Genomic DNA, 47,959 nt, shown 5'->3' on the forward strand with positions numbered 1-47,959 from the left:
AGGTTCTGAAGTAACGACCGTTGAGTCATGATTCCGGTTGGTTAACTTCATAGTGTTTCGGTGGTCATAGCGTTAGGGAAACGCCCGGTTACATTTCGAACCCGGAAGCTAAGCCTTTCAGCGCCGATGGTACTGCAGGGGGGACCCTGTGGGAGAGTAGGACGCCGCCGAACAAATTTTGAAATAGCCTCGTCCCGAGTTGAAGTAATTCAGCTCGGGGCGAGGCTTTTTTGCGTTCTGGGGCCGCCTGGGTGCGGTGTCGGTCGGCCGGCGGGTCAAGGCGTGGGGAGCGGGATACCCGGTCGCAGGGGTGCCGAGTCGGCAGGTCGGGGTGTGTGCCGCCGGGTGTGACGTAGATCGTCGTTGTGTTTCTAGGTCGCGTGACCTAGTCTCGGGGTTGTGGACGATGACATCCAGCTTGATGTGACGGGTCCGGTTCTTGTGGTGGGTGGCTACGGGACCGTTGGCGGGGATTTGGCGCGGTTGGCGGCGGGGTCGTGGCCGTTGCTCCTGACGGGGCGTACGCCGGAGCGTGGGAAGGCGCTGGCCGAGGAGGTCGGCGCGTCGGTGCGGCGGTGGGACCTGAGTGATCCGGAGCCGTTCTCGGCGAAGGTGCGGGCCGTGATCAGTACGGTCAACGACCCTGAGGACCGGGTGCTGTTGGCGGCGCTCCGCGGTGGTGTGCCGTATGTGGACATCACGCGGTGGACGGCGCGGTTGCAGCGGGCCGTGGCGGTGGCGGCGGTGCACCCGCCGACGGCGCCGGTGCTGCTGTCGTCGAGCTGGATGGGCGGGGTGACGGCGCTGGTCGCGGCCGCGCTGGCGGCCGAGGTCGGCGGGGCGTCGGCGGTGGAGATCGCGATCCGGTACGACCTGAAGGACCGGGCGGGCACGGACTCGGTGGAGTTCATGGACCGGCTGGGGCTGGACTACGAGGTGACCGAGGGCGGGCAGCGGCGGATGATCATGCCGTTGTCCGGGGCCGGCTTTGTGTCGATCGGGGAGCACCGGACGAAGGTCGCGCGGATCGACACGCCGGAGCAGTTCACGTTGCCGCTGGTGCTGGGGGTGGACACCGCCCTCACACGGATCGGATTCAGTGCCAACTCCTCGACGTCGACGCTGCTGGCGCTGAAGAAGACCGGGTTCTTCCGGTGGGGACGTGGCGAGAAGTTCCAGTCGACGCGGCGTTCGATGCTGTACTCGCCGGGCGAGGGCGGCAGTGCGTGCCTGCGGATCGATGTGCGCGGGCGGGGCGGGCAGCGGCGTACGGCAGTGCTGACGGATCCGGCCGGGCAGGCTCATCTGACCGCGCTGGGCGGGCTGTTGGGGCTGCGCCGGGTGCTGGGTGAGGACGGGGCGGCCGCGCCGCGCGGGGTGGTGTTCCCGGAGATGACGCCGGTGCCGCAGGACGTCGTGGCGGCGCTGGAGAAGGCCGGCGTCGGGGTCGAGGTGTCATGAGCGAGGAGAAGGACGGCGGGGCCGGGAAGGGCTCGACGCTGACGCGGCAGGGGAGCATCCGGCGGACGAGTCTGCTGGACGCGGCCGAGGCCGTGCTGGTGGCCAAGGGGTCGGATGCCTCGTTGCGGGCGATCGCCGGTGAGGCCGGGGTGCGGGTCGGGCATCTGCAGCACTACTTCCCGACCCGGGCCGATCTGATCAAGGCCGTGCTGGAGCGGGCGTTGGAGCGTTCGCTGGAGCGGCTGGCGGAGACGACCGGGCTGCGGATGGTGCGGGACGACCCGTCGGCCATCGAGCTGCCGGAGGGGCACGCGAACCCCGACGAGGTGGTCGGGGTGGTCCTGGCCGAGCAGGAGGATCCGCAGCTGGTCCGGCTGTATGTCGAGGTGTGGGCGCTGGCGGCGCGGGACGACGAGATCGCCACCGTGGTGCGGGAGTTCTACCGGAAGTACGTGGCCCATGTGGAGGCGTACGTCCAGCAGGGCCGGCCGGACTGGCCGGGTGAGTTCTGCCGGGCCCGGGCGGAGACGTTCGTGGCGCTGGTCGAGGGGGCGGCTCTGATGCGGTCGGGGATCGCCGGCAGCCGGTCGTCCGCGATGGATGCGCAACTGGCGCAGTTTGCCGTGCAATTGCTCCGGGACTGAGCGTTCCGGGATCAACGGGGAATCAGGGGGAAGTACGTCATGACCGTAGTGGTGGATCTGGCCGAGCTGGCGTCGACGGCGGGCCTGGAGCAGGAGCTGGACCGGCTGGCGAAGAGCCACGGGATCATCCGTACCCGGCAGTTGAACGGGCAGGAGACCTGGACGGTGCTCGGGGCGGCGCTGACGCGGGAGTTGTTGAGCGATCCGCGGCTGTCCAACGATGTGCACCGGCACGCCCCGCACGGGGCGCTGGTGCCGGGGTTGGCGGTGATGCTGCTGGAGCAGGACGATCCGGATCATGCGCGTCATCGTCGGCTGGTGACCGCGGCGTTCGCGTCGCGGGCGGTGCGGCAGCTGGAGCCGCGGATCGCGGAGATCACCGACCAGTTGCTGGACAAGCTGGGGGACCGCGGTACGGCGGACTTCATCGAGGAGTTCACGTATCCGATGCCGCTGGAGGTGATCTGCGAGCTGCTGGGGGTGCCGGCGGAGGACCGGGATCCGTTCCGGCAGTGGGCGATGGACATCTCTGCGGCGCCGTCGCTGGAGGCGATGCAGTCGGCGGCCGCGGAGCTGTTCGGGTACTGCATCGGGCTGATCGGGGCGAAGCGGGAGCGGCCGACCGAGGATCTGCTCAGTGAGCTGATCGCGGCGCGGTTCGAGGACGGGGGTGCGCTCAGTGATGAGGAACTGTCGTCGTTCGCGGCGGTGTTGCTGATCGCGGGGCATGACACGGTCACGAATCTGCTGGCCAATGCGCTGCACGATCTGCTGACGCACCCGGAGCAGCTGGCGGCGCTGCGGGCGGATCCGTCGCTGGTCGGTGCGGCGGTGGAGGAGGCGTTGCGGTTCCGGGGGTCGGCGATGACGACCGTGAACCGGGTGGCGCTGGAGGACGTCGAGGCGGGCGGGGTGGTGATCCGTAAGGGGGAGCTGGTGCGGTTCCTGCTGAACGCGGCGAACCGGGACCCCGAGGTGCGGGACGATCCGCATGCGTTCGACCTGGGGCGGGCGACCGCGCAGCATCTGTCGTTCGGGGTGGGGCCGCATTTCTGCCTGGGGCAGCGGCTGGCCCGCCAGGAGGCGACGATCGCGCTGACCGAGATCCTGCGGCGGTTCGGCACGCTGGAGTTGGCGGTGCCGGCGGAGGAGGTGCGGTGGTTGCCGTCGGATGCGATCCGGGGGCTGGTGGAGCTGCCGCTGCGGTATGCGCGCTGACGGGTCGCCGGAGGACGGGAGTGGGAACGGTGGGGGGTAGCGGGATGGTGGAGATCCGGGTCGACCGGGACGTGTGTGACGGGCTCGGGCAGTGTGCGCTGGTGGCGCCCGAGGTGTTCACGCTCGATGACGACGAGCAGCTGGTGGTGGCGCCGGAGGTGCCGGAGGGGCTGGCGGGGAAGGTGGCCGCCGCGGTGCGGGCGTGTCCGGTGCGGGCGCTCGTGGTCGAGGGGGCCTGAGCGTTGCGCGAGGTCGTCGTGGTGGGGGCGGGCCTGGCGGGGGTGCGGGCCGCCGGGTCGCTGCGGGACGAGGGGTTCGACGGCCGGCTGACGGTGGTGTCGGACGAGCGGGAACTGCCCTACGACCGGCCGCCGCTGACGAAGCAGGTGGTGGCCGGGACGATGACCGGGGACGACATCCGGCTGGCGGGCGACGGTGAGTTCGGCGCCCGCTGGATCCGGGGGACCGCGGCCGTCGGGCTGGACCGGGAGCGGCGGCGGGTGCGGCTGGCCGATGGTGTGGAGCTGCCGTACGACGGGGTGGTGCTGGCGCCGGGTGCGAAGGCGCGGGAGTGGCCCGGTGCCGGGGTGCCGGGTGGGGTGCTGACGGTGCGGGGGCTGGCGGACGTCCGGCGGTTACGGGCCGCGGTGGACGGCGGGGCCGATGAGGTGGTGATCGTCGGTGCCGGGTTCGTCGGGGTGGAGCTGGCGTCGTCGCTGAGCGGGCTGGGGGTGAAGGTCACGCTGGTGGAGCCGTTCGGTGCGCCGCTGCGGGCGTTGGGCGGCACGGTTTCGCAGGTGGTGACGGAGGCGGCGGGCCGGGCGGGGGTGGCGCTGCGGCTGGGTGTGGGTGTGCGGGGTTTCGCGGCGGCCGGGGACGGTCGGGTGCGGGCGGTGGTGCTGGCGGACGGGGCGGAGGTGTCCGCGTCGCTGGTGGTGGTGGCGATCGGGATGGTGCCGGCCACGGGGTGGTTGGCGGGGTCGGGGCTGGCGTTGCCGTCCGGGCGGATCCACTGTGACGAGCGGCTGTTCGCGCGGGTCGCGGGTGGGGTTGGTGGTACGGCGGGTGCGGGTGCGGCGGATCCGGCGGTGGTGGTGGCCGGGGACGCGGCGTGCTGCGAGGCGGTGCGGACGGTGGAGGGGCCGGTTCCGCTGGAGCACTGGAGCAATGCGGCCGCGCAGGGGGAGTTGGCGGGGCGCAATCTGCTGGCGGGGCCGGCGGCGGCCGAGCCGTATGTGCATGTGCCGTCGTTCTGGACGGCGGCGTTCGGGTTGCGGATCCGGTCGGTGGGGCTGCCGGGTACGGGTGACCGGGAGGTGGTGGAGGCCGGGTCCGTCGCGGAAGGGGCGGTGCTGGTGGCGCACTACCTGGGGGAGCGGCTGGTGGGTGCGGTGAGTGTGAACCAGGGGAAGCTGCTGCCGGGGTACGCGCGGCGGTTGGGGTAGGTGGGGTGGTTCCGGGCGCGGTGCCGGGTGGATACCGGCCCCCCGGGGTAAGAGGCCGGCGAAGTGGTGGTCTTGGGCGGGGAATAACCGGCCCGGGGGTATGTGAATCCCGCGTTAAGTTTTTCATTACCACGGAACCTTTTGAGTTGACCCCGCGGGTAAGTGATTGGGTCACGTGACCTATCGCACAATCCCGTGACGCTTCTGGGGAGCTCTGGTAACGTTTTTGTCGCGCCTCCGGGAGAGGCGGTGCAGGTCCTTTCGGTGGGGCACGACGAGGTGGTCGCCGACGTTTTAAGGCCTGTTCCTGTGTAAGCAGGCATCGGGGGATCATTTGTTACGGGGGATGGCATGTGTCACGCGTCCAGAGATGTCTGAAGCGATATCTGAAGTGATGTCCGAAGCGGCGTCCGTCTCGATGCCCGTCACGATGCCCGTTGTGATGTCGATGCGATGTCCTCAGTGATGTCCGTCGGGCTGTCCGGTGGCCGGGCGTTCCGCTTCCCGGGAGGGTTTCCCGGCGTTCTGTGTCCCTGGGCCGAGTGTGCCGCCATGGCGGCAGCCGCCTCTTGCCGGAGCGTACTGAGCTGAATTTTCCGACGGTTTCTCGGTAATTCATTCCGGCTTTGCGAAGCCGTTCCTTACCGTGCCGTTGCGGCGCTCAGTGATGTCCTCTCATTGCACTTTCCTTCCGGTTTCCGGCCGGTCGACGAAACGTGCCGCCAGGTAATTTCCGCTGCCGTTTTCCAGCATTTTCCATGGCCGGTAAAAGGTGGCGTGCAGAGTGCTTACGAAACGAGGAGAGAACCATGCAGAACCCTTACGAGGCAGACCGGATCCACGACATCGTCCGCGAGGGTCTGGCGCAGGTGCTGGGCAGCAGCGTCGACGAGATCACCGCGGACGCCACCCTCGTCTCCGACCTCGGGGCCGAATCCCTCGACCTGGTCGAATTCCGCTTCGAGATGGAGACCAAGCTCGGCGTGGCGCTGCCCAAGTCCAATGTGCTCGACCAGCTGGCGTCGGCGCTCGGCGGGTCGGAGCAGCTCTACGACGAGCGCGGCGGGATCTCCGAGCTGGCCGCCGAGGTGCTGCGGCGCAGCGCGTTCGGCTACAGCGAGGAGCAGGTGCACGCCGGGATGCGCCCGTACGAGGTCGCCGCGGCGGCCACCAGTGCGCACTGGGCCGCGTTCACCCACCGGATCTTCGACCACCTGCCCGAGGCCTGCACCGAGTGCGCCGCCGACAAGGCGCAGATCGCGCCGTCCGGCAAGGTCCAGTGCGCCGGCTGCGGTGCCGCGCTGGAGGCGGCCACCGGTGACGAGGTGATGGCCGAGGGCGTGCGCGCGGCGCTGGCCGCCCTGGGGCACGCCCAGCCCGTCGGCTGACCCGGGCCGGCCGCCGCCGAAGCCGTTCGACGTGCGAAAGGAAAGCAAGTGAACCCCCACATACCCACCGGGGCCGGTCATGAGGTCGTGGTGACCGGTATCGGCCTGGTGGCCGGTCGACTGACCGACCCCGAGGCGCTGTTCGACCATCTCGCGCAGGGGAACACCCTCATCGCCGAGCACCCGCTCCACAAGGAGTGGGGCGTGCCCTGCGCCGTCTCGGCCCATATCGACCCCGAGGTGCGGCGGTCCCTGGAGGAGGCGGTGCCGCCGGAGGCCCGCCCGCTGGGGCCGGCCGGGGCGCTCGCCTGGCACGCCGCCGCCCAGGCCTGGGAGCGCAGCGGGCTGCCGCGGCGCCTCGAATCCGAGCGCGGCGGCGTCTTCCTGGCCTGCAACCGCATGGTGATGGAGCCCGCCGAACTCGTCGGCCTGGCCGGTCATGTGGACTTCGAGGCGGGCGCGTTGGACCTGGACGGCTACCTCGACGCGGGCGGGCCGGACCCGCGGCGGCACGAGCGGGTCCAGCCGGACACCGCCACCGCGCGGCTGGCCGACTGGTTCGGTGCGGCCGGGGTGCTGGAGACGCACGCGGACGCCTGTGCCGCGGGCGGGATGGCCATCGGCAGTGCGTACCGCTACATCCGCAGCGGCACGCTCGACGTGGCGCTGGCCGGCGGCGCGGAGAGCCTGACGACGCTGTCCTCGGTCGCCGCGTTCTACGGGATCGGTGCGCTGGCGCCCGCCGGGGAGCGGGACGCGGCGGAGCTCAGCCGCCCGTTCGACAAGGACCGTTCCGGGTTCGTCATCGGTGACGGCGCCGCGTTCCTGGTGCTGGAGTCGCGGGCGCACGCCGAGGCCCGGGGCGCGCGGGTGCTGGCCCGGGTCGCCGGCTACGCCGGGGTGACCGAGGCGGTGAAGATGACGTCCAGCTCCCGCGACGGCTCCGACTACGCCACCTGTATCCGGGCGGCGCTCGCGGACGGCGGGCTGACGCCGGACGACATCGACCACGTCAATGCGCACGGCACCTCGACCGAGGCCAACGACACCTGTGAGGCGGCCGCGCTGCACACCGTGTTCGGGGAGCGGGTGGGCCGGATCCCGGTCACCGGCAACAAGTCCGCCATGGGTCACTCGCTGGCGAACAGCGGGGCGGCCGAGGCGGTGCTGTCGGTGCTCAGCCTGCAGCGGCAGGCCCTGCTGCCGACCCTCAACTTCCACGAGCCGGACGAGGTGACCCGCGGCCTGGACATCGTCACCGAGCAGCGGCACACGCCGGTGACGACGGTGCTGTCCAACTCCTTCGGCTTCGGCGGGCAGAACTGCTCGCTGATCCTGGCGCAGGCGGGGTGAGCGACGCGATGACGAACCTCGATGCGGTGCGGTTGACCGCACCCGGCTTATACACCGCGGCGGGCGCGGACCCCGCGTCGCTGTGGGAGGCCCTGGTGGCCGGCAAGGACACCGGCCGGCCCTACGAACTGCTCGCGGACACCTGGCCCGGCGCGGGCACCGCGTTCCTCGTCGACGACCCGGACGCGGCGACGCTCGGGGTGCACCGGCGGGTGCTGCGCACCTCCGAGAAGCAGGCCCGGATGGCGCTCTACGGGGCGCGGCTGGCGCTGAGCGGTCCCTCGGTGGCCGGTCCGGTGGGCGGGGAGGGCTGGGGGCTGTACCTCGGACTGCCCACCGTCGACGAGCAGTTGCTGCGGTTCTCCGCCCTCGACGGGCTGCGGCGGGCGGCGGACGAGTCGCCCGGTGCGGTCGCGGCGCTCTACGGCCGGGAGGTCCCGCCGTTCAGCGGGCTGTCCCACCTCAACAGCACGGCCGCCGCGCACATTTCGGCGGCGTTCGGGCTGACCGGTGCGATGGCCGCGTACTCCCCGTTCTCCGACGCGGGCCTCACGGCTCTGATCGACGGGGTGCTCTCGGTCGCCGAGGGCGAGAACGAGGCGGCCGTCATCGGTGCGGTCAGCCCCAAGGTGCATCCGCTGCTGTTCCCGCAGTACGAGGAGCTGGGGTGGACCGGTGCCGCCCCCGGGGAGGGGGCCGCGTTCCTCGTCGCCCGGCGCGCCGAGGACGTACCGGCGGCGCCGGACGGGCCGGCGGTGCGGCTGGCCGGATACGGGCGCGGGTTCGGCGCGGACGGCGCGGACCTGACCTCGGCGCTCACCGAGGCGGTGCGGGCGGCGCTGGCGATGGCCGGTACCGACGCCGCGGGGATCGGCTGGGTGCTGCCGGACGCCGGGTGGACGGCGGCCGGCGAACAGGCCCAGCGCGCCGCGCTCGGCCAGGTCTTCGGGCCGGCCGGCGGGTGGCCCGCGGTGGCCGGGGCCGAGCGCGCCACCGGTGTGCTCGGGCCCGCCCATCCGCTGGCCCACGGGGTGCTGGCGCTGCACGGGCTGGCCACCGGGCGGCTCCTCGCGGACGACGGGGAAACCGTCCGCGAGGAGCCGCTGCCGGCCTCCCGGGTGCTGGTGCTGGCCTGCGGCGCACGCGGTCAGGTGTGTGCCGTCGTACTGGAAGGAGCCGGATCATGAGCCGCCGCGTCGTGGTGACCGGGCTGGGCGCCGTCTGCGGACTGGGGCTCGACTGGCAGACCATGTGGGAGGGCCTGTGCGAGGGCCGTTCGGCGATCCGCGGCTGGCAGCCGCCGGGCGTGGACGACTTCCCGGTGCGCTATGCGGCGCCGGTCGACGACGCGGCGTTCGCGGCGCGGTACGGGGCCGACGCGGACCCGGCGGAGCCGGTGGAGCGGCGGGTGCGGTTCGGGCTGGCGGCGGCCGGCCAGGCGCTGGCCGACGCCGGGCTGGCGGCCGGCGGGGACGGGGCGCGGCCGGCGGGCCGGATCGGCACCGCGGTCGGGTCGGGCGTACCGGAGCGCGATCCGCTGGAGCTGCTGCCGGCCCTCGGTGCGGACGGGCAGCCCAGCTGGCAGGCGCTGTACGCGCGGCGCGACCAACTGGACCTGAGCAGTGGGCTGTTCTGCACCAATGACGCGCTGGCCGCCGGGATCGCGGCCCGGCACCGGCTGCGCGGCCCGGCGCTGAACTTCAGCACCGCGTGCGCGGGCGCCACGCACGCCATCGGGCACGGGTTCCGGATGATCCGGCGCGGTGAGGTGGACGCGATGGTGGTGGGCGGCGCCGACTCGGTGCTGAACCTGCCCACCATGACGGGGCTGCACCTGCTGGGGGCGCCGTCCACGTCCGAGCTGTTCGGGGACCGGCTGTGCCGGGCGTTCGACCGGGACCGCAGCGGTCTGGTGGCCGCGGAGGGCGCCGCGATGCTGGTGCTGGAGAGCGAGGAGAGCGCCCGGCGGCGCGGCGCGACCGTCTACGCCGAGCTGGCGGGTTTCGGCAGCTCCCTGGACGCCTATCAGGTCACCGCTCCGCATCCGGACGGTGTGGGCGCGGCGCTGGCGATGCGCCGGGCGCTGGCCGACGGCGGTGTGGCGCCGGAGGCGGTGGACTCGGTCAATGCGCACGGCACGTCCACGCCGCTGAACGATCCGATCGAGACCCGGGCGATCAAGGACGTCTTCGCCGGCGGTGAGCACTACCGGAAGCTGGCGGTGACCGCCAACAAGACGATGCTCGGGCATCTGATCGCGGCGGCCGGCGCGCCCGAGCTGATCGCGACGGTGCTGTCCGTGCGCGACGGCATCGTGCCCCCCACGCTCAACCTCACGAACCCGGACCCGGCCTGCGATCTCGATTACGTCCCGGACAAGGCCCGGCACCAGGAGGTGTCGGTGGCAGTGAGCAATTCCTTCGGCTTCGGCGGCCTCAACGCCAGTCTGGTGGTACGCGGTTATGACGACTGACCTCCCGAGTACGAACCCCTCGGACGAGCTCCACGACAACCCCACCCCCCACGCCCCGCACACCCCCCACACTTCCGACGCCGCCCGTACGGGCTTCGACCCGGACGCGGTCGTCGTGACCGGCATCGGCGCGGTGCTGCCCACCGGGCGCGGCCCCGAGGCGCTGTGGTCGGCCTGGCGGCAGGCGCAGCCGGCGCTGTCGCCGTACCGGGATCCGTACGTGCGGACCCGGAAGATCAGCCACTTCGGGCACGTACCGGACGCGCTCCAGGAGGAGAGCCGGGACAGCGTCCCGCACAAGCTGCGCAAGTTCGGGACGCCGTTCACGTTCAACGCGGTGCTCGCCGCGCAGGACGCGATGGCGGCGGCCGGGGAGAGCTGGCAGCAGGTGCCGGAGGAGCGGCGCGGGCTGTACGTCGCCCAGGACGACTCCACCGACCTGAGTGCGGCGGCGTTCCACAAGGCGCTGGACAACGCCCGCACGGACCACTCGCCGGAGGCGGGGGTGAGCATGACGCGGCTGGTGGCGGAGGCGTTCGGCAACGCGGCCACCTTCAACCCGTTCACCGTCATCCGGGCGCTGAACAACAACACCCTCGCGCTGATCAGCATCGCGCAGCGGTTCCGGGGCGACTGTGCGGCGTTCGTCCAGGACGCCGGGGCCGCGCTGGGCGCGTTGCAGCGGGCGGCCTTCACACTGCGCGAGGGGACCTGCGACACCGCGCTGGTGGTCGGCGCCGGCAGCTACAACGAGCCGCTGAAGCTGGCCGCGCAGTACCGCGCCGGCCATCTGACGCCCGGTGGCCCCGACGGGGCGGCGCTGCGCAGCTTCGACGCGGAGCGGGACGGCACCGTGCTGGCCGAGGGCGCGGTGGCGCTGGTGCTGGAGCGGGCCGGGGATGCGGTGGCGCGCGGGGCGCGGCCGCTGGTGACGTTCCTGGGGGCGGCGCTGCGGCCGGCGGTGGACAGCGGTGTCGGCCCGTCCGCGCTCGCCGAGGGCCCGCGCGGGCTGCTGGCCGAGCACGGTCTGACGCCCGACACGCTGGGTGCCGTCCTCGCCGACGGCAAGGGCACCGTCCGGCACGATGCCGCGGAGGCGGAGCTGCTGCGGGCGCTGCTGAAGGACAGCGGGGTGCCGGTCGGCTCGCTGCGGCCGGTCACCGGCACCCTCGGTGCGGCCGGGCCACTGGCCGAACTCGCCCTGGCGCCGCACCTGTTCGCGACCGGGGAGCTGCCGCAGATCGCGCATCTGCGGACCCCGCCGGACGACGGTACCGACTTCGTCATGGGCGCACCCAGGAAGCGGCGGATCGACTCCGTCCTGAGTCTGCACAGCACCTTCAACGGGTTCGCCGGAGCCCTGCTGGCCCAGCGGCCGCACACGGACTGACGCACGAGGGGACACCAACACATGTCGCAGTTCACCGAGTTCGTGCAGCCCCAGATGGGCCGGATCTTCACCGCCCTGGGGCTGGACGTGGAGTACGTCCGGGCGGAGGGCAACACCCTCCACCACCGTGACGAGCAGGGCACCGAGGTGCCCGTCCTGGACCTGATGGGCGGCTACGGCTCGCTGATCCTGGGCCACAACCACCCCGAGATCGTCGCCCACGCGCACGAGCTGCTCGACCAGCGGCGGGCCGTGCACGCCCAGTTCTCGTTACGGGAGGAGGCCGGCCGGCTCGGCGCCGCGCTCAGCGACGTCGTCCGGCGGGAGACCTCCGTCAAGGAGCCGTACGTCGCGACGTTCGGCAACAGCGGCGCGGAGGCCGTCGAGGCGGCGGTCAAACACGCCGAGCTGGTCCGGGTGCGGGCCGTCATGGAGCTCGCCGAGACGGTCGCCGCCCACGTGGAGCGGGCGCGGGAGGCGGTCGGCCGGGGCGAGGCCGTCGTCGACGAGGACGCCTTCCGGACCGCTGAGGTGCGGGAGCGGGCGCCGGAGGGCGGGGGGATCGAGGCGCTGCTGGCGGCGGTCGGGGCGCACAACGCGGCGGCGCTGGCCACCCGGCCGCTGTTCCTCGCGCTGGAGCGGTCCTTCCACGGCAAGCTCGTCGGCAGCGTCCAGCTGACGTACAACAGCGGCTTCCGGACGCCCTTTGCGAACCTCGGGACGCGGGTGCGGTTCGTGCCGATGGACCGGCCCGAGCTGCTGGACGACATCGCCGACGAGGAGCGGGTGACGCTGCTCGACGTCGAGACCGACGGCGGGAAGGTCCGCGTCGTCGAGCGGGACCTGCCGGTGATCACCGCGTTCCTGGTGGAGCCGGTGCAGGGCGAGGGCGGTATCCACGCGCTGACCGTCGAGCAGGGCCGGGCCATCCGGCTGTTCTGCAACAAGGTCGGCACCGCGCTGATCATCGACGAGGTGCAGAGCGGTCTGGGCCGCTGCGGGGCGTTCCTCGCCAGCTCGCTGATCGGGCTGCGCGGCGACTACTACACGCTGTCCAAGTCGCTCGGCGGCGGGCTCGCCAAGATCTCCGCGATGCTGGTCCGCAAGTCGCTCTACCAGGGCGAGTTCGACATCATCCACAGTTCCACGTTCGCCATGGACGACTTCTCCTCGGCCGTGGCCCGCAAGGTCGTCGAGCTGCTGGAGGCGGGCGACGGGCAGCTCTACCGGCAGGTCACCGAGCGCGGCGAGAAGCTCACCGCGGTGCTGAACGACCTGAAGGCCGCCTACCCCGACGTCATCGAGGACGTCCGCGGCAAGGGCCTGTTCCTCGGCGTGCAGCTGCGTGACCAGGGCGGTGCCCGCTCGATGGTGCTGCGCGGCAGCGCGTACACCGGGTCGCTGGGCTATCTGCTCTCGGGCTACCTGCTGCGGCAGGAACGCATCCGGATCGCGCCGACCGGCAGCGCCGGCAACGTGCTGCGCATCCAGCCGTCCGCGTACCTCACCGACGAGGACATCGAGCAGCTGCGCGGGGCACTTACCCGGCTCTGCCGGATCCTGCGGTACGAGGACACGCTGCACCTGGTCCACCCGGCCAGTGACCGCCGGATCCCCAAGCCGCGCGCGGAGATCCGGGACTTCCGGGGCGCGCTGCCCGGTTACGAGCAGGCCGCGCCGCGGCCGGTGACCGGGCCGGTGCGCAAGGTCGCGTTCCTCAACCACCTGATCGAACCGGCGCACCTGCGGCAGGTCGACCCGGCGCTCGCCGAGCTGAGCGACGCCGCGCTGCGCGCGTTCGTGCTGGGCATGGACCCGGTCAAGAAGGCCGCGCCCTATCCGGGCGTACGGATCGATTCGCCGCTGGGCAGCGCCGTGGAGTTCGCGCTGTACCCGCTGATGGTGTCGTCCGAGCAGATGGGCGGCTACCTGGCGTCCGGGGACGTGGCGGGGATCCGCGCGGACATCGAGGAGCGGGTGCAGGCGGCCCGCGAGGACGGCTGCACGGTGGCCGGCCTGGGCATGTACACCTCGATCGTCACCCACAACTGCACCTCGCTCAAGGTCCCCGGCATCGCGCTGACCAGCGGTAACGCGCTGACCGTGGCGATGGGTGTGCAGGCGATGGAGCGGGGCGCGCAGGACCGGGGCTGGAAGGTCGAGGACGCCACGCTGGCCGTGGTCGGCGCGGCCGGCAACATCGCGTCGGTCTACAGCCAGCTGTTCGCCGAGCGGCTCGGCAAGATCGTGCTGGTCGGCAGCCGCCGCGACGGCTCCGCCCGGCGGCTGGGCAACACGGTGCACGGCATCTACCAGGAGTGCTGGTCGCGGATCGCGGCCGGCGGCGAACTGGCCGGCATCCCGGCGCGGCTCGCGGAGGAGCCGCTGATCACCAAGTGGCTGGCCGAGGGGCCGGGCGGCGACGACGCCGGGCGCGGCCGGGCCATCGCCGAGTACCTGACGGAGCGGTACGGCAGCGACCCGTTCCTGACCGTCACCCAGGACAGCGCGGCGCTGCGCGAGGCGCAGCTGGTGCTCGCCGCCTCCAACAGCCCCGAGCCGTTCCTGACCGGCGAGCACTTCGCCGACGGTGCGGTGATCTGCGACATCGCGGTGCCCAACAACGTGGTGCCGGGCGTGCCCGAGCAGCGGCCCGACCTGGCGTACATGCTCGGCGGGATCGTCGCCACCCCGAACGGCGAGAGCCTGCACCCGTCGGCGCGGGCCTTCCTGGAGGCCGGCCAGCTGTTCGCCTGCATGGCGGAGACCGCGCTGATGGGACTTGCCGGACTGGACCACCACTACTCGTACGGGAACATCAGCCGCCAACAGGTCATCGACATCGCGGCGCTGGCCGACGCGCACGGGCTGCGGCTGGCCGACTACAAGAGCGCCCACTCGGTCTGAGACCCACTTCACGAAGCGTGCGAGAGGACATCATGGAATTCGAAGGCCAGGTGGCGCTGGTGACCGGCGGCAGCCGGGGCATCGGCCGGGCCATCGCCCTGAAACTGGCGGAGGGCGGCGCGGACATCGCGCTCAACTACCGCAGCGCGACCCGCGAGGCGGAAGGGGCCGCCGAGCAGATCGCCGCACTCGGCCGCCGCGTCGAACTCCTCCAGGGGGACGTCTCCGACCCCGACGTGCCGCGGCAACTGGTCACGGACGTACGGGCCGCCTTCGGGCGGATCGACGTCCTGGTCAACAACGCCGGCATCACCCGCGACGAACTGCTGGTCAACCAGAGCCTGAAGGACATCGAGCAGGTGCTGGCCACCAACCTCGTCGCGCCGATGCTCACCGTCCAGGCCGTGGCGCCCCTGATGATGCGCCAGCGCTACGGCAGGATCGTCAACATCTCCTCGTCGGCCGCCTCGAAGCCGGGCCGCGGGCAGTCCAACTACGCGGCGGCCAAGGGCGGTCTGGAGGCGTTCACCAAGGCGATGGCGGTGGAGCTGGCGTCCCGCGGGATCCTGGTCAACGCGGTCGCCCCCGGCGTCATCAACACGGAGATGACCGACGCCATCCGCAGCCACGGCGAGGACGAGATCATGCGCCGGCTGCTGGTGAAGTCCTACGCCGAACCCGAGACCATCGCCGACGCCGTGGCGTACCTGGCAAGCCCGCGCAACACGTACGCGACGGGCGAGGTGCTCCACATCGACGGCGGCCTGAAGATGGCGTGAGGGGACCACGATCATGACCGACGACATGACGACGGCCGGGGCTGCCGGCCTGCCGGGCGGCGGTCCGCTGCCCGGCGAACTGGCCGGGAAGACGGCCGTGGTGACCGGCGCGGCCCAGGGCATCGGCCGGGAGACGGCCCTGCTGCTGGCCGAGGCCGGCGCCGCCCGGCTGATCCTCCTGGACCGGGACGCCGGGCAGCTGGAGACGGTCGTCAAGGAGGCCGCCGACCTGGGCGCCACCGCCGTGGCCGTCGCCGCGGACCTGCGCGACCGGGAACTGGTCCGCACCCGGCTGCGCGCCGAACTCCGGGCCGCCGGCACCCTCGACATCCTCGTCAACAACGCCGGCGTGGCCGACGAGAACGGGCCCGACGACGAGACCACCTGGCTGCGGGTGCTGGACATCAACCTGCACGGCACCTTCGCGGTCACCGCGGCCTGCCTGGACCACCTCGTCGACCACGGGCGGATCGTCAACGTCTCGTCGATCCTGGGCAAGGCCGGCAAGATGCGGAACACCGCCTACTGCGCCTCCAAGCACGGCCTGATCGGCTACACCAAGGGCCTCGCCCTGGACCTCGCGGCCCGCGGCATCACCGTCAACGCCGTCCTGCCCGGCTGGATCGACACGCCCATGCTGCGCCGCGAACTGGCCGCGCAGGCCGAGGAGATCGGCGCCGACCCGGCCCGGATGCTGCGCCAGGCCCGCAAGGGCATCCCGCTCCGCCGGCTCGTCGAGGCGCGGGAGGCCGCGGAGCTGATCGGCTTCCTGGTGTCCGGCCGGGCGTCGGCGATCACCGCGCAGAGCCTGACCGTCGACGGGGGCTACACCCGTGGAATGTAGCCGGTGGCTGCGCCGACTGGGCCCGGCGCCCGCCGCGGACGGGGCCGAGCCGGCCGCCCGGGTGGTGTGCTTCCCGCACGCCGGCGGTGGCGCGGCCGCGTTCCGGCCGCTGGCCAAAGCGGTGGCGGCCGCCACCGCCGAGGCCGCGGCCGGCCCGTACGAGGTGCTGGCGGTGCGCTACCCGGGCCGCCACGACCGTATCCGCGAGGAACGCCTGGAGGACCTGCGCGAACTGGCGGCCCGGGCCTGCCGGGGGCTGCTGCCGCTCACCGGGCGGCAGCCCCTGGTCCTGCTCGGGCACAGCATGGGCGCGCTGATCGCCTACGAGGTGACCCGGCTGCTGGAGGCGGCGGGCGCCGGCCGGCCGGTGCGGCTCGTCGTCTCCGGCGCCTGGGCGCCCTCCCGGGTCCGCGGCGGCACCGTCCACCTGCGCGACGACGACGGGCTGATCGAGGAGATCCGGCGCACCCAGGGCACCGACCCCCGGGTGCTGGACGACCGGGAGCTGCTGGCCATGGCGCTGCCCGTGGTCCGCAGCGACTACAAGGCCGTCGAGACCTACCGGCACCGCCCCGGCCCGCCGCTTCGCACCCCCGTCACCGCCCTGGTCGGGGACGCCGACCCGCTGGTGACGGTCGACGACGCGGCGGCCTGGCGGGCGCACACCGCCGGGGACTTCCGGATGCGGGTCTTCCCCGGCGGCGACCACTTCTACCTCACCCGGCACTGGCCGGACCTGGCGCGGGCCGTCGTCGCGGCACCGGACCGGGTGGCCTCAGACCGGCAGGGAGCGGTGTGGCCAGCGGGCCCGGGCCTGCTCCACGGAGCGCAGGGTCGCCAGCGTCAGCAGGCCGCGGGTCCGGCCCGCCTCCAGCAGGTCCGGTAGCGCGGGCAGCGGCGCGAGGGCCGCGATGTCGTCCAGGACGAGGGTGAGTGGTGGGTCGAGCCGACCGGCGGATGACCGTTCGGCCATGCGGCGGCCGTGCTCGACCACGTACGTGAGGAGTGCGGTGAGCAGCGGCATCGCACCCGGGTCGGTACGCGGATCCTCGACGGGCTCGCCTACCACGTAGAGCGTTCCCCCTTCGTCGATGAATGATTCGAGAAGGAGCGAATCCGCGCGCAGCGGATTGCAGGCGTCCCGGATGTGGATCGACGACAGCGCGCCCAGCGCCCGCCCGACCAACTCCTTTGCGGCCTCGCGGCGTTCGGCGTGCGCGGTGAGCACCGACTCCAGCTCACCGGCCTGCCCGGCGGACGCCTGGGCGCTGGTGCGCAGGATCCGGACCGGCTCCTGCGCACCGCCCGCGGCGTGCGCCCAGCGGTGCAGCTGCCTGAACGGCCGGCCGTCCACCGCCGCGGCGTGCAGCCAGCAGCGCAGCAGCGTCTGCGCGGCGTCCGCGAGCGCCGAGTCCAGGGAGCCGGCGGGGCGTACGGGGGCCAGCAGGGCGGCGGCGCGGGCGGTCGCGGTGGCGAGGTCCTCGCAGCCGGCGGTGGGTGACCAGCGCATCCGGGCCGGGGTGTCGAGGCGGTGCGTGGGGTCGTAGGTCAGCAGCGGGCCGAGCTTGGCGCGGGCGTCCTTGGTCCCGGCCCACAGGGCGGGGTCCGTGGTGGCCACGATCAGTGCGCCGGGGGCGGCGGCCGCGACGGCACCGGCGGCGGCCCGCGCGGCGGCCCGGTCGGTGGTGAACTCGACGCGGGGCAGTGCCGGTTCCCCGGCCGCGGCGACCGCACCGGGCGCGCCCGGGGACGCGGTGCGCTGCTCGGGGACCGGGCCGGGCGGGACGGGGGCCGCCGTATCGGCCGGTGTCCCGGGAACGGCCGGTGTCTCCGGGGCGGCCGCGGTCGGGGCTTCCGATGCGGCCGGTACGGGCTCGGCGACGGGGGCGGCTGGGGCGGCCGCCGTGACCGGCGGGGCCGGTGCGTCCTCGACGAGCCCCGTCAGCCCCGCCCGCGCCGCCCTTGCCGCCGCCCGGGCCTTCGCCCGGCGGGCGGCCCGTACGGAGCGGTAGCGGGTGACCGTGCCCATCGTGAAGATCGTCAGGACGAGCAGGACCATCAGCTCGCCGATGAGGATGCCCCAGAACAGGCCGTACCCGGAGAGCTGGCCCTTGGGGGTGCCCGGCCAGGCGGCGGCCATGTCGTGCGGCGCGGACACCAGATGGCGCAGGGCCAGCGGGGTACCGGAGTAGTCCACGCCCTTCGGCCAGGCGCCGTGCGCGAACAGCCCGGCCAGCCCGGTCGCCGTCCACACCAGCAGGGTCAGGCCCAGCAGGAAGGCGAGCAGCCCGACCAGCAGGGAGTCCGGGATGCCCCGCCCCCGCCCGCCGCCGTACCGTTCGCCGTGCCGTCCGTCGTGGCGTCCGTCGTACCGTTCGCCGTGCCGTCCGTCGTAGGGCCCGTCGTCGTATCCGCGCGTCACGCCACCGTCTCGCTCGACTCGTCTCTCCACCGGCGCTCCATCGCCATCGCCTCGGCGCGGGCCTCGGCCTCCGCGTCCGCCGCCGCGTTGAGGGCGGCCCGGGTGTCGTCCGCCGGCATCGGGGACGACTCGGTCATCGCCCGGTCGGTGTAGACCAGCGGGCGTTCGGCCTCCGTGATGAGGTGCTTGACGACCTGGACGTTGCCGTTGACGTCCCAGACCGCGATACCGGGCGTCAGGGTCGGGATGATCTCCACGGCCCAGCGCGGCAGGCCCAGCACCCGCCCGGTGGCCCGCGCCTCGTCGGCCTTCTGCGCGTAGATGGTCCGGGTCGAGGCCATCTTCAGGATCGCCGCGGCCTCCCGCGCCGCGGCGCCGTCCACCACGTCCGACAGGTGGTGCACGACCGCCACGAACGACAGGCCCAGCCGGCGGCCGAACTTCAGCAGCCGCTGGAAGAGCTGTGCCACGAACGGGGAGTTGATGATGTGCCAGGCCTCCTCGACCAGGAAGATGCGTTTCTTCCGGTCGGGGCGGATCCAGGTGTGTTCCAGCCAGACGCCGACGATCGCCATCAGGATCGGCATCGCGATGGAGTTGCGGTCGATGTGCGAGAGGTCGAAGACGATCAGCGGGGCGTCCAGGTCGATGCCCGCCGACGTCGGCCCGTCGAACATGCCGCGCAGGTCACCGTCGACCAGCCGGTCCAGCACCAGCGCCACGTCCAGGCCCCAGGCGCGTACGTCGTCTATGTCGACGTTCATCGCCTCGGCCGACTCGGCCTCCGGGTGCCGCAGCTGCTCGACGATGTCCGTCAGCACCGGCTGCCGGTCGGTGATCGTCTCATTCACATACGCGTGGGCGACCTTGAGGGCGAAGCCGGCCCGCTCGTCGAGGCCGTGGCCCATCGCCACCTCGATGATGGTGCGCAGCAGGGCGAGCTGGCCGGTCGTGGTGATGGAGGGGTCGAGCGGGTTGAGCCGGATGCCGCCGTTGAGCGCGGCCGTCGGATCCAGCCGGATGGGAGTTATCCCCAGCTCCTGGGCGATGAGGTTCCACTCGCCGACGCCGTCCTCGCCCTGCGCGTCGAGCACCACGACCTGCCGGTCCCGGAACCTCAGCTGCCGCAGTACGTACGTCTTCTCCAGTGCGGACTTGCCGTTGCCGGACTCGCCGAGCACGAGCCAGTGCGGGGCCGGCAGCTGCTGGCCGTACAGCTGGAACGGGTCGTAGATGTAGCCCTTGCCGCTGTAGACCTCACGACCGATGATCACGCCGGAGTCGCCGAGACCGGGCGCGGCGGTGGGCAGGTAGACCGCCTGGGCCTGGCCGGTGGAGGTGCGTACCGGCAGCCGTGTCGTCTCCACCTTCCCGAACAGGAAGCTGGTGAACGCCTCGGTGAGCGCTCCGAGCGGATCGAGCATGGCCATGACGTACGCGCCTCCCAGCGGCTTTAGCGGCGGATCCCGGTCGCGAACGGCAGGGTGTTGACGAATGCCCGGTGGTGCTCCCGGTCGCACCACTCCAGCTTCAGGTACGACTTGCCGGCCGAGGCCCGGATGGTCCGCTTGTCCCGGGCCAGCGCCTCCGGCGACCGGGACGAGACGGTGAGGTAGCCGACGAGGTTGACGCCGGCCGCGCCGGACGCGAGGTCCTCGCCGCGCTGGTCGACGCGGCCGTGGTGGGCGACGTCCCGCGGGTCGACCACCCGGTTCATCTTCGCCGCGCGGCTCGCCTCCGCGTCGTCGTTGGTCTTCTCCGTCAGCATCCGCTCGATGGCGACCTCGGTGGGCTCCAGGTCCATGCAGACCGCGACCGTACGGATCACGTCCGGGGTGTGGACCAGCAGCGGCGCGAGGAAGTTGACGCCCACCGGGGTCAGCGGCCACTCCTTGATCCAGGCGGTGGCGTGGCACCAGGGCGCCCGGGTCGAGGACTCCCGGGTCTTCGCCTGCAGGTAGGTCGGTTCCATCGCGTCGAGCTCGGCCGGCCAGGCGTTGCGCTTGCTCATCGCCTGGATGTGGTCGATGGGGTGGTCCGGGTCGTACATCGAGTGCACCAGCGACGCCAGCCGGGCCTGGCCGAGCGGCTGGCGGACCCGGATGTCGGCCTCGGCGAGCCGGGCGCAGATGTCGGTCAGCTCACGGGCCATCACCACCGCGAGCCCGGCGTCCCGGTCGAGCTTCTTGCGCAGCAGCCCGCCCTGGTGCATCCGGGCGGCCCGCGCCATGGTCTGCGCCTCGGAGGCCAGCTCGCGGGTGTAGTGCATACAGGCGACGAGGTAGGCGCGGTGCTGCTCACTGCTCGTGGACACCATCGACTGCAGCTGGTCGTAGGAGTCCCGCAGCCACTGCGGGGAGCTCCGGTCGCCCCGCTGGGCGACGTCCTTGGCGTGCGCGTCCGGGTCGGCCGGGAGGGTACGCGCCAGCATCTGCAGCCGCGTCACGAAGCCGTCGCCGTTGGCCACATGCTTCAGCAGCGTCCCGAACCGGTCGACCAGCGCCTCCTGGTCCTCGCTGTCCCGCAGCCCGACGCCCGGGCCCTCGATCTCGATCGCGGCGGTCACCGTGCGCCGGTCGGCGTGCAGCAGCACCGCGATCTCGTCCGGGCCGAACGGCGCGCTGAGCCAGTTGATCCGGCCGATGCCGGGCGGCGGGCCGATCTCCACCTCGCGGCCGTCCAGCCGGGTGCCGGCCTCCGCCGCGCCGGAGCGGTAGACCGCGCCGCCCTTGCGGACCGTGCGCCGGAAACTGCGCCGGATCTCGAACCACCGGTAGAACGTGCGGCCCTTGTACGGCACGTAGACGGCGGCCAGCCCCAGCATCGGAAAGCCGGTGAGGCTGACGATCCGCAGCGGCAGCATCGGGACCAGCAGCCCGCACATCATGCCGAGGAACGCGCCCGCGATGATCAGCGCGATCTCGCCGGTCTCGCGGTTCTTGCCGACGATCGCGTTCGGCCGGGCCCGGCCGATGAGATAGGTGCGACGTGGCGCGATCGGATGGGACTGCGTGCTCAACGCCCCTCACCTCCTGCTGTCTTGCCGGTGCGGGCGCTGCTGCTCGGGCCGGGGCCGGGGTTCGTACGGGGAGCGGGGGCGGCGGGGGACGGGCCGCGGCCGCCGCCGGTGCGGGAGCTGTGCGCGGCGACGCCGCCGGAGACCGCGTCGGCCGGCCGGGACTGGCCGCCCTGCGCGCCCTGCTGGCCGCCGCCTTCCCCGCCGGAGCGGCGGGTGCTGTGCGTCTTGATGCCCTGTGAGACCAGCGCGGCGGGGGAGCTGAGCACCGCGGCGGCGGCGTTCTCCGCGCCCCGGCTCATCCGGTTGTTCCGCGAGGCGGCGATCTCGTCGCCGAACCCCGGGACGAACCGGTAGATCACCGCGCTCGCGAAGATCGCCAGCAGGATGATGGCGAGGCCGGACACCACCGCCGAGATGGCGTTCGGGCCCTTGTCGCCGGAGAGCGCGCCGGCGATGCCCAGCACGATCACGATCACCGGCTTGACCATGATCACCGCGATCATGATGCCCGCCCAGCGGCGCACGTGCCCCCACATGTTCTTGTCGACCAGCCCGGCGTACACCACCGTCCCGAGCAGCGCCCCGACGTACAGCAGCGCGGCCCGGATCACCAGCTCCAGCCACAGCACACCGGCGGCCAGCACGGAGACCAGGCTGACCACGATCAGCATGATCGGCCCGCCGCCGATGTCGGTGCCCTTGGTGAGCGCCTGTGAGAACGACCCGAAGAAGGTGTCGGTCTGCGCGCCCGTCCCCTTCGCGATGATCGCGGTGACCCCGTCCGTCGCCGACACGACGGTGTACAGGATCAGCGGCGTGAACGCCGACGCCAGCACCGTCAGCCACAGGAACCCGACCGCCTCACTGATCGCCTCCGTCAGCCGCACCCCCCGCACCGCCCGCTTGGCCACGGCGAGCAGCCACAGCACGAGCGTGAGCACGGTGGACGCGGCGAACACCACGGCGTACTGCCGCAGGAACGCCGCGTTCGTGAAGTCCACCTGCGAGGTGGCGGTCACGGCGTCGGACAGCTTGTTCACGATCCAGGCGGCGGCTTTGGCACAGCCTTTGGCGAGGGATTCGAGGGGGTCGAGGGGGTTGTTGTCGAGGGGGTTGGGGGGAGTGCCGCCGCCGGACGGATCGTTCTGCTCGCAGAAATCCTTGAGAGCGCCGCTGGACGAGGAACACGGCCCCTTGCCCGGCCCCGGGGACGGTGCGGCCATGGCACGGGTCGCCAGCAGGAGCGCAAGGGCCTGGACGCTCGCCAGCACGGTGGCGATCGAGGTCACACGGCGGGACGTGGGCTTACCGGGCATACGTGAGACCTCCGTAGCCTTGTACGGCCTTGGTCATGTCCTCTGCCGAGGCGGCCGCTTGGTCGCGGCCGATGGGAGCGGGGCCCTTCTTCTGCGTGAAGTTGGTGACCTTCCAGTCCCCGCCGGTCCACTTCAGGTCGAAGGTGTTCGTGTACCAGCTCTCGGTCACGGGGTTCTGCGACTGCGGGCCCGCCAGGCCGAAGAGCGTGGAAAACCAGACGGAGACCTTGGCGGTGTCGTCCTTGAGCGATTCGATCTTCGTCCCGACAGGATTCGCGCGGGACACGAACGTCATTCCCTTGGGGGCGGTGCCGTCCGGTTTGAGGCCGATGCGTCCGAGGACTGAGGCATTGGAGTAGACCTTGTCCAGGTCGTTCTTCCGCGCCGCGGCCACGGAGGGCGCGTAGACGGCCTTGGCGATCTCCTGCCGCCTGGCGGCGTTGTACATCCCGTCGCTGCTGAGCGCCACCACATAATTCGCCGCCGCCGACTGCGCCCCCTGTTCCGTCTTCGGGAAGCCCGCGGCGATGCCGCCGTTCTTCGTGGTGACGGGCTTGGTGCCGGTGGGGGTGGTGGGGCGGGCGGGGCCGGGGGCGTTCTTGGGGGAGTCGCCCGAGGTGTCGGAGCTGGTGCTGCCGCTGCCGCCGCGGTTGGCGAAGGCGATGGCCGCGAGGAGCAGGACGATCACGCCGACGACCGTGATGAGGTTGCGGCTGGACAGCCCGCTGCGGGGCCGGCGTCCCGGGCCGTAGGGGTCGCCGCCGCTGTCGGGAAGTCTGGTGCGGGTCTGGCCCGTCTCGGGGCCGCGGTGGCCGTCGCCGCCGTAGCCTCCGTCGTCGCTGAGACTCATCGCCCCTGTGCCCCCTCTGCCTCTGCCGCGGTCGCCGTCCGTGCCGTCGTTGTGCCGCCCTCATATGACCGTAGCCGCGCGGGCGGCAGCTCGGGCGTGGGGATACGAGTACATCTCACGGTGACGATTCCTCAGATGCGGTGCCGCGGAGGCGAATGGGGGACTGTGGGTAATTTGTGCTCATCGCCTCGCTCCGCGTCGGCCGTCGCCCTCTTGCGCCTTTCCGGGCCTTCCTTCCCCCGGATCCACCTGTCCCCGTCCGGCGGGCAGCCCAATCGGCCCGCTGGTGGCGGGGGTGCGAAGGGCGTGCGGCGGGCCCGGCGGGCCGGGGTGAGGGGGCGTCAGCATGGGGACTTCACAGGTGGCCTTCGCGGGGGAGGTACGGCCGGGTGGAAGCGGGCGGGGGCACGGGGCGGCGGAGAGAGGACGGGCGGGGGCGCAGGGGAGCGGCGCGGGGACGGACGCCTGCCCGGCTGCGCCCAGGCGTGGCGGTCCGCACCGCTCCGGCCCTGGGCCTCGCCCTGCCCCCCGGGTCCTCGCCCCGGCGGCCTACACCGCCATCCCGTACACGATGGTGAACAGCGTCCCCAGGGAGCCGATGATGAAGACGCCGGTCAGGCCGGCCACGATCAGGCCCTTGCCCTGTTCGGCGCTGAAGGTGTCGCGCAGCGCGGTGGCGCCGATGCGCTGTTTGGCGGCGCCCCAGATCGCGATGCCGAGGCACAGCAGGATCGCCACCGCCATGACCACTTCGACCATCACGCGGGCCTCGTTGCCCAGGCTTCCGAACGGGCCCCAGTCCGGGGCGATTCCGCCGATGATGGTGGTGATGTCGCCCTTTTCGGCTGCAAGGACCATGTGTGACATCTGCGCCATGTGTGAACTCACCGCCCCTTATGGGTTGTTGATGGTGCCGCTGCGCCGGCCGGCGCAGGTCGGCCGCTCTCTTCGCCCTCTATCTTCGCTGACAAAGACGCCGTCAGAAGTCGACTTGACGCCTTTCTTCGACGGATCCCATGGGGGTGGCGTGTACGTGCGGGTGCGGGCCACCCATTGAGCCGACGGTTCTCACTGTGTGTATCACGGGTGATAACCGCGAGCAATGATCATCGGTGCGGCGGGGAGGTGCCGCGGACGGCTACTTGGGCGCGTGGGTCATGGCGAAGACCATGACCAGGGCCACCAGGTGGATCGCGAAGAGGAAGTACGCCACCCGCCACCACAGGTGACGGTTCATCTGCCGCTGATTGTTCGGGTCCATGGCTCTCGTCCTGGTTCGGGGGTGCCTGTGCAGTGTCGCTCATCCGGCGGTGCACCGGGCGCCGCGAGGGGCGGATGTGAGCGGGATCGCGTCCCGGGCGGCGCGCCCCCTGCGCCGCCGGTGTGACACGCGACGCGCAGCGCACGGCCGGAAAAAGGCAGTGAACCGCGCCTGAATGGGGGAGGGTTGGGGGGTGCGGAAATTCTGGGTGGCCGGTGGGCTCGGGACGGGGCTGGTGCTCCTGCTCGGGCTGCTCGTGATCGGTACGTACGTGGCGGCGGCCGGGCTGGCCGGGGTCGGCGGGCGGGCGCTCGGGCTGGCCAAGGGCGCGGTGCCGGCCGCGTACCAGGACCTGGTGCAGAAGTGGGGCACGCTCTGCCCGGCCATAAGTCCCGCACTGCTGGCGGCGCAGCTCTACCAGGAGAGCGGGTGGAACCCGAAGGCGCAGAGCCCGGCGGCCGCGCAGGGCATGGCGCAGTTCATCCCGGGCACCTGGCAGACGCACGGGATCGACGGGAACGGCGACGGGAAGAAGGACGTCTGGGATCCGGAGGACGCGATCCCGTCGGCCGCGTCGTACGACTGTGAGCTGGCCAGTTACGTGAAGAAGGCGCCGGGCGACGCCACGCACAACATGCTCGCGGCCTACAACGCCGGCGCCTACCGCGTCATCCAGTACAACGGCGTCCCGCCGTACCGCGAGACCCAGAACTACGTGAAGACCATCACGACCCTGGCCAAGAGCTTCGAGGCGCCGCGCGGGCCGGTGGCGCCGTCCCGGCAGGCCGCCGGGGCCATCTACTACGCCCAGGACAAGCTCGGCACGCCGTATCTGTGGGGCGGGACGGGCACGGCCGCGCAGGGCGGGCGGTTCGACTGCTCCGGGCTGACCCAGGCCGCGTACCACTCGGTGGGCATCGAGCTGCCGCGGGTGGCGAACGACCAGTGGAACGCCGGGCCCCATCCCAAGCGCAGCGAGCTGCTCCCGGGTGACCTGGTGTTCTTCGCGTACGACCTGAACGATCCGCGCTCGATCCACCACGTGGGGCTCTACGTCGGTGGCGGGTACATGATCAACGCGCCGTACACCGGGGCGGTGATCCGGTTCGACAAGATCGACACGCCGGACTACATCGGGGCGACCCGCGTCACCTCGGATGGCGCAAAAGCGCTCCCCGCTGCGAACGCTGCGTGAACATAGGGCCCTGAACTGCAGTGATGAGTCAAGCTTCGATAACGTCCTGGTGATCATCCGGTGGAGAGTGGAACGACCGGGGCGGTCATCACGTTTCCTAGGCGTGGGGACGTAGCAGCTCGTAGCAGCACACGCTCGACGACCACGGGGGTTGGCAGCACACGGACGGCGCACGCGCGCGCGAAAGATAAGGGGCCGCGGTAGATGGCTGGACTCGCATTCGAGGGGCCGAACCCCGACGTCGACGTGCTCGACGGCATCAACGGCCTCGCGAAGGACGCGCCCCACTGGGTCAACAAGGCCATGGAGTACATCGGCGAGTACGGCATCATCGCCGCCCTCGCGGTGCTGTGCCTCATCGCCTGGTGGTCCGCCCGCCGCCGGCCGGGCGCCGCCGGCGCCGTCGCCGGCCTGGTGTGGGCCCCGCTGGCGGCCGGCATCGCGCTGCTGGCCAACATCCCGATCCGCGATTTCGTCGAGCGGCCCCGGCCGTTCAAGGACCACGCCGGACTGGCGGTGCTGATCCCCGGCAAGAGCGACTTCTCGTTCGTCAGCGACCACGCCACGCTCACCATGGCGGTCGGCGTCGGACTGTTCATCGCGCACCGCACCTACGGCCTGATCGGCATCGCCCTGGCGCTCGCGGAGGGCTTCTGCCGCGTCTACATGGGCGTCCACTACCCGACCGACGTGATCGGCGGCTTCGCGCTGGGCACCGCCGTCGCCCTGCTGCTCGCGCCGCTCGCCCAGGCGCTGCTGGTACCGCTGACCACCGCCATCGGCCGCTCGAAGGTGTACTGGCTGGTCCGGGCGCCCGGGGTGCCGGTGGACGGCCGTCCGGGCCAGGACGGCGAGGGCAGCCGGGTGGTCGCCACCGGACCGGCGCTGCCGCGCGGCCCCAAGGAGCGGGACAAGGACCTGGCCGCCTGACGGAGGGCCCACCGGCCCGGCTCCCCTCGGGGAACGAAGACCTGGCGGATGAGGACGGCCCGGACCCCGTGAAGGGGCCGGGCCGTCCGCATGTCCGCCGGCGGGCTCAGAGCGCCTGCGGGAAGGTGCTGAACAGCCGCTGCGGGTCGTAGGTCTTCTTGACCTGGGCGAGCCGTCCGGCGGCCGCCCCGTAGTAGGCGGTCTTCCAGTCGGTCAGGTTCGGGTCGGTGTAGTTCTGGTACGCGGCGCCCGAGGAGTACCGGTGCATCGCGGCGTGGAAGGAATCCAGCCACGCTGTGCGGGTGCCGGGCGAGCCGCTCGCCGGCCAGGACGTCAAGTACTGGGCCAGGAACCGCGATCCGCGGTGCACGAACGCGGTGTCGGTGCGGCCCACGCGGTTGATCGCCCCGCCCAGTGCGGTCAGCGCCACGTTCCCGGCGACGCCCTTGCGGCCGCCGCGTTCGATCTGGTCCATCAGGGTCCGGATGCCGGTCGCCGACAGCGAACGGTCGTAGAAGTGCGAGCGGGCGGCGTAGGTCTCGCGGCCCAGCTGGCCGCTGCCGGTGTGCCCGGGCAGCGAACCCGGCATGTGGCACTGCGCGGACGTCTTCGACGAGCAGCCCGCGTACGTCTCCATGGCGTCCAGATAGCCGATCGGGGTCAGATGCACGGTGGACGCCGGGCCGGGGCCGCCCGCCTGGTCGGCGAGCCGGTCCACGGCGTTCTTCAGATCGCCGTACGTGCCCAGGGAGAACGCCGCCACCGACACCGCCGGGGTGCCGCCGGGGCGGGCGTCGAGATGGCAGGCGGACCATATCTCGTCCGCCTGCACCGGCCCCCACTTCTGCCAGGACGCGACCACCTTCGCCGCCTTGGCCCACGGCCACGTCATGTACGCCATCACCGCGCGCGGCGCCGGATGCGTACGGAAGCGCAGTTCGGTGACCACGCCGAAGTTGCCGTTGCCGGCGCCGCGCAGCGCCCAGAACAGGTCGGCGTGCTGCTTGGCGTCGCAGTCGACGGTCTTCCCGTCCGCCGTCACGACGGTCGCGCCGACCAGGCTGTCGCAGGTCAGCCCGTACGCCCGGGAGACCACGCCGTGGCCGCCACCGAGCGTGAGCCCGGATATCCCGACGGTGGGGCAGGAGCCCCCGGGTATCGTCACGCCGTGCGCCGCGAGGCCCTGGTAGACGTCGATGAGCTTGGCGCCGGCGCCGATGCGGGTCACGCCGCCGGACGGCGTGCCCACCTTCGCGAGCGCGGAGACGTCGACGATGAGCTTGCCGTTGCCGCTGGACCAGCCCGCGTAGGAGTGGCCGCCGCTGCGGATCGCCACCTGGGTGCCGTACTTCCGGGCGAACGCCAGGCATTCGGCGACGTCGGCCGGGTGCTTGACGTACGCGATCGCCGACGGCTTCAGGTCGTCGTAGCGGGTGTTGTAGAGCCGCCGGGCGGCCGCGTAGGCGGCGTCCGAGGCGCGGACGAGCTTGCCGTCCAGGCTCTTGCCGAGCGCCGTCCAGGAGGCCGGGGTGGCCCGGCCGGCGGCGATCCGCGCGGGCACGGAGGCCGCGTTGGTCTGCACGGCGTCGGAGCCGGCCGTGGCGGAGGAGGAGGCCGCGCCCGTCCTGCCGCTCTTGTCGTCGCAACCGGTGGCCCAGACGACCGAGGTCGCCGCGAGTCCGCCGCCGGTCTGCAGGAGTGTGCGCCGCTTCACTGGGATGGATCCCCCTCGATGTCGAACGGTCCTGCCCCGTCCGCCGGTGGCCCGGCTGGTCGTCGCGGGGCGGTCACGGGACCGCTGTTGCTTCCCTGACTAGGCAGATGCGTCAGGGGCGTTGGGGGTTCCAGGAACGGATTCCCTCATTCCACGGGGTGTCCGGGGCGGGGCCCGTCGCCGGCCTCCGACAGGTGCCGCTCCGCGTCCGTCCGCGCCTGCGAGCGGGCCCGCCGGGCCGGCCCGCGCCAGCCGCAGTCGCAGCGGGCCGTGCAGAAGGAACCGCGTTCGGTGGTGGAGGTCGCATGCAGCGCTCGGTCGGGCACCCGCGTCACGCTACGCGCCTTGGATGTCGCCAGCGTGACGAGCCCCCTCAACGGTCGTTGAACGGATCGGTCGACGGAACGTCAGGCGTACACGGGCGGGACGTCGGACCCTCCCGAGCGGACCGGCCGGCCAGGCCGGTCCCGAAGACAGCGGCCGAGGGGGCTCGTACGCGATGGTGGTGCAGGACAGGCGGGGCGGCCGGACGGCCGCCGTGGCCCTGGCGTGCGGGACGGGTCTGGCGGTCGGGCTGCTGACGGCGGGCTGCTCCTCCGAAGGCGCCGCGGCCGACGACCACGAGCCGCCCGGCGGGTCCGCCGCCGCGGTCGCCGACCGGGTCCGCGGCAGCGCCGACGCCCTGCTCCGGGCCCGCTCGGCCCGGGTCGTCACGGCCATGGAGACGAACAGCGGCGGCACCCGCGTCGCCATCCGCGGCACCGGCGGCTACGACTTCACCACCGGCACCGGACGGCTCGTCGTCGTCCTCCCGGACCCGGCGGACCGGCCCGGCGAGGGCCGCCAGCCGATCACCGAGATCCTCGCGCCCGGCGCGCTGTACATGAAGAACCGGGGAGCCGGGGTGCCCGCCGACAAGTGGGTGCGGGTGGAGACCGCCTCGCTGACCGACGGCAACCTCGTCACCGGCGGTGCCACCGATCCGCTCGCCGCGGCGGAACTGCTGCGCGGCGCACGGCAGGTGACGTACCAGGGCGAGGAGCGGCTGGACGGGGTGCCGGTGCGCCACTACCGCGGGACCACGGACATCGCCGTGGCCGCGCGGGCCGCCTCGGCGCGAACGAAGCCGGCGCTGGTCGCCGCGGAGAAAGGGTTTACCACCCGTACGGTGCCGTTCGACGCGTATCTGGACGAGGCGGGCAGGCTGCGCAAGGTGCGCGAACGCTTCCATTTCGCCAATGGCGCGCCCCAGGGGGCGTCGGTGACGTCGACCACCGAACTGTCCGGATTCGGGACGCCTGTGGTGGTCCGCCTGCCGGACCGCCGCGACATCTACGCAGGAAAGATCGCGTCCGCCGCTCCCTAGGAGCCCACCCTTCCGTCCCGGCCACCGGGAGCGGAAATGGTCCTTCCGTGCCATGCGCGCGGCATCGGCCCGTCCTTACGCTGGCGGTACCACCGCATGCGTGCGAGGCGCTCGGAGGAGGAGGTGTTGTCCGTGGCCGGCCACCGCCGTCCGACGGCCTGGGACCACGTGGCCCTCGTGGAGATCGACCTGACCGGTGAGTTGATGATCGCGGCGGCGACCGCGAGCGAGGACCGGCTCAGTCCGGACCGTATCGACGAGGTGCTGGACGTGGAAGCGGACGGGGACGGGGACGAGCCGTCCGGCGCCGCGGGCCGTGGATAGCCCGCCGTCAGCTCCGCAGCATCCGCTCGATGGCCTTGGTGGCCTCCTGGACCTTGGCGTCGATGGCCTCGGGCCCCTTGACCGCCCCCGGAGCGGAGCTCTCGATGACCGCAGCGGCGACGCAGTGCCGCAGGTGCTCCTCCAGGAGCTGGAGCCCGAAGGACTGCAGGCCCTTCGTGCTCGCCGAGACCTGGGTGAGTATGTCGATGCAGTAGACGTCCTCCTCCAGCATCCGCTGGAGTCCGCGGATCTGGCCCTCGATGCGGCGCAGTCGCTTGAGGTGTGCGTCCTTCTGCTGTGCGTAGCCGTGGACGCCGTGCGCCGGGGCGGTCTCTGCGGTATCCGTCACGGTCCGGGGGTCGGATTCCGGCTGCGCGGGGTGGCCGGCCGCGGCGGCTGCGGTGCGGCCGGTGGTGTCGGCGTCCGTGGTCGTCATGGCCGTCTCCCGTGGTATTTAGGCGATCTATATACCCCTGGTGGGTATATGGTACCGAACTTTGCGGGCACTCGTGGTACCCCGTGCAGAGCATGCTGCCCGATGGGCGACACTGAAGGAATGCCGGTTAGCAGTGGCTGGATGATGCGCCTAGCATCAACTCGACCGAATCCGATGCACCCCGAGGATTTCACGTGCGTTTTCGTCTGACCCCCAGGGAGACGAGCTTCTACGACATGTTCGCCGCCTCCGCGGACAACATCGTCACGGGCTCGAAGCTCCTGATGGAACTGCTCGGGGCGGACGCCTCCGCGCGGACCGAGATCTCCGAGCGGATGCGAGCGGCGGAGCACGCGGGGGATGACGCGACCCACGCGATCTTCCACCAGCTGAACTCCTCGTTCATCACGCCGTTCGACCGCGAGGACATCTACAACCTCGCCTCGTCGCTCGACGACATCATGGACTTCATGGAGGAGGCCGTCGACCTGGTCGTCCTCTACAAGGTCGAGGAGCTGCCCAAGGGCATCGAGCAGCAGATCGAGGTGCTGGCGCGGGCGGCGGAGCTGACCGCCGAGGCGATGCCGAACCTGCGGACGATGTCCAACCTCACCGAGTACTGGATCGAGGTCAACCGCCTCGAGAACCAGGCCGACCAGATCCACCGCAAGCTGCTCGCGCACCTCTTCAACGGCAAGTACGACGCCATCGAGGTCCTCAAGCTCAAGCAGATCGTGGACATCCTGGAAGAGGCGGCGGACGCGTTCGAGCACGTCGCCAACACCGTCGAGACCATCGCGGTCAAGGAGTCCTGAGCCCCGGCCATGGACACCTTCGCGCTCATCGTGACCATTGCGGTCGCGCTCGGTTTCACCTATACCAACGGCTTCCACGATTCGGCGAACGCGATCGCGACCTCGGTCTCGACCCGGGCGCTGACCCCGCGGGCCGCCCTGGCGATGGCCGCGGTGATGAACCTCGCCGGTGCCTTCCTGGGCAGCGGCGTCGCCAAGACGGTCAGCGAAGGGCTGATCGCCACCCCGCACGGTGACCAGGGCATGGGCATCCTGTTCGCCGCGCTGCTCGGCGCGATCGCCTGGAACCTCGTCACCTGGTACTTCGGCCTGCCCTCGTCGTCCTCGCACGCGCTGTTCGGCGGCATGGTCGGCGCCGCGCTGGCCGGCGGCACCACGGTGATCTGGTCCGGGGTGATCGAGAAGGTCGTCCTGCCGATGTTCATCTCGCCGGTGATCGGCCTGGTGCTCGGCTACCTGGTGATGGTCGTCATCCTGTGGCTGTTCCGGCGGTCCAACCCGCACAAGGCCAAGCGGGGCTTCCGCATAGCGCAGACCGTCTCGGCCGCCGGCATGGCGCTCGGGCACGGCCTGCAGGACGCGCAGAAGACCATGGGCGTGGTCGTCATGGCCCTGGTCATCGCCGACGTCGAGGACAAGAACGCGGCCATCCCGATCTGGGTCAAGCTGGCCTGTGCGATCACCCTGTCGCTCGGCACGTACGCGGGCGGCTGGCGCATCATGCGCACCCTGGGCCGCCGCATCATCGAGCTGGACCCGCCGCAGGGCTTCGCCGCGGAGACCACCGCCGCGTCGGTCATGTACACCGCGTCGTTCATGTTCCACGCGCCGATCTCCACGACCCACGTCATCACGGCCGGGATCATGGGCGTCGGCTCGACCAAGGGCTCGCGCGCGGTCCGCTGGGGCGTGGCCAAGAACATCGTGATGGGCTGGTTCATCACGATGCCCGCGGCGGCGCTGGTCGCGGCGCTCGCGTACTGGCTGATCCAGCTGGTCTTCGGCTGACGCGCCGGCCGGAGCACACACCGGCCGCCACACAGCAGTGGGCCCGCCCCCCGGGAAGGAGGGGCGGGCCCTTCGCCTTGCGGTGGCACCGCCATGCAGCACCGCAGGACGCTTGGGGGCGGCCGGCCGGACGGGCCTAGCCGAAGCGGCCGGAGATGTAGTCCTCCGTGGCCTGCACCGACGGGTTGGAGAAGATCCGCTCGGTCTCGTCGATCTCGATCAGCTTGCCGGGCTGGCCGACCGCCGCGAGGTTGAAGAACGCCGTACGGTCCGAGACCCGCGCCGCCTGCTGCATGTTGTGCGTCACGATGACGATCGTGAAGCGCTCCTTCAGCTCACCGATCAGGTCCTCGATGGCGAGGGTGGAGATCGGGTCGAGGGCGGAGCAGGGCTCGTCCATCAGCAGCACCTGCGGTTCGACGGCTATCGCGCGGGCGATGCACAGCCGCTGCTGCTGGCCGCCGGAGAGGCCCGAGCCGGGCTTGTTCAGCCGGTCCTTGACCTCGTTCCAGAGGTTGGCGCCCTTGAGGGACTTCTCGACGATGTCCTTGAGCTCGCTCTTCTTGTACGAGCCGTTCAGCCGGAGCCCGGCCGCGACGTTGTCGAAGATCGACATCGTGGGGAACGGGTTGGGGCGCTGGAAGACCATGCCGACGGTGCGGCGGACCGCCACCGGGTCCACACCGCTTCCGTAGAGGTTCTCGTCGTCCAGCATCACCTTGCCCTCGACGCGGCCGCCGGGGGTGACCTCGTGCATGCGGTTCAGGGTGCGCAGGAACGTCGACTTGCCGCAGCCGGACGGGCCGATGAAGGCGGTCACGGTGCGCGGCTCGATCGTCATCGAGATGTCGTCGATGGCCTTGTGGCCGCCGTAGTACGCGGAGAGGCCGCTGACGTCGATTCGCTTGGCCATGGAAATCACTGCTTCTTTCGCGGGGGTACGTCTGGTCGCTGTCTTGGCCGCGTCAGCGACCGGCGTGCTTGGGGGCCTTCCAGCGGGCGATGCCGCGGGCCACCAGGTTGAGGATCATGACGAAGGCGATGAGGACCAGGGCCGCGGCCCAGGCGCGGTCGTAGGAGGCCTCGGAACCCTGCTGCCACTGCTGGAACACGTACAGCGGGAGCGACTGCTGGGCGTCTTCGAAGGGGTTGTTGTTGATCGTCTTCGCGCCCCACACCAGGAGCAGGACCGGGGCGGTCTCACCGGTGATGCGGGCGATGGCGAGCATCACGCCGGTGGTGATGCCGCCGATCGACGTCGGCAGGACGACCTTGAGGATGGTGCGCCACTTCGGAACACCCAGGGCCAGCGACGCCTCGCGCAGCTCGTTGGGGACGAGCTTGAGCATCTCCTCGGTGGAGCGGACCACGACCGGCATCATCAGGATGGCCAGGGCCATCGACCCGGCGAAACCGGACGGGCCGAAGCCGAGGATCAGGATCCACACGGACAGGATGAACAGGCCGGCGACGATCGACGGGATGCCGGTCATCACGTCGACGAAGAAGGTGACGGCCCGGGCGAGCCGGCCGCGGCCGTACTCGACGAGGTAGATCGCGGTGAGCAGACCGACCGGCGCGGCGATCAGGGTGGCCAGGCCGACCTGCTCCAGGGTGCCGATGATCGCGTGGTAGATGCCGCCGCCGGGCATGGCGTCCGGCAGGGTGCCCATCGAGTGCGACAGGAAGTAGCCGTCCAGGACCTTGCTGCCGCGGGCCACGGTCTCCCACAGCAGGGAGGCCAGCGGGACGACGGCGAGCAGGAAGGCGACCCAGACCAGGCTGGTGGCCAGCCGGTCCTTGGCCTGCCGGGTGCCCTCGACGGCCGCGGACAGCACGAAGCTGCCGGCGATGAACAGCAGGGCGGCGATCAGGCCCCACTGGATGGTGCTGTCCAGCCCGGCGGCCAGCCCGATGCCGCAGCCCGCGCCGACCGCGACCAGCGCGAGCACCGGCGGGGTCCAGCGGGGCAGCCGGGCCTGCTTGAGGGAGACCGGGAGCGGGGCGCCGTTCCCGGTGGCCGTACGGCGGGTGGTCACGGTGCTCACGCGGCGGCTCCCGAGTACTCCTTGCGGCGGGCGATGATCAGGCGGGCCGCGCCGTTGACCAGCAGCGTGATCACGAAGAGGACGAGACCGGAGGCGATCAGGGCGTCCTGGCCGAACTGGTCGGCCTCGCTGAACTTGCTGGCGATGTTCTGCGCGAACGTGCCGCCGCCCGGGTCGAGCAGGCTGGCGCTGATCAGGAAGCTGGGCGAGAGGACCGTGGCGACGGCCATGGTCTCGCCGAGCGCACGGCCGAGGCCGAGCATGGAGGCGCTGATGACGCCGGAGCGGCCGAAGGGGAGCACGGACATCCGGATGACTTCCCAGCGGGTGGCGCCGAGGGCCAGCGCGGCCTCCTCGTGCATCCGCGGGACCTGGAGGAACACCTCGCGGCTGACGCTGGTGACGATCGGCAGGATCATGATCGCCAGCAGGATGCCGACGGTGAACAGCGAGCGGGCGGCGCCCTGGGAGTAGCTGAAGATCCCGGTCCAGCCGAGGTAGTCGTCCAGCCAGCTGTAGAGGCCGGACAGGTGCGGGACGAGGAACAGCGCGCCCCACAGGCCGTAGACGATGCTGGGCACCGCGGCGAGCAGGTCGATGACGTAGCCGAGCGGCGAGGCCAGCTTGCGCGGGGCGTAGTGCGAGATGAACAGCGCGATGCCGACGGCGACCGGGACCGCGATCAGCATGGCGATCACCGAGCTGACGACCGTGCCGAAGGCGAGCACCGCGATGCCGAACTTGGGCTCGGTGCCGGTGGCGTTCCAGTCGAAGGTGGTGAGGAAGTCGGCCTTGTCGCCGGAGATGGCGAGCACGGACCGGTAGGTGAGGAAGACCGCGATGGCGGCCATGATCACCAACAGGGCGATGCCGGAGCCCCGGGAGAGCCCGAGGAAGATCCGGTCGCCGGGGCGGACCGCCTTGCCCGAGACGGGGGAGGGCGCGTCCTGGGGTGGTGGCGGGTTGTCGGCTATGGAAGAAGCAGTCATGGATTCTCCGGTCTGCGGAGTCCGCGGGGGACTCCAGGTGCGGCGGTGCACCGGACGGGCGGCGGCCCGGAAGGGGCCCTCGTCAAAGGGCCCCTCGGGTCGTGTGGCGACGGTCGGGCCGCCACCCGGGGTTGGTCAGGAGAGGGTCTTGACGGTCGAGCGGACCTTGTCGGCGATCTCGGTGGGCAGCGGGGCGTAGCCGAGGGCCTTCAGGGCGTTCTGGCCGTCCTTGCTGGAGACGTAGGTCAGGAAGGACTTGGTGGCCGGCAGGGTCTCGGCCTTGTTGCCCTTGTCGCAGGCGATCTCGTACGTCACCAGGGTGATCGGGTAGGCGCCCTCGGCCTTGGTGGTGTAGTTGAGCTGCAGGGCCAGGTCGTTGCCCTTGCCGACCTGCTTGGCCTCGGAGATGGCCTTGGAGGCGTTGTCGACGGTGGCCTCGACCGGGGCCTTCGCGCCGGTGTTCAGCTTGACCGTGGGGATCTTGCCGGAGGTCGCGTAGGACAGCTCGAAGTAGGAGATCGCGCCGCTGGTCTGCTTGACCTGCGAGGAGACGCCGGCCGAGCCGGACGCCGCCTGGCCGCCGGTGCCCTCCCACTTCTTCGCCGGCTCGTGCTTCCAGTCGCCGGGCGCGGCGCCCTTGAGGTACTTGGTGAAGTTGTCGGTGGTGCCCGAGTCGTCGGAGCGGTGGAAGGCCTGGATCTTCAGGTCCGGCAGCTTGGCGCCCGGGTTCAGCTTCTTGATCGCGGCGTCGTTCCACTTGGTGATCTTCGAGTCGAAGATCTTCGCCAGGGTCGGGGCGTCCAGGACCAGGTTGTCCACGCCGGGGACGTTGTAGCCGACCGCGATCGGGCCGCCGACCATGGGCAGGTCGACGGCCTGGCCGCCCTTGCAGACCTGCTTGGACTTGGTGACCTCTTCGGGCTTGAGGGCCGAGTCGGAGCCCGCGAAGGCGGTCTGGCCCTGCAGGAAGGTGGTCACGCCGGCGCCGGAGCCGGTCGGCTGGTAGTTGATCTCGGTGTCCTTGCAGGCGCCCGAGTAGTTCTGCACCCAGACGTCCATGGCGTTCTTCTGCGCGGAGGAGCCGGACGCGAGCAGCTTGCCCTTGCCCTCGCACTTGATGTTCGCGGACTTGGCGGAACCGCCGCCACCGCTGCCGCCGGTGGTGTCGTCGGAACCGCACGCCGTCAGGGCCAGGGCACCGGAGACGGCGAGAGCGCCAACGGCGAGGGCGCGAACCCGGTTCTTGCGCTGAAGCTTCACTGTCGGGAATTCCTTCCTGGGGCGCGCCGCATCGTCGGCGTGCGAGGTGGTGAGCTGTGTGGTGACCGCCGTGGGGGTGCGGCTGAGGCTTGTTCTGCGCCGTGTCGCGCTTGCCTTCCGGGCATGACGCGCACTCGGTACGGCCGAAATTAGGCAGATCAAGTGAAGCGGCCGATGGAGGAGAGTGAACGCACGGTGAACCTCGGCCATCGGCTGGGTGCGTGGAAAGAAGTGCTCGCCCACCCGTACTAAAGGGCCCGTCGCCCTGTTGAATTACCGGCCGGTATGGCAGCATCCGCGCCGGAGACTTGACGCGAATCGGTGCGGAACGACCGGAGGTGGCTGGTGGGGAGCCAGGGGGCACGGCAGGGCGTTCGGTATGTACGGGGTGAATCGCGCGAACAGGGCGTAACGGGTGAAGCGGGCGGGCCGGTCGTCACGGGCCGCCGGCTGGCGGTGTGCACCGCCGTCGTCCTGTGCGTCACCGGCCTGCTGGGCGCCACGGCGTCCACCGCGTACGCCGACGACCCGAAGGACCCGCCGGCGGGCTCCGGGCGGGCCTCAGGGGCCCCGGAGGACGCGGAGGCCGGCGCCCGCCACCTCGACGACGTGCGCAAGAAGATCGACGCCCTCTACCGCAAGGCCGAGCAGGCCACCGACGCCTACAACGCCGCCAAGGAGCAGGTCGAACGCCAGCAGAAGGAGATCGTCAAGCTGGCCCGCACCATCGACCGCACCCAGCACGACCTGGCCGCCCTCAAGCGGCAGGCGGGGGCCCTGGCCAGCGCGCAGTACCGCGGCGGCGGGCTGCCGGCCGAGGCGAAGCTGCTGCTCAACGCCGATCCGGAAGCGTTCCTCGACAACGCCACCCTGGCCCGCAAGGGCCAGCTGGCCGCCAAACGCGTGATCACTCAACTCGGCCGTCTCCAGGGCGATTTGCAGGACTATTCCCATGCCGCGACCGACCGCTGGGAACGGCTGGAGGCGAACCGCAAGAAGAAGGAAAGCGCCCGCAAGGACATCGAGAAAAAGATCGACGCGGCAAAGGAGCTGGAATCCCGGCTGGCCGCGAAGGAAAAGGCCCGGCTGCAGAAGCTGGAGGACGAAGCGGCCTTCCGGGAGCAGCAGAAGTGGCTCGACTCGGGCGTACTGGACGAGATCAGCAACAAAGCGTCGGCGGCCGGCCGCAAGGCGATTTCCTACGCCACCGCACAACTCGGCAAGGATTATGTGTGGGGCGCCGTGGGCCCGAACACCTTCGACTGCTCCGGGCTCACCCTGCGGTCCTGGCAGCACGCCGGGCGGACGATTCCGCGGACCTCGCAGGAGCAGTGGCGGCAGCTGCCGCACGTCGCCGTCCGGGACATGCGGCCGGGCGATCTGATCATTTATTTCTCCGATGCCAGCCATGTCGGGATGTATCTCGGTGACGGCGCGATCGTGCACGCCCCGCGCCCCGGCCGGCAGGTGACGATCACCGGGGCCGGCTCGATGCCGATCCTCGGGGTGGTCCGGCCGGACGGTGACCGCCATGACGCGGATCACGTCCGCGATAAATGACCGGATTGTTTCCTCTCCGAGAGTTGTCGGCTTGTCGCCGATTGCACTCAAGCGGGGTGATATTCGTCATTCCGCATTCCCCCCGGCCCAGGTCAAATGCCTTATCGGCCGCGGCATATGACGATGGCCGATTGCCGACGGCCATTCCATATGGCTCCGTTCTGGCGCTATGGTCGCCTGTCAGTGCCCGGCGCGTGCCCGTTCGATCGACCGACGAGCGGAGCTTCAGCCGGCACCGTGGTGCGCCGGTCGGCGCCCATGCGCCCCTCGGGGGGAGGGAAGGAAGCAGACCGATGCCCGTACCCGTACCGCACCAGCGGACGGTCGTGCTGCCGCACCAGGCAGGACCGGTGGACGACGCCTGCGCGCGGACCGCGCGGGTCGCCGGCGCGCCGGGCGCGGGGGACGCGACGGACCGGAGCCCGGACGCCCCGGAAATCGAACAGCGACTTTCGGCCGATCACGGCCCGCTCCACCAGGGCCTGACCCTGCTCCTCATCGGCGAGGACCCCAACAGCCACGTCCCCGAGATGTGGGACTGGGCCGGCCGCAAGGTACGGCTGCGCACCGCCCGCAACCTCACCGAGGCCGAGCGGCTGCTCACCGACGACGTGCACTGCATCCTGCTCGACCTGCCGCCGGCCGAACCCGCCGACCGCACCGCGGGCGAGCGCGGCACCGCCCCGGGTGATGCCCTGGGCATGCTGCACGACGTCCTGCGGATGGCCCCCTCGCACGCCGTCCTCGTCCTCACCTACGAGACGGACGCCGAGCGCGCCGCCGACGCCGTACGCGTCGGCGCCCAGGACTACCTCTTCCGCGACGAACTGGACGGTGCGGTCCTCAGCCGCGCCGTGCGCTACGCCGTCGAACGCAAACGCGCCGACCTCGCCCAGCGCCAGCTCACCGAGTCGCGGATGCTCGCCCAGGAGAACGCCCGGCTGGAGCGCGGCCTGCTGCCCACCCCGCTGCTGGACGGCTCCGACCTGCGGTTCGCCGCCTGCTACCGCCCCGGCCGCAGCCGTGCGCTGCTCGGCGGCGACTTCTACGACACCGTGCGCACCGCCGACGGCACCGTGCACGCCATGATCGGCGACGTCTGCGGCCACGGCCCGGACGAGGCCGCCCTCGGCGTCGAGCTGCGGATCGCCTGGCGTGCGCTGACCTTCGCCGGGCTGTGCGGCGACGAGCTGCTCGCCACCCTCCAGAAGGTGCTGGAACACGAGCGCGCAGACGACGAGATCTTCGCGACGCTGTGCACCGTCGACATCTCCGCGGACGGCCGCCGCGCCGGGCTGTGCCTGGCCGGCCACCCCGCACCGCTGCTGGCCCGGGCCGGCGAGCGCCCGCAGCTGCTGCCGTACGAATGCGGCGGCCCGGCGCTCGGTCTGCTGCCGGAGGCCCGCTGGCCGCGCCGCCAGGTCGAGCTGGGCGGCTCCTGGAGCCTGATGATGTACACCGACGGCCTGATCGAGGGCCGGATCGGCGAGGGCAACCAGCGGCTCGGCCAGGAGGGCATGGCGGAGCTCGTCGGCCGGCAGATGGAGTCCGGCCTCCAGGGCGACGCCCTGCTGGACGCGGCCGTCCGGGAGGTACGCGACCTCAACGGCGGCGAGCTGACGGACGACGTGGCCGTGCTGCTGCTGGACCGCCGCTGAGCAGCTGAATCAGGGGCGCGGCACCGAATCAGGGGTGCGGCACGCGGCCGGGGAATCAGGGGCGCGGCACGCGGCCGGGTGGCCGCGGTCGCCCGCGGGGGCGCTCAGCGCCCGCCGTTGAACGGCCCGTACGGCCCGTCCGAGCTGGAACCGCCGCGCCGCGGCCCGCGGCCGCCGCCGCCGGAGACCGCACGCAGCGCCGGCCGGACGTCGACGGTGTAGACGATCACCGCGATCACGCCGATGATCGGCAGGAACGACATCACCGGCAGGATGAACAACAGGGCCGTGGCGATCGCCAGGAAGATCAGCCACATGCCCTTGGTCTGCTTGCTCGCCGCGCGGTAGGCGTCCTCGCGGCGCACCGCGGCGTCGATCAGCATCACGGCGGCATAGATGCCCAGGGCGAGCTGCGCCCAGCTCAGAATCGACTGGAACCCGTAGATCAGCACGCCGTCCTCCGCCCGTTCGCCTGCCGTGTGGTCTGGTGCAGTGGTGGTCCTCGCTGCCCGGCCCTCGGGGCCGGGGGGCCGCTGGCTGCCGCCCGTGCCGCCCCACCGTACCCGCACAACGGGCCGGGCACGCCAGGTGTGCCCGGCCCGGCCGTGATCCGCGCCTCAGCGCGCGGTGCGCGGCCGTGCGCTCACTTCGCGGACGGCGGGGTGCTCTTCTTCACCGGAGCCGGCCCCGGCTTGCGCTGCGCGACCGGCTTCTTCGGCGCGGCCGGCTTGCTCTGGGCCGAGGTGGTCCTGGCCGTCGGGGTGGCCTTGCTCGCGCTCTTGGAGCCGTTGGCCGTGCCGGTCTTCGCGGTGCTGCTCTTGGCGGTGGACTTGGGGGCCGGCTCCGGCTCGATCGCCACCGCGACGTCCTCGGTGCGGTTGGCCACCTCGCCGCGCCAGGTCGCCACCGCGCCCCGGCCGCGCTCGGCCAGCTCCTCGTAGCCCTCCCGGGCCTTCACCGCGGTCTCGGCGACCCGGCCGACGCCCTGCAGCGCCAGCTCCTGCGCCTGGTCGCGGAACTTCTTGAAGTCGCCGTCGAGCGACTCCAGCAGTTCGGCCAGCTTCTCCTGCGCGTCCTTGGCCTGCTTGGTGACCAGCGCCTGGACCTCCTTGGGATCGGTGCTGCGGACGGAATCGAAGCGCTTGGGCGCCTCGGCCTTGAGGCGCTCCACCAGCTGCGGCACCTCGCCGAGCTTCTCGGCGGCCAGATCGATGGTGCCGGCCACGGCGTAGAGCGGGGTGGCGTCGGTCAGGACCTTGCGGAGCTCATCGGTGTTGATGGCCATGACGTGGTTCCTCCTGGAACGAATCGGTTGCTCAGGTGGCGTGCGGGCCGTCGTCGGCCTCGGTCTCATGGGCGTCCGCCTCGCGTCCGTCCGCATGGCCGCCCGCTGCCCGGTCCTCGCGGCTGACAAGTCCGTTCTCCTTGCGGAAGGACTCGTAGATCTGCAGCAGGACCTGCTTCTGTCTCTCGTTCAGCGCCGGGTCGGTGAGTATCGCGGTCTGCACCTCGACCCCGTCCAGACCGCGTCGCTCATCCAGAATTCCGGCCTGGACGTACAGCGTCTCCGCGGATATCCGCAGCGCCTTGGCCAGCTGCTGGAGGATCTCCGCACTGGGCTTGCGCAGGCCGCGCTCGATCTGGCTGAGGTACGGATTGGACACCCCGGCGGCATCCGCGAGCTGCCGCAGGCTCAGCTGCGCGGTGCGCCGCTGCTCCCGCAGGAACTCGCCGAGATTGCCGACGTTGAGTGATGCCATACGTCGATGGTGCCTCGCCTTGCTAACTATTGCAAGCAAGCGCTAGCAAAAGTGGTACGCGCGGGGGGGGCGGGCTCTTCGGTCAGGAAAGAAGAAGCACGGCCGGCCGCCCGCCCGTAGCGTGAGCTGCAGGTCGCAGTTCCGGCAGATGGAGACACCGATGAGCATGGCCCCGAGAGCGGACGCGCAGTCGCCGGCGCCGCACGTTGCCGACCGCCACGAGTGGATCCGCGTGCACGGCGCACGCGTGAACAACCTCAAGGACGTCAGCATCGAGATACCGAAGCGCCGGCTGACGGTGTTCACCGGCGTCTCCGGTTCGGGCAAGAGCTCGCTGGTGTTCGACACCATCGCCGCCGAGTCGCAGCGGCTGATCAACGAGACGTACAGCGCCTTCGTGCAGGGCTTCATGCCCAACCTGGCCCGGCCCGAGGTCGACGTCCTCGACGGGCTGACCACCGCGATCGCCGTCGACCAGCAGCGGATGGGCGGCGACCCCCGCTCCACCGTCGGCACCGCCACCGACGCCAACGCGATGCTGCGGATCCTCTTCAGCCGGCTCGGCCGGCCCTACGTCGGCCCGCCCGGGGCGTTCGCCTTCAACGTGCCCTCGGTCAGCGCGTCCGGTGCGATCAAGGTGGAGCGCGGCGCCAAGAAGGCGGAGAAGGTCACGTTCAACAGGGTCGGCGGTATGTGCCCGCGCTGCGAGGGCCGCGGATCGGTCTCCGACCTCGACCTCACCCAGCTCTACGACGACAGCAAGTCGATCAACGAGGGTGCGTTCACCGTCCCCGGCTACACCGGCGGCGGCTGGAACTCCCGGCTGTATGCGGAGTCCGGCTTCTTCGACCCGGACAAGCCGATCCGCACGTTCACCAAGAGGGAACTGCACGACCTGCTGCACCGCGAGCCGACCCGGATGAAGATCGCGGGCATCAACATGACCTACGAGGGGCTGATCCCGCGCCTCCAGAAGTCGATGCTGTCCAAGGACAAGGAGGCGATGCAGCCGCACATCCGGGCGTTCGTGGAGCGGGCGGTCACCTTCGCCACCTGCCCCGAGTGCGACGGCACCCGGCTCGCCGAGCACGCCAGGTCCGCGAAGATCGAGAAGCTCTCCATCGCGGACGCCTGCCGGATGGAGATCCGGGACCTGGCCGACTGGGTGCGCGGGATCGCGCAGCCGTCGGTGGCGCCGCTGCTCACCGCGCTGCAGCAGACCCTCGACTCGTTCGTCGAGATCGGCCTCGGCTACCTCTCGCTCGACCGCCCCGCGGGCACCCTCTCCGGCGGCGAGGCGCAGCGCGTCAAGATGATCCGCCACCTCGGGTCCTCGCTCACCGACGTCACGTACGTCTTCGACGAGCCGACCGCGGGTCTGCACCCGCACGACATCCAGCGGATGAACGGCCTGCTGCTGCGGCTGCGGGACAAGGGCAACACGGTGCTCGTCGTGGAGCACAAGCCGGAGGTGATCGCGATCGCCGACCACGTCGTGGACCTCGGTCCCGGCGCCGGCACGGCGGGCGGCACCGTCTGCTTCGAAGGCACCCTCGACGGGCTGCGCGGCAGCGACACCGTCACCGGACGCCACCTCGACGACCGCGCCGGGCTCAAGGACGCGGTGCGCAGGCCCACCGGCACCCTGGAGATCCGCGGCGCGACGGCGAACAACCTGCGGGACGTCGACGTGGACCTCCCGCTCGGTGTGCTCTGCGTGATCACCGGCGTCGCGGGCTCCGGCAAGAGCTCCCTGGTGCACGGCTCGATCCCGGCCGAGGAGGGGGTGGTGGCGGTGGACCAGACACCCATCCGCGGCTCCCGGCGCAGCAACCCGGCCACCTACACCGGACTGCTCGACCCGATCCGCAAGGCGTTCGCCAAGGCCAACGGCGTCAAGCCGGCGCTGTTCAGCGCCAATTCGGAGGGTGCCTGCCCGACGTGCAACGGCACCGGCGTCCTCTACACCGACCTGGCGATGATGGCCGGCGTCGCCACCCCCTGCGAGGACTGCGAGGGCAAGCGGTTCGACGCGGCGGTCCTCGACTACCACCTCGGCGGCCGCGACATCAGCGAGGTGCTCGCGATGCCGGTGACCGAGGCCGAGGAGTTCTTCGCCGACGGCGAGGCCCGCACGCCCGCCGCCCACCGGATCCTGCGCCGGCTGTCCGACGTCGGCCTCGGCTACCTCACCCTCGGCCAGCCGCTCACCACGCTCTCCGGCGGCGAACGGCAGCGGCTCAAACTGGCCACGCACATGGCCGAGAAGGGCGGCGTCTACGTCCTCGACGAGCCGACCGCCGGCCTCCATCTCGCCGACGTCGAGCAGCTCCTCGGCCTGCTGGACCGGCTCGTCGACTCCGGCAAGTCGGTCATCGTCATCGAGCATCACCAGGCGGTCATGGCGCACGCGGACTGGATCATCGACCTCGGCCCCGGCGCCGGCCACGACGGCGGTCGCGTCGTCTTCGAGGGCACCCCGGCCGAGCTGGTCGCGGCCTGCGCCACCCTCACCGGCGAACACCTCGCGGACTACGTGGGGAGCTGACGGCGGGTGGGGGCGGTGGTCGGGGTGGGTGGCCGGGGGCGTCGCCGTGGCGCGTCCGAAAAGGCACCGTGGCGCGTCGAAATGACGCCTTGGCGCGTCCGGAAAGCCATGGTGGCGCGCCCGGAAATCGGCCCGTGAGGGGGTGTGGAGGGGGCCGTGGTGGGTTCGTGGCCAGGGGCGGGAGGGGCGGGGCAGTGGGGTCCCTCTGTGGCCGTCCGCTGGTCGTACGCGGTGTCCCGAAGTCTCCAAAACCGCCCGTGACCTGGGCAAATTCTCGATACTGGAGGCCTGTCGACACATCGCGACCACAGGAGTGAACCCTTGGCCACCACCCCTGACACCACCCCTGACACGACCCCGGAGACCCGCCCCGGCGCCCCCGCCGCCGGCGTCCGTTTCTCGCCGCTGCAGGACCTGATGTACGGCCACATATACGCCGACGCCGTGCGCGCCGTCATCGTGCACGGCATCGCGGACCTCCTGGCCGACGGCCCGCGGACCGCCGAGGACCTGGCCGAGCGCTCGGGCACACAGGCCGTACCGCTGCGCCGGATCCTGCGGATGCTCGCCACCCGCGGGCTGTTCCACGAGGAGGACGGGGCGTTCGCCCTGACGGAGAGCGGGACGGGCCTGCGCGCCGATGTGCCCGGCTCCCAGCGCGCCACCGCCCTGCTGTTCACCGACGAGATGTTCCGCCGGTCCGCCGAGAACATCCCCGACACCCTGAGAACCGGCGAGCCCGGCTTCGAGACCGCCTACGGCGCCCCGTTCTTCGCGCACCTGTCCGCCACGCCCGACAAGAGCCGGCTCTTCGACGCCGCGATGACCTCGCGCACCGGCCAGGCGAACGAGGACATCGCCGGCGCCTACCCGTTCCCCGGCAGCGGCACGGTCGTGGACGTCGGCGGCGGCCGGGGCGGCCTGCTCCGGGAGGCCCTCACCCGCTCCCCGGGCCTGCAGGGCGTCCTCTTCGACCGCCCCGAGACCGTCGCCGACCACCTGCTCGACACCGACGAACTCAACGGCCGCTGGCGTACGGAAGGCGGTGACTTCTTCACCGCCGTACCGAAGGGCGGGGACCTCTACCTGCTCAAGAACATCCTGCACGACTGGCCCGACGAGGACTGCCTGCGCATCCTGCGCACCATCCGCCGGTCCGTGACGGCCGGTACGAGGCTGCTCGTCATCGACGCGGTCCTGCCCGCCGACGGCTCCCCGCACCCGGCCCTCGCCCTCGACATCGTCATGCTCATGGTCGTACGCGGCCGCGAACGCACTGCCGCCGAGTTCGAGGACCTCCTCACCCGCTCCGGCTTCCGCCTCCGCCGCATCCTGCCGACCCGCGCCATGTCCTCCGTCATCGAGGCCGAGGCCACCGGCGAGGCGGTACCCGACCAGGGGGCGGTGCGGGGCTGGAACGTGCTGCCCGGCTAGGACGCGGACAGCGCGGCGACCGCGGTCCGGTAGGCGTCCAGGGCGGGGCGGGGCTCGCGGCCCAGGAGCGTACGCAGTGCGTTCGCCTCGATGCCGGAGCCGTCCAGGAAGCCGCCGGCGATCGCCGAGTACGTGCCCACCAGCATCGGCACCTGGTACGGCAGGGCCCCGCCGGATGCGGCGATCGCCTCCCGGGCCGCGCCGAGCGAGCCTGGTTCGTACGAGCCGCCCACCGCGTCCGCCAACTCGGCGCCGCCCAGCGCCCGTTCGCCCACCAGCTCGTACACCCGCCCGGCGTGCCGCGCCGGCTCGGCCGCCACCCGTGCCGCCACCGCCGCGAGGTCGGCACGGGCCACCGCGGCCAGCCGGCCCGCGCCCAGCGGCGCCGCGATCGTGCCGTCGGGGCCCGGCGCGGCGATGGCGGCGAGGAACTCGGCGTAGAGCCCGTTGCGCAGCACCGTCCAGGCCAACGGGCTGCGCGCGAGGCGGCGTTCGGTCCAGCGGTGGGCCAGCGCGTACGCCAGGTGGTCGCCGTCACCGCTGAGGCTGGTGTAGACGAGGTGCCGGACGCCCGCCTTCTCGGCCGCCGTGATCGCGGCGTCGTGACGGGCGATCACGACGTCGTCCTCGCCGTATCCGGCGGAGATGAGCAACAGGGTGTCCACGCCGGTGAAGTCGAGGGAGGACGGGTCGTCGAAGTCGATGCGGCGCTGGGTGGGCCGGGTGGCCTGGGCGGCGTTGGTGCTGGTGGCGGCGGAACCGGGGGCCGTGGGGCCGGGGCCGGGGGTGCGGGTGCCGAGGACGACGTCGTCCCGGTCGGCAAGTTCCGCGGCGACGAGCCGGCCGAGGGCGCCGTTGGCGCCGGTGATCAGAATCATGGGATCCCCCTCCTGAGCTGTGTGATCCCATCATCGAGAGGGCAACTCGAGCGCGTAAGGAGGCACTTTGATGTCAGTAGGGCACACGGGGGTAACCACCTCGGCGGAATCGGGGTCGGCCGGGCCCGTGATCGTGTGTGAGACACCCCAGGACGAGTGCGGTGTCCGGGACGTACTGGACCGGCTCGGGGACAAGTGGTCCGTCTACGTGGTGGTGGAACTCACCCCCGGCACCAAGCGGTTCAAGGAGCTGCAGCGCGCCATCCCCGGCAACATCTCGCAGCGCATGCTGACCCTCACCGTCCGGCGCCTGGAGCGGGACGGGCTGGTCAAGCGGACCGTGTACCCCACCGTCCCGCCCCAGGTCGAGTACGAGCTGACGGAGCTGGGGCGCAGCCTCACCCACCTCGTGAAGGCCCTCGCGGACTGGTCGATCGCCCACCGCCCGGCCATCGCCGCCTCCCAGGCGGCCTGGGACGCCGCACATGCCGCGCACGCCACACAGGCGGCGCACGCGGATCGCTGACAGCAGGGAGAGCGTGTCGTCGTGGCGCTGGTCGGCGCCGCGGTGGCGCCACTGTTGTGCCATAGAGGTTGCGATGGCGCCATAGTGGTGCCATGATGGCGTCATGGATCTCACGCCGTACGTGGACAATCTCCGGCACGAGCTCGCGGTCGCCGCGGACGCCGGAGGCGACGAAGCCCGGGCCCTGGCCGAGCGGCTCACCGCCCCGTTGGAGTCGGCCGCCCGGCTCACCCTGCTCAACGCGCTGTCCGCGGCGATGGGTGAGGTCACCCGCGAGCTGGCGCCGGCTTCGGTCGACGTACGGCTGCGCGGGCTCGACCCCGAGTTCGTCGTGACCCCGCCGCCGGGGCAGGAATCGTACGCGGACGCCGAGGAGCAGGGAGGCGGGCCGGGCGGGGCCCCGGGGGCGCCGGCCCAGGTGCCGACGGCCCTCGCGGAGGCGGAGGAGGGTGGCACGGCCCGGATCAACTTCCGGCTGCCCGCCCACCTCAAGACCCGGATCGAGGACGCCGCCGGCCAGGAGGGGCTCTCGGTCAACGCCTGGCTGGTGCGGGCCGCGGCCACGGCGCTGGAGCCGGGCGACCGCGGCCGCCCCGCCGCCCGTCGCCGTCATTCGGGTTCCCAGGGCTACACCGGCTGGGTCCGCTAGATGAATGAGTCCTATGTTCATGCTGGCCGCGACCATGGCGAAGGGCGCCCGTTGGCTCGTGTGTGACGACAAACCTGGACGCCCTTCTGGC

Annotated in this window: 44 protein-coding genes and 1 rRNA gene; 27 read left to right on the forward strand and 18 right to left on the reverse strand. The window is 71.7% G+C overall.

The features are described 5' to 3' along the window. Positions 1-56: 56 nt before the first annotated feature. The 15 genes from rrf (at position 57) to ACGF4C_RS36335 (ending at position 16,788) form a co-directional block, all read left to right on the forward strand. Positions 57-173 (forward strand): 5S ribosomal RNA (gene rrf / locus ACGF4C_RS36265). A 226-nt stretch (positions 174-399) separates the two neighbouring features. Continuing rightward, positions 400-1,461, forward strand: a complete 1,062-nt coding sequence (locus ACGF4C_RS36270; protein ID WP_393572428.1) for a saccharopine dehydrogenase — start codon at positions 400-402, stop codon at positions 1,459-1,461. Next, positions 1,458-2,105 carry a TetR/AcrR family transcriptional regulator gene (locus ACGF4C_RS36275; RefSeq protein WP_393572430.1) on the forward strand — a complete coding sequence of 216 codons (648 nt, stop codon included), beginning with the start codon at positions 1,458-1,460 and terminating at the stop codon, positions 2,103-2,105. Before ACGF4C_RS36270 ends, ACGF4C_RS36275 begins: the two co-directional genes overlap by 4 nt. A gap of 39 nt (positions 2,106-2,144) precedes the next feature. Further along, entirely contained in the window at positions 2,145-3,323 is a 1,179-nt protein-coding gene (locus ACGF4C_RS36280; protein ID WP_030816244.1) for a cytochrome P450, read from the forward strand. Positions 3,324-3,367: 44 nt separating this feature from the next. Continuing rightward, entirely contained in the window at positions 3,368-3,562 is a 195-nt protein-coding gene (locus ACGF4C_RS36285; protein ID WP_199816484.1) for a ferredoxin, read from the forward strand. A gap of 3 nt (positions 3,563-3,565) precedes the next feature. Next, positions 3,566-4,768 (forward strand): NAD(P)/FAD-dependent oxidoreductase, encoded by a 1,203-nt coding sequence (locus tag ACGF4C_RS36290; protein WP_393572432.1) that lies wholly within the window; start codon positions 3,566-3,568, stop codon positions 4,766-4,768. A gap of 809 nt (positions 4,769-5,577) precedes the next feature. After that, a complete protein-coding gene (locus ACGF4C_RS36295; protein ID WP_261956331.1) occupies positions 5,578-6,156 on the forward strand; it encodes an acyl carrier protein in 579 nt (192 codons plus the stop codon). Positions 6,157-6,204: 48 nt separating this feature from the next. Next, positions 6,205-7,509, forward strand: a complete 1,305-nt coding sequence (locus ACGF4C_RS36300) for a beta-ketoacyl-[acyl-carrier-protein] synthase family protein (protein ID WP_393572434.1) — start codon at positions 6,205-6,207, stop codon at positions 7,507-7,509. Between the two features lie 8 nt (positions 7,510-7,517). Next, entirely contained in the window at positions 7,518-8,696 is a 1,179-nt protein-coding gene (locus tag ACGF4C_RS36305; protein WP_393572436.1) for a beta-ketoacyl synthase N-terminal-like domain-containing protein, read from the forward strand. Next, positions 8,693-9,982 (forward strand): beta-ketoacyl synthase, encoded by a 1,290-nt coding sequence (locus ACGF4C_RS36310; protein WP_030416628.1) that lies wholly within the window; start codon positions 8,693-8,695, stop codon positions 9,980-9,982. Before ACGF4C_RS36305 ends, ACGF4C_RS36310 begins: the two co-directional genes overlap by 4 nt. Further along, positions 9,972-11,372, forward strand: coding sequence for a beta-ketoacyl synthase N-terminal-like domain-containing protein (locus tag ACGF4C_RS36315; protein ID WP_393572438.1), 1,401 nt, complete (start codon positions 9,972-9,974; stop codon positions 11,370-11,372). The genes ACGF4C_RS36310 and ACGF4C_RS36315 overlap by 11 nt, the downstream gene beginning before the upstream one ends. Positions 11,373-11,393: 21 nt before the next feature. After that, positions 11,394-14,279: an aminotransferase class III-fold pyridoxal phosphate-dependent enzyme gene (locus ACGF4C_RS36320; RefSeq protein ID WP_393572440.1), complete on the forward strand. Its 2,886-nt coding sequence runs from the start codon at positions 11,394-11,396 to the stop codon at positions 14,277-14,279. A gap of 32 nt (positions 14,280-14,311) precedes the next feature. Beyond that, positions 14,312-15,058, forward strand: coding sequence for a 3-oxoacyl-ACP reductase family protein (locus ACGF4C_RS36325; protein WP_393572442.1), 747 nt, complete (start codon positions 14,312-14,314; stop codon positions 15,056-15,058). A 13-nt stretch (positions 15,059-15,071) separates the two neighbouring features. Next, a complete protein-coding gene (locus ACGF4C_RS36330; protein WP_393572444.1) occupies positions 15,072-15,902 on the forward strand; it encodes an SDR family NAD(P)-dependent oxidoreductase in 831 nt (276 codons plus the stop codon). After that, complete coding sequence (locus ACGF4C_RS36335) at positions 15,892-16,788, forward strand: thioesterase II family protein (protein WP_393572447.1); 897 nt, start codon at positions 15,892-15,894, stop codon at positions 16,786-16,788. The genes ACGF4C_RS36330 and ACGF4C_RS36335 overlap by 11 nt, the downstream gene beginning before the upstream one ends. On the opposite strand, the gene ACGF4C_RS36340 is transcribed toward ACGF4C_RS36335, so the two are convergent. From ACGF4C_RS36340 to ACGF4C_RS36370, 7 genes are all read right to left on the reverse strand, one after another. Continuing rightward, positions 16,678-18,324 carry a type VI secretion protein gene (locus ACGF4C_RS36340; RefSeq protein ID WP_393572449.1) on the reverse strand — a complete coding sequence of 549 codons (1,647 nt, stop codon included), beginning with the start codon at positions 18,322-18,324 and terminating at the stop codon, positions 16,678-16,680. The genes ACGF4C_RS36335 and ACGF4C_RS36340 overlap by 111 nt on opposite strands. After that, on the reverse strand, positions 18,321-19,748 hold the full coding sequence (locus ACGF4C_RS36345) for an ATP-binding protein (RefSeq protein WP_030416621.1): 1,428 nt from the start codon (positions 19,746-19,748) through the stop codon (positions 18,321-18,323). Before ACGF4C_RS36345 ends, ACGF4C_RS36340 begins: the two co-directional genes overlap by 4 nt. A 29-nt stretch (positions 19,749-19,777) precedes the next feature. Then, positions 19,778-21,343, reverse strand: a complete 1,566-nt coding sequence (locus ACGF4C_RS36350; protein ID WP_393572451.1) for an SCO6880 family protein — start codon at positions 21,341-21,343, stop codon at positions 19,778-19,780. Further along, complete coding sequence (locus ACGF4C_RS36355) at positions 21,340-22,659, reverse strand: hypothetical protein (protein WP_393572453.1); 1,320 nt, start codon at positions 22,657-22,659, stop codon at positions 21,340-21,342. Before ACGF4C_RS36355 ends, ACGF4C_RS36350 begins: the two co-directional genes overlap by 4 nt. After that, a complete protein-coding gene (locus ACGF4C_RS36360) occupies positions 22,649-23,509 on the reverse strand; it encodes a hypothetical protein (RefSeq protein WP_393572455.1) in 861 nt (286 codons plus the stop codon). The genes ACGF4C_RS36355 and ACGF4C_RS36360 overlap by 11 nt, the downstream gene beginning before the upstream one ends. 549 nt (positions 23,510-24,058) lie before the next feature. After that, positions 24,059-24,367 carry a hypothetical protein gene (locus tag ACGF4C_RS36365; RefSeq protein ID WP_030415911.1) on the reverse strand — a complete coding sequence of 103 codons (309 nt, stop codon included), beginning with the start codon at positions 24,365-24,367 and terminating at the stop codon, positions 24,059-24,061. A 280-nt stretch (positions 24,368-24,647) separates the two neighbouring features. After that, positions 24,648-24,770 carry a hypothetical protein gene (locus ACGF4C_RS36370; protein ID WP_265361621.1) on the reverse strand — a complete coding sequence of 41 codons (123 nt, stop codon included), beginning with the start codon at positions 24,768-24,770 and terminating at the stop codon, positions 24,648-24,650. Positions 24,771-24,963: 193 nt separating this feature from the next. Here ACGF4C_RS36370 and ACGF4C_RS36375 point away from each other — a divergent pair, with 193 nt between their 5' ends. Then, complete coding sequence (locus ACGF4C_RS36375; RefSeq protein ID WP_030809321.1) at positions 24,964-25,965, forward strand: bifunctional lytic transglycosylase/C40 family peptidase; 1,002 nt, start codon at positions 24,964-24,966, stop codon at positions 25,963-25,965. 204 nt (positions 25,966-26,169) lie between these two features. Next, positions 26,170-26,895 carry a phosphatase PAP2 family protein gene (locus tag ACGF4C_RS36380; RefSeq protein ID WP_393572457.1) on the forward strand — a complete coding sequence of 242 codons (726 nt, stop codon included), beginning with the start codon at positions 26,170-26,172 and terminating at the stop codon, positions 26,893-26,895. Between the two features lie 106 nt (positions 26,896-27,001). On the opposite strand, the gene ACGF4C_RS36385 is transcribed toward ACGF4C_RS36380, so the two are convergent. Next, positions 27,002-28,609, reverse strand: a complete 1,608-nt coding sequence (locus ACGF4C_RS36385) for an FAD-binding oxidoreductase (RefSeq protein WP_393572459.1) — start codon at positions 28,607-28,609, stop codon at positions 27,002-27,004. A gap of 146 nt (positions 28,610-28,755) precedes the next feature. Beyond that, positions 28,756-28,935, reverse strand: a complete 180-nt coding sequence (locus ACGF4C_RS36390) for a hypothetical protein (protein ID WP_393572461.1) — start codon at positions 28,933-28,935, stop codon at positions 28,756-28,758. A gap of 173 nt (positions 28,936-29,108) precedes the next feature. On the opposite strand from ACGF4C_RS36390, the gene ACGF4C_RS36395 reads away from it, so the two are divergent. Together ACGF4C_RS36395 and ACGF4C_RS36400 are read left to right on the forward strand one after the other, a co-directional pair. Continuing rightward, positions 29,109-29,975, forward strand: a complete 867-nt coding sequence (locus ACGF4C_RS36395; protein WP_393572463.1) for a hypothetical protein — start codon at positions 29,109-29,111, stop codon at positions 29,973-29,975. A 96-nt stretch (positions 29,976-30,071) separates the two neighbouring features. Further along, positions 30,072-30,299, forward strand: a complete 228-nt coding sequence (locus ACGF4C_RS36400; RefSeq protein ID WP_393572465.1) for a hypothetical protein — start codon at positions 30,072-30,074, stop codon at positions 30,297-30,299. Positions 30,300-30,306: 7 nt separating this feature from the next. Here the strand turns inward: ACGF4C_RS36400 and ACGF4C_RS36405 are convergent, their stop codons facing one another. Further along, positions 30,307-30,735 (reverse strand): metal-sensitive transcriptional regulator, encoded by a 429-nt coding sequence (locus ACGF4C_RS36405; RefSeq protein ID WP_393572467.1) that lies wholly within the window; start codon positions 30,733-30,735, stop codon positions 30,307-30,309. Positions 30,736-30,929: 194 nt separating this feature from the next. Here ACGF4C_RS36405 and ACGF4C_RS36410 point away from each other — a divergent pair, with 194 nt between their 5' ends. Both ACGF4C_RS36410 and ACGF4C_RS36415 read left to right on the forward strand, forming a co-directional pair. After that, entirely contained in the window at positions 30,930-31,550 is a 621-nt protein-coding gene (locus ACGF4C_RS36410; RefSeq protein ID WP_030415904.1) for a DUF47 domain-containing protein, read from the forward strand. 9 nt (positions 31,551-31,559) lie between these two features. Continuing rightward, positions 31,560-32,558 (forward strand): inorganic phosphate transporter, encoded by a 999-nt coding sequence (locus tag ACGF4C_RS36415; protein WP_030809300.1) that lies wholly within the window; start codon positions 31,560-31,562, stop codon positions 32,556-32,558. Positions 32,559-32,694: 136 nt separating this feature from the next. On the opposite strand, the gene pstB is transcribed toward ACGF4C_RS36415, so the two are convergent. The 4 genes from pstB to pstS all read right to left on the reverse strand — a co-directional run bounded on the left by pstB (position 32,695) and on the right by pstS (position 36,855). Beyond that, positions 32,695-33,471 (reverse strand): phosphate ABC transporter ATP-binding protein PstB, encoded by a 777-nt coding sequence (gene pstB / locus ACGF4C_RS36420; protein ID WP_362143134.1) that lies wholly within the window; start codon positions 33,469-33,471, stop codon positions 32,695-32,697. Between the two features lie 52 nt (positions 33,472-33,523). After that, positions 33,524-34,606 (reverse strand): phosphate ABC transporter permease PstA, encoded by a 1,083-nt coding sequence (gene pstA, locus ACGF4C_RS36425; RefSeq protein ID WP_393572470.1) that lies wholly within the window; start codon positions 34,604-34,606, stop codon positions 33,524-33,526. Next, entirely contained in the window at positions 34,603-35,595 is a 993-nt protein-coding gene (gene pstC / locus ACGF4C_RS36430; RefSeq protein ID WP_393572472.1) for a phosphate ABC transporter permease subunit PstC, read from the reverse strand. The genes pstA and pstC overlap by 4 nt, the downstream gene beginning before the upstream one ends. A gap of 135 nt (positions 35,596-35,730) precedes the next feature. Beyond that, positions 35,731-36,855 (reverse strand): phosphate ABC transporter substrate-binding protein PstS, encoded by a 1,125-nt coding sequence (gene pstS, locus ACGF4C_RS36435; RefSeq protein WP_393572474.1) that lies wholly within the window; start codon positions 36,853-36,855, stop codon positions 35,731-35,733. A 345-nt stretch (positions 36,856-37,200) separates the two neighbouring features. Here pstS and ACGF4C_RS36440 point away from each other — a divergent pair, with 345 nt between their 5' ends. Together ACGF4C_RS36440 and ACGF4C_RS36445 are read left to right on the forward strand one after the other, a co-directional pair. Continuing rightward, the gene (locus ACGF4C_RS36440) at positions 37,201-38,415 is read left to right on the forward strand and encodes an NlpC/P60 family protein (protein WP_393572476.1); all 1,215 of its coding nucleotides are present in this window, start codon (positions 37,201-37,203) and stop codon (positions 38,413-38,415) included. 293 nt (positions 38,416-38,708) lie between these two features. Continuing rightward, positions 38,709-40,073: a PP2C family protein-serine/threonine phosphatase gene (locus ACGF4C_RS36445; protein WP_393572478.1), complete on the forward strand. Its 1,365-nt coding sequence runs from the start codon at positions 38,709-38,711 to the stop codon at positions 40,071-40,073. A 104-nt stretch (positions 40,074-40,177) separates the two neighbouring features. On the opposite strand, the gene ACGF4C_RS36450 is transcribed toward ACGF4C_RS36445, so the two are convergent. The 3 genes from ACGF4C_RS36450 to ACGF4C_RS36460 all read right to left on the reverse strand — a co-directional run bounded on the left by ACGF4C_RS36450 (position 40,178) and on the right by ACGF4C_RS36460 (position 41,833). Next, entirely contained in the window at positions 40,178-40,525 is a 348-nt protein-coding gene (locus ACGF4C_RS36450; protein ID WP_030415896.1) for a DUF2516 family protein, read from the reverse strand. 191 nt (positions 40,526-40,716) lie between these two features. Further along, positions 40,717-41,358, reverse strand: coding sequence for a hypothetical protein (locus ACGF4C_RS36455; RefSeq protein ID WP_393572480.1), 642 nt, complete (start codon positions 41,356-41,358; stop codon positions 40,717-40,719). Between the two features lie 31 nt (positions 41,359-41,389). Beyond that, a complete protein-coding gene (locus ACGF4C_RS36460; protein ID WP_030415894.1) occupies positions 41,390-41,833 on the reverse strand; it encodes a helix-turn-helix domain-containing protein in 444 nt (147 codons plus the stop codon). 160 nt (positions 41,834-41,993) lie between these two features. On the opposite strand from ACGF4C_RS36460, the gene ACGF4C_RS36465 reads away from it, so the two are divergent. Together ACGF4C_RS36465 and ACGF4C_RS36470 are read left to right on the forward strand one after the other, a co-directional pair. Beyond that, positions 41,994-44,381, forward strand: a complete 2,388-nt coding sequence (locus tag ACGF4C_RS36465) for an ATP-binding cassette domain-containing protein (RefSeq protein WP_393572482.1) — start codon at positions 41,994-41,996, stop codon at positions 44,379-44,381. Between the two features lie 321 nt (positions 44,382-44,702). Next, the gene (locus tag ACGF4C_RS36470; protein WP_393572484.1) at positions 44,703-45,815 is read left to right on the forward strand and encodes a methyltransferase; all 1,113 of its coding nucleotides are present in this window, start codon (positions 44,703-44,705) and stop codon (positions 45,813-45,815) included. On the opposite strand, the gene ACGF4C_RS36475 is transcribed toward ACGF4C_RS36470, so the two are convergent. Next, positions 45,812-46,693, reverse strand: a complete 882-nt coding sequence (locus ACGF4C_RS36475) for an NAD(P)H-binding protein (protein WP_393572486.1) — start codon at positions 46,691-46,693, stop codon at positions 45,812-45,814. The two genes, ACGF4C_RS36470 and ACGF4C_RS36475, sit on opposite strands and share 4 nt — an antisense overlap. Before the next feature lie 70 nt (positions 46,694-46,763). Here ACGF4C_RS36475 and ACGF4C_RS36480 point away from each other — a divergent pair, with 70 nt between their 5' ends. Then, positions 46,764-47,219 (forward strand): winged helix-turn-helix transcriptional regulator, encoded by a 456-nt coding sequence (locus ACGF4C_RS36480; RefSeq protein ID WP_393572488.1) that lies wholly within the window; start codon positions 46,764-46,766, stop codon positions 47,217-47,219. A gap of 103 nt (positions 47,220-47,322) precedes the next feature. After that, positions 47,323-47,868: a hypothetical protein gene (locus tag ACGF4C_RS36485; RefSeq protein WP_393572490.1), complete on the forward strand. Its 546-nt coding sequence runs from the start codon at positions 47,323-47,325 to the stop codon at positions 47,866-47,868. Positions 47,869-47,959: the final 91 nt, after the last annotated feature.

It is taken from the genome of Streptomyces sp. NPDC048197 (assembly GCF_043202395.1).
GTDB classification, from domain to species: domain Bacteria; phylum Actinomycetota; class Actinomycetes; order Streptomycetales; family Streptomycetaceae; genus Streptomyces; species Streptomyces siderophoricus.

What these genes read in the sequence shown, in the direction of transcription:
- ACGF4C_RS36275 (WP_393572430.1), top strand. Translation starts at nt 1,458, where the DNA reads ATGAGCGAGGAGAAGGACGGCGGGGCCGGGAAGGGCTCGACGCTGACG.
- ACGF4C_RS36280 (WP_030816244.1), top strand. Translation starts at nt 2,145, where the DNA reads ATGACCGTAGTGGTGGATCTGGCCGAGCTGGCGTCGACGGCGGGCCTG.
- ACGF4C_RS36285 (WP_199816484.1), top strand. Translation starts at nt 3,368, where the DNA reads ATGGTGGAGATCCGGGTCGACCGGGACGTGTGTGACGGGCTCGGGCAG.
- ACGF4C_RS36295 (WP_261956331.1), top strand. Translation starts at nt 5,578, where the DNA reads ATGCAGAACCCTTACGAGGCAGACCGGATCCACGACATCGTCCGCGAG.
- ACGF4C_RS36305 (WP_393572436.1), top strand. Translation starts at nt 7,518, where the DNA reads ATGACGAACCTCGATGCGGTGCGGTTGACCGCACCCGGCTTATACACC.
- ACGF4C_RS36310 (WP_030416628.1), top strand. Translation starts at nt 8,693, where the DNA reads ATGAGCCGCCGCGTCGTGGTGACCGGGCTGGGCGCCGTCTGCGGACTG.
- ACGF4C_RS36315 (WP_393572438.1), top strand. Translation starts at nt 9,972, where the DNA reads ATGACGACTGACCTCCCGAGTACGAACCCCTCGGACGAGCTCCACGAC.
- ACGF4C_RS36320 (WP_393572440.1), top strand. Translation starts at nt 11,394, where the DNA reads ATGTCGCAGTTCACCGAGTTCGTGCAGCCCCAGATGGGCCGGATCTTC.
- ACGF4C_RS36325 (WP_393572442.1), top strand. Translation starts at nt 14,312, where the DNA reads ATGGAATTCGAAGGCCAGGTGGCGCTGGTGACCGGCGGCAGCCGGGGC.
- ACGF4C_RS36330 (WP_393572444.1), top strand. Translation starts at nt 15,072, where the DNA reads ATGACCGACGACATGACGACGGCCGGGGCTGCCGGCCTGCCGGGCGGC.
- ACGF4C_RS36345 (WP_030416621.1), bottom strand. Translation starts at nt 19,748, where the DNA reads ATGCTCGATCCGCTCGGAGCGCTCACCGAGGCGTTCACCAGCTTCCTG.
- ACGF4C_RS36355 (WP_393572453.1), bottom strand. Translation starts at nt 22,659, where the DNA reads ATGCCCGGTAAGCCCACGTCCCGCCGTGTGACCTCGATCGCCACCGTG.
- ACGF4C_RS36360 (WP_393572455.1), bottom strand. Translation starts at nt 23,509, where the DNA reads ATGAGTCTCAGCGACGACGGAGGCTACGGCGGCGACGGCCACCGCGGC.
- ACGF4C_RS36365 (WP_030415911.1), bottom strand. Translation starts at nt 24,367, where the DNA reads ATGGTCCTTGCAGCCGAAAAGGGCGACATCACCACCATCATCGGCGGA.
- ACGF4C_RS36370 (WP_265361621.1), bottom strand. Translation starts at nt 24,770, where the DNA reads ATGGACCCGAACAATCAGCGGCAGATGAACCGTCACCTGTGGTGGCGG.
- ACGF4C_RS36380 (WP_393572457.1), top strand. Translation starts at nt 26,170, where the DNA reads ATGGCTGGACTCGCATTCGAGGGGCCGAACCCCGACGTCGACGTGCTC.
- ACGF4C_RS36395 (WP_393572463.1), top strand. Translation starts at nt 29,109, where the DNA reads ATGGTGGTGCAGGACAGGCGGGGCGGCCGGACGGCCGCCGTGGCCCTG.
- ACGF4C_RS36400 (WP_393572465.1), top strand. Translation starts at nt 30,072, where the DNA reads ATGCGTGCGAGGCGCTCGGAGGAGGAGGTGTTGTCCGTGGCCGGCCAC.
- ACGF4C_RS36405 (WP_393572467.1), bottom strand. Translation starts at nt 30,735, where the DNA reads ATGACGACCACGGACGCCGACACCACCGGCCGCACCGCAGCCGCCGCG.
- ACGF4C_RS36415 (WP_030809300.1), top strand. Translation starts at nt 31,560, where the DNA reads ATGGACACCTTCGCGCTCATCGTGACCATTGCGGTCGCGCTCGGTTTC.
- pstB (WP_362143134.1), bottom strand. Translation starts at nt 33,471, where the DNA reads ATGGCCAAGCGAATCGACGTCAGCGGCCTCTCCGCGTACTACGGCGGC.
- pstC (WP_393572472.1), bottom strand. Translation starts at nt 35,595, where the DNA reads ATGACTGCTTCTTCCATAGCCGACAACCCGCCACCACCCCAGGACGCG.
- ACGF4C_RS36445 (WP_393572478.1), top strand. Translation starts at nt 38,709, where the DNA reads ATGCCCGTACCCGTACCGCACCAGCGGACGGTCGTGCTGCCGCACCAG.
- ACGF4C_RS36455 (WP_393572480.1), bottom strand. Translation starts at nt 41,358, where the DNA reads ATGGCCATCAACACCGATGAGCTCCGCAAGGTCCTGACCGACGCCACC.
- ACGF4C_RS36460 (WP_030415894.1), bottom strand. Translation starts at nt 41,833, where the DNA reads ATGGCATCACTCAACGTCGGCAATCTCGGCGAGTTCCTGCGGGAGCAG.
- ACGF4C_RS36465 (WP_393572482.1), top strand. Translation starts at nt 41,994, where the DNA reads ATGAGCATGGCCCCGAGAGCGGACGCGCAGTCGCCGGCGCCGCACGTT.
- ACGF4C_RS36475 (WP_393572486.1), bottom strand. Translation starts at nt 46,693, where the DNA reads ATGATTCTGATCACCGGCGCCAACGGCGCCCTCGGCCGGCTCGTCGCC.
- ACGF4C_RS36480 (WP_393572488.1), top strand. Translation starts at nt 46,764, where the DNA reads ATGTCAGTAGGGCACACGGGGGTAACCACCTCGGCGGAATCGGGGTCG.
- ACGF4C_RS36485 (WP_393572490.1), top strand. Translation starts at nt 47,323, where the DNA reads ATGGATCTCACGCCGTACGTGGACAATCTCCGGCACGAGCTCGCGGTC.